Below are 56,988 nucleotides of genomic sequence, written 5' to 3'. Positions count from 1 at the left end.
CATTCACTCGACCATCGGGTATCTCACTCCCAATGAATGCGAACGCAGGTACCGAAAGGCAGCTTAAAAATCTCGGTTTCTTGTGTCTACTCTATTGACAGAGATACAATATTCATCTCCCTATAAGTACATAAAAGTTTCCATCCATGTACTCCGTACGGAGTGCGACCGAATTGAGTTAGATTGGGATCAAGATGTTATTTGGGTTTCAATCCACGTACTCCGTACGGAGTGCGACTGCGAAAGCAACGGCAACCCAACAATATAAACAAGTTTCAATCCACGCACTCCGTACGGAGTGCGACCTTAAGCGTCTTATCGTATTCTAGCGTTGGCTCTAGTTTCAATCCACGCACTCCGTACGGAGTGCGACATAAATGCGCCCTCTTCGTATCCTTTACTACGGTGTTTCAATCCACGCACTCCGTACGGAGTGCGACTGATTAAGTTTCAAATGGATGAAGACGACGACGAGTTTCAATCCACGCACTCCGTACGGAGTGCGACATTGACAACGGCAACTAGTGCCGCCGTTCAGACTGTGTTTCAATCCACGCACTCCGTACGGAGTGCGACAACGAGATAGACATATCGTCTTTCGTCCTAAGGTCGTTTCAATCCACGCACTCCGTACGGAGTGCGACGGTGGGGAGTGTCTATTGTTATTAAGTGGCTTTGGTTTCAATCCACGCACTCCGTACGGAGTGCGACGGTATGATTGGTCAAGCGTGGAGCTGATTGAGGATGTTTCAATCCACGCACTCCGTACGGAGTGCGACCAGCTCCAGCCTCTTCTTGCTTAATAAGTTCAGCCAGTTTCAATCCACGCACTCCGTACGGAGTGCGACTCCAATCTAGGCTTGATCAATAGGCCATCCATTAGTTTCAATCCACGCACTCCGTACGGAGTGCGACGAGTACGATTGTATGATCGGTCGTATAATCACAAGGTTTCAATCCACGCACTCCGTACGGAGTGCGACTACTGCGTCAGCCGAAACTTCTTGGCTATGGCGCTGTTTCAATCCACGCACTCCGTACGGAGTGCGACGTAAAGACGATTGTAAAACGCCTTGTCGCAGTAAAGTTTCAATCCACGCACTCCGTACGGAGTGCGACAGCGAAAATACTAGTGATTGATCCCATCATGGCATCAATCGCCCCATTTTTCAATAAATATAATACTATAAAAATCTGGATCAAACCTTGACTTTGCATAAAACAACTCAAATTCGACAATTTTCTACAATATCTGAGGTGCGAATCCCCCAGGGTTTTTATGGGAGCTTCACATTCGCACCATGTATCCGCAAAAATTTTTTCGCTTATAGAATAAGCGGCGCTTCCATATTATAGGCTTCTTTTGCACTGATGTGCTCCACATTGCTTTTGTGATTATCACCCAAATTGTAGAAGCGCAGGCTGTCCGTCTGCTTATCGATTAGCTCCTCCAATTCATACTTCAATTGGCGAAACTTTGTCGCATCTACAAAACATTCATATACGGAGTTTTGTACCCTCTGACCGTAATTTAGACAGGTTTTTGCCACTCGTGAGAGCCTTCTACGCCCTTCCTTGCTTGATGTACTCACATCATACGTAATTAATACGAGCATATGAACACCTACTTCCAGAAAAATGGCATATATTCGTCCAAATCACCACGAATATGCCTCGCAAGCAATAAGGTTTGGGCGTAAGGCACGAGCCCCCAAGCCATCTTTTAATTCATATAGGGGTGCATGATCTTCTCCTGCTTGCGTTCCTCCCACGCTTTAAGCACCTCTTCCTCGTGTCATCGTCCATGATAACGGCTCCATTTTATTTTTCATGAAACACTTGCCTTTAACTCAATCTCGCTTCCCTTTACATTCACTTCTTCCCCTAAGTCGATCGACTCCGTTGCCGTCTGAATGTTGAGACTTTCTTCACCGCTTACCTCAATCTTACTTCCAATCATAATCAGGGCGGATTTTATTTTTCAACAGTATAACAAAAAGCTCATTCCTAACTCATGGTTCAAGTTGGAATAAGCTTTTGCAAGTTTATCGAGTTTTTTAGTTTTTGGCTTGTTGTTTATAGTTGGGGTTGTAAATAAGCTTATATGAATATCGGTAAGGAGTCTGAGCATCCCTAATTTTTATTCAGTTAACATTGCTTGAAACTCTTCGAAACTCGCACTCGCAAAATATGTGACCGGTTCTACGTCTGTCGATTCTTCATGATTCCAAACACATACAGAAGGCTCTTTAGCATTATTACGATAGTCTAAACACACAAAATCACCTGCAAATAAAACCGCTATCGGTAACAATTCAGTGCCTACTAAATCTTCATCTGAAACAATCCTTTCATCCAACTGGGTTCTAACTACACCAATATCATAGAACTCATTATCCCTATCCCCAGTTACTTTTAGTATACACAAAAACCTATCAATCGTGTAACTATGACCGTTACATATAAAGCTATCTTTTTCAGGAGAAGAACCATTATATTATGTAATAAATTGTTTATACGCCTCTGGTAATTTAATTCTCCATTTACGCGCTTTTTCAAATAGTAAAGTATTATCTGGTAATGGATAAATAGATCCGTACTTAATCTTAATACATCCCCCTCCCACTATGTTCACCGAACTCTTAAAAACTATATCTCTTAACATGCCTGTTGTTAGTTGTTTTTATGACCCTGCTATAATAAAGAAAACTCATCATTACTCTTTAATATTAGAATTCCTATATTTAATTTCAGAAAGCGCCTCTTTAGCTGCCTCTTGTATTTCTTTACTAGGATGAATTAAAAATGTCTCTAAAATTGGTACATACTTATGATTCCCTGAAAAGCCCAAGAACGATATTACATACGTCAGATACTCTACTTTCAATGATGATATATAAGGAATAAATACATCCAATGAGATTTCAGCAGCTACATTCTGATAGACTATAGCGTTATTAATAGTATGTAGAATACTTTCTTTTAATGTATCATTTTTCTCTAAAACTACATATGATATTAATGAATTAACGCCTTCAATTATCTCGTTGGTATCCAGACCTCCATATTCTAAAATATCCCCTATTGCTTCGATTGCATTTTCTTTCTCAACCTCATCGTCCATTGAAAATATAGAATTCAATTTTTCAACTAGTTTCATTTCTTCATCCTCCACTCTTCTCCTACTTAGTCAGGAGATTTAATAGGTATGTGGGTACGGTTAATAAGATCTTCATTATAAAACTCGCTAGCAGGGTTTGATATGCCGGGAGGCTGATATTCACCTGTTACAGGATCAAAATATTTTTTACCTTTTTGAATTCTTACTATCCAACCATTAGCAGCATTACTCCCTGCTGGAATATCAGGTGATGAGTCAGGACCATGAACACGAACACGTATTGTTTGCCCATCTTCTACCCATTTATATTCGAAACCTTCCATCACTTTTCCTTCAATTGGAAATAACTCACGTCTCTTTGCATCTGTAGGTATTCGAGATAATATTTCATCTATCGACGCTCCCTCTATGTCACTAAAATCTCCAACCTTACCAGTACCCAGTTTATTCCCCTCAGGACCATGCTTACCGCCACCATCGCCATCCATCCGCGTCATCTGCCTATATTCCGCTTGGCTCATCATCTGCCAGAACCTCGAGCCATCGGCGGTCTGCTTCACAACTACACGGAAAGGCAGCATTTCCAGCACAGCATTACGCAGTTTTTCTACCAGTATACCTTCCTTTTCCAGCTCATCCAATAGCTTTTCCAGCGTGGACGCGTTCGTTTTTAGCTTCCCGTCCTTTGATGCTGCCGCGGCTGCTTCGTCCATTTGATCTGTGAGAAGCGGCTTCCCTTCTCCATCTTTATCCTTCTTCCCCTCTGGGCCATCTCCTCCATCCGTATACCCGTTCTTAGCGCCTTTGCCCACCCCTTTGGCAAGGGACTTCGTCGCTCCCGCTGCACCTAAAACCATCGTGCCCGCATCCACAATGCGAATATAGCCCTCCATCGTTTTCTGTCCGATTTCCTCGCTCTCCTCTTTCGTTTGAAAGAGCAATTCGGTTGGATTCAGCGTCATGCTTTTCGGGACTAATATAAAGGCCGGATTAAACATCATCGGATTAAAAGTAGGCATGTCCACGATCGGCTGTACAAAGCTTGTGGCAGCGGAAGTGATATCGCTCCAGATCTCTCCTCCCGATTTCTGCAGCGTCACCGTTTCCATGCCATAATCTACCGCTTGTAAAAATCCTTTCATCAGATCATTGCGTTCTTCCAGCGGCGCGGCCTCTTTACCGCTCACCCACTCGTACACCGTATCCGAGTTAATTAAGATATCCGCTGCATCTACCGCCAAATCCCAAAGCTCCAACGCTTCATTTTTTAGCGCCTTTAATTCCCCACTGCCTCGCGCCAGTTGGTTTTCCATCATCCGCTCAGCCGCCACTCGCTTGATTCCCTTTTCTTGCACCTGTTGCTCAAACGGGCTTAATATTCGCTCATACGTTTTCGTCACACTTGCTTTTAACTCAATCTCGCTTCCCTTTACATTCACTTCTTCCCCTAAGTCGATCGACTCCGTTGCCGTCTGAATGTAGAGACTTTCTTCACCGCTTACTTCAATCGAACCGCCGCTTAGATTCAGCGAGCCAGCGGCTTGAATCTGTACAGCCGTCGAGCTGTTCAGCATCACACCCGTATACTTGTTCAGCGAAATGAACAGCGCTCCCTCTTGCGCGGTCATATGCAGCTCGCTGTCCCCCAGGCTGAAGGCCTTGCCCTGCGGATTGCCAAATGACTTAACACCCGGATCGGCCATCGTCTTGTGGCTTTTCTCCTGCTGTGCTCCTTCCGCCTTCATCCGCACCGCATGGGTTACAATCGCCTCATCCTCATCTGCGCTTGGAAAATAGAGCTTAACCGCTGCCCCCTTCTCCGGCAGCATGTACAGCACCTGATTCCCTTCCGCTGAATACGGGAACCACTGCGCTTCTCCTGCATCCTGCTTGCTATCCATCTCCAGATGCAGCTTGACCTGATTGCGCTCCACGTCGATAATGCTGCCATTGATAGAAGCTCCAATGATCGCCAGATTATGCAGTTTGCGCTTTTTCAAGCCCTCTGGCAGCGCACATTCATAGCTCCACTGAAGCAGCCCATGCTTCAGACATCCATGCCGCTTCGTAATGAAATAGGTGACATGGTTATGCTTCACCTCATCGCCAAGCTGGAGCAGCTTCCCCCACTCAAACCGATAGGACGTATAATGCTGCTCTAGCCCGCCAGACTCATGGTTCATTTCCCGTTCTAAATAAGGCGCTAATTCCCGCTTGATTTCATAGGGATGGCCTTCCAGCTCAATCGGAGCCTTGCCATCCGGAATGCCAATCCAGAACTGCTGTTTATGTGCCGCAATATCCGGTACCAGCTCCGCCCCAACATGAGAAGCCAAGCGTTTGAGAAATTCCCAATCCGTCTCCTCATATTGCATCAAAAATTTACCCGTCTTCTTCTTCCCAAATGCCGTATCAATAACGTCTCCACGCCCATACTCGCGTACAATAGACCATACAATCTCATTGTATGTATGATCTGTGCTTTGGAAAGAACGCTTCTTTCGGCGCGTATCAAAATCATAGGTATGGGACAAGACTTCAAGCTGCACACGAACCCCATCCCTTGCGGCATGCAGCTCGACATGATGCAGCTGTCCAAGAAAGAGCGGCTGCTTCCTGCCATCCTTGAGTACCCGGTACACCCCGATATGATCATTTGCCGATGCATGGGTTATAATTTCATCTTCCTTTTCCTCTGCTACGGTACCCACTACAATTAATTTGCCATGCTCCCCAAATGCATGAATGATTTCCAGCTGCTCTAGCCGCAGCTTGCCATAGGGCCACACGAAGCGCAGATCCTTGTAATCTGCCGCTGTTTCCTCCGCTTGCTTTTCCTTCATCATCATCCCCCTCAGCGCCCTTCAATGGCTACAGCTGCCCATCCTGATCGATCGTAATGGTGCCTCCAGTCATGCACATTAATTGGGATTTACTAAGCAGTGCGGGCTGCTCGTCGATAAGCACATCCTTCTTGCCATCTGTCCATGGCCCGCAGGTCAATGGCTCGCAGACACCGCCCGTTTTTTTGCAAAAGCCAAAATGGCTGATGTTGTCGATTGGAACGGCATCCATCACATGCAAGGCAGGCTGGTCTTTAATATAGACGCCATGGGAGGTCGGCAAATTAAGCACACCCGGATCGGAGCCTTCGCTGCATTTTAATACGGCCCCTCTGACTACATAAAAATGCTCGCCCTCCAGCATGCCGTTCATAAGCGCTTGCAGCAGCATCGTAAACATCATGTCCTACTCCCCCTCGCCTTTTCCTCATCCGTTCTATGATGATTCCGCCAGCTTAAGCGTCGAGATAGCCGCATGGGCCAGCTGCTGCCACAGCTCTACCTCGCGCAGCGGAAATTGAAAGCTGCTCATCAACACTCTCCCGGCAAACACGGTCATCCCTACAACCTGATAAACGGACTTCTCTCCTTCTGGAAGAAGGCATTCGTAGAAGGCGATTTCATGTGCCTCCGGCTTAAGCATGCCGCCGCCCGTTAGCAGCAGCTCTGGGCGCATTTGCTTGATTTTCACGACCATCGCTTGTGCAAATCCCTCGAGGTAAGGCCGCTGCAGCTCATGCTTTAACCAACTGAGCGTACATACGATGCTCTTCGTTTCATCGGTAAATGACCACTGCTCATGCTTTCGCTGCTGCTTGGCCTCCACCTGCGCTTTGAGTGATCCCGACTCTTGCATCGCCGATAACGAGGAAGGCAGCATTAAGCTTACGCGCCCATCCAGCAGCCGCAGCTCCTGCATGCGATATGGTTGTCCGTCTATTCTGATAAAGCCCCCTTCGCCTTCAACTACCCATTGCGGCTCGCGGTCCGCTGTATCTGCATGAGGCTTCCTGATCCACGTATCCAATATTTGTTCATCCATATAACGCTTCATGCGGCCCCTCCTCATCTACCTCGACCCGGTTAAGCGTAACCCCCGTCGCCTCCCGGCGCAGCAAGCTCTCAGCCGCCGCCAAGCTAAGGACGAGATAAGGCTCTCTCACCCCCGCAAGAGTAAAAATATGATGGCCTGCTATTTTGCTCCGCGCGAGCACCAGCCGCTTTATCGTCTGATCCGGATGAAAGCTGCTTTGAACCGATAGCGCGTCGATGGGCGGAACCTGCATAGCCCAATAAAGCGGCTGGAACTGCTGCTCCCGGTTCATGAAATACACTCTTTTGAAAGCAATCCGGGCGTTATATTTAATGGCGATCGTTTTTATCTTGTCAGATACCATGCGGATTGGCCGCTCCAGCCAGTCCAGCACCTCGACATCTCCTTGAGCCGCCACATCCACTACGGAAATCGCAGGCAGCTGTGCAAAAGGCTTGCCATTGTCAAATCTAGGCGGCTTAAAGGTACCATCCAGCTGCTGATCTTCCTTTAAAATAAAATACTCACTCATTGCGCTCCCCCTTCCAACTGCGCCCGCACCCGCTCATACCCATTGAATGACCTGCCTTTGCTGCTCGGATAGCGGGAAAAGCTGCTGATCTATCGCAGAAAAAACAGCCTGCTCCAGATTGGCGCCTTCAAAGCTCGACCGCCCCAGCCTTGCGCCAACAAAGCTCGCCCCTGCCAAATTCGCACCATCAAACTGTACGCCAAGCAGTCCAGGGAAGCGGTGAAGCCCCTCTTTAAACGGCTGCCCGCTGCAATGCTCGAAGAGGGCTCCGCGCAAATCGGCATGCCGAAAGTCGGCATCCGTTAGTAAGGAGTGCCGAAAATCCGCCCCTGCGGCGGAGCAAGCCTGCCATCTCGAGCCAATAAGGGCACAGCTCTGAAACCCGCTATCGGTCAGCTCGCTATCACTGAAATCCACATATCGCAAATCAGCTGCTTTACACTTTACGCCCTTCAAATCCAGCCCCCGCAAGCTGTCATAAGGCTGAATGCCGCCTTGCCCTTGCCCCTGTCTATGCCCTTGCCCCTGGTCTTGTTCCAGACGATTTCGAATATCCCGCTCATCGCGCGGCTCCTGATGCTCCACATAAACATCCTCGCTGAAATCCATATATTCGCCAACTCTCACACGCAGCACAGGCGCCTTTATGAGCGCCTTATATTCAGGCAGCTGAATCGCTAGCGGCATAGCGATACGTGCAATAGCGACAACAAAAGGATGAAGCACCTCAAGCTGCCTAAGCACCATCCGCTCTACCTCGCCTGCCCTAATCTGATTCATATACGTTTTGCGCGCCCTGTCCAGTACCTGCCGGATAATAGGGATATCTTGATACAGCCAGCTTGTATCATAAGCATGAAAGAAAGGTGAGGGGTCGCCGTACCATTTTTCCGAGTAGCCTTCCATCTTGTAAGTGAACGACTGATCCAAAACGGAGGTGCGAAGCATCGAATAGTGAATAAAAGCAATCGGCCCCTTCCGCCCATTCTGCTGGAGAAGGTGCAGATGTCCGCACATCTGACGGAAGGAAGCGATCAAACCGTCCACCAGCCCTGCTTTATTTTGCAAAAAATAATGCTCCAGCTCCACAATCTGCTGTTCGAACGCCGGCATGCCATGATGCTCGGTAAAATGCTGGATCACCTGCTGTTTATTCATCGCCATATGCGCCCTTCTAATTCATTTTGATTTCTTCGCCGTCAACCTTGACGAGGCTGTCGCCCAGCGTAATCGTATTCGCTTTGCCGCTCAGCTCGATTTTGCCCGCTGACAGCTGAATGTTTTTAGCCTTCATCATCATGCTGCCGCCTGCATTTATGCTAATGTTTTGATCGCTCGTAATTTGGATGCCCTGCGCATCGCTGATGACGATCGACATGCCGCCTGCCTGAATGACGATCTGATGCGGCTCCAATACAATTTCTTTTCCGTACTTCGTGCGAAAGCTTTTACGGTCCGAATTGGACATCCAATCCGAGCCGTCGTCCTCGGCCCCGCCAGAAGCGGAGGCAGCTGGCACAACAGCCCGCGAAGCTGCTGCCCCTGTTGATCCACTTGCTCCTGTTGAACCTGATGAACCGCTCGATGCTTTGGCACCAGAAGACGCTCCACGTTTGACCGAGCTGATTGCGTAGCCTTCTTCTTCCTTGCTGCTGGGAAAATAAATCCGAATGTTGTCGTTCTCTTCCGGCATGCAGTACCAGCCGGTGTTGCCCTCCGAGGCATAAATCGTGGAATAGGGGAACCAATAATCGGTATTTGGGTCCTCCTGATCATCCATATCCAGCTTGGCACGAACCGTATCCTTATTGATTTTGACGACCGTCGCTTGAATGGAAGCACCAATGATCGCTTGATTATATTCCTTCTTTTGCCGCAGACCTTTTCTGGGGAACAGCTGATAGGTGTGGGTGAGAATACTATTTTTCATACAGGATACGGCACGCCCTACAACAAGCTTTCTGGCTTTGAAAAGCACCTCGTTGCCGGGCACCAGCAGCCGTTCGCTTTCTACCTCATACACGGTGTAGTCCTGATCATCAATGCCGGGCACATCATTTTCTACTGCATATTGATACTCCGAAACCCGTTTTTTCGCGGTATAATGCTTGGCCACAAGCTTGCCCTTGTCCTGACCCTCTGGCAGTCCCAGAAAGAAGCACGGCGCGCTCATTTCAGCCGCAGCAACAAGCACCGTATAAAACCGTGAAGCGATACGCTTCAGAAACTGCCAATCCGTCTCCTCATACTGCATCACAATCGTTTGAATCGCTTGGCCTTGGCTGGCTGCATCTATACAATCCGCTTTGGAGTAATTAGAAATGACGGCGTCCACCAGCCCGATATATGTTAGCTTCGGATTTTGAAAAGAGCGCTTATTCCGCTTCACGTCGAGCAAATACGTATAGGAGACCGCTTTTACCTCGATATAATAAATGCCGCGAACCGCCTTTACCTCCACATCAAGCACAAAGCCGCTGAACAGCACTTCTTCCTTTCCCGTCCCCTTGTCCTTCAGCAGCACCTTTACCGGTGTCTGTGCCGTAGTCTGATTGACATAGCTATCCTTCTTCTCTTCATGAATTACGCCTGAAAACCTTAAATAGGCATGGTCATTGACACTTTTCACGACTTCCAGTTCATGCAAACGGACAAGCTCATAGGAGGTCATTCGAATATCTCCATAATTTAGCACTTGATCACCCATTCGTTTGTGTCTCCCTCTCAGATGGTAATTTGTATATGTTTAACTTTATTTTATTTCTATCATTATCGGCGCCTGATAAAGGAAAGTTAATACAATTCTAGTAATTTTAATTTAAAATAGTAGGCACTAATACAGAAATATTTTATTGTAATTTTGTGTTTTATAACAAAGATTTAACTGTTTTTATAAGTAAATTTGCTTATGCCTATCTCCAAACACCAGCTAAAAGGAGCTTGAAAACAAAAAAAGCCTAACGCTAAATTCTAGCGTTAGGCCCGTGCTATCATGAAATTTTCCGCTGTCTTACTGCTAAAAATTAGGCTGTGCTACTCGAGGTCCTGCGTATTTCATATGACCTCTTAAGTTGATTTTTAATCTTACCTTGAGTCCGTGACACTTACTGTTCTTCTACAATACGGAGTGCGACTTTTTTTGAAAGGTCGCATCTACCTCTAATTCAAAATTTTAATCCATGCACTCCATACAGAGTGCGACATAGAACGTCAGTTCGCGGATTAACCTTTAGGGAGTTTCAATCCACGCACTCCGTATGGAGTGCGACCCCAGCTTCGCCGCGCGGAAAATTCCCTTCAACACGTTTCAATCCACGCACTCCGTACAGAGTGCGACACAGACTTTACACGTAAATATATGAAAAGCTTGAGGTTTCAATCCACGCACTCCGTACGGAGTGCGACTTGCCTTGATAAATTCCTTCATGTTTTCAAGGCTGTTTCAATCCACGCACTCCGTACGGAGTGCGACTCGGGCTTATGTCCAATAAAGGAGGCGGGCAGTATGTTTCAATCCACGCACTCCGTACGGAGTGCGACAAGATGGGGTATGAGGTTACATCCTATTGCGATGAGTTTCAATCCACGCACTCCGTACGGAGTGCGACGTAATAATGCCGCCTGGCGGTGGATCGCCCCATTCGGTTTCAATCCACGCACTCCGTACGGAGTGCGACTATCATCGATCACAATTGCTTCAAGATCCTGCAGTTTCAATCCACGCACTCCGTACGGAGTGCGACCCATTTGGCATCTCAGAATTTTTCACACTCAACTGTTTCAATCCACGCACTCCGTACGGAGTGCGACCACGCAGCTCACGGTTAGCAAGCCGACCAAGCGGTTTCAATCCACGCACTCCGTACGGAGTGCGACCCAAGGTTTTCATAGGTCGTTTCGGGGTATAGATGGTTTCAATCCACGCACTCCGTACGGAGTGCGACCATGCTCAAGCAGCAAGTCAGGCTCCCGAACGATGTTTCAATCCACGCACTCCGTACGGAGTGCGACTAACAAGCTGGAGCTAATAGATATTCCCGAAAGTGTTTCAATCCACGCACTCCGTACGGAGTGCGACTAATTTTTATGTCTTGGCTATTGATGATACAGGGTTTCAATCCACGCACTCCGTACGGAGTGCGACCGAGGATCGTTACAACTAAATATCACCTCGAATGGTTTCAATCCACGCACTCCGTACGGAGTGCGACGCGTGTCTCTGGATGGGGTTTATTTTGGGACGTGTTTCAATCCACGCACTCCGTACGGAGTGCGACTTTTACGATGATCGAGTTGCATGATCCTGTCACACTTGTTTCAATCCACGCACTCCGTACGGAGTGCGACTTAAACGTTTATCGTAGTCGTCGTATTTTCTTGTGTTTCAATCCACGCACTCCGTACGGAGTGCGACCAACGGATTGATAAACCTAAATTAACTGAGGAGGTTTCAATCCACGCACTCCGTACGGAGTGCGACAGAAACGAAGGTTCTCTTCAAGGATGGCATCATTGTTTCAATCCACGCACTCCGTACGGAGTGCGACGTTCTTAATGGTGATGGCGCCGATGGCACATTCACAGGTTTCAATCCACGCACTCCGTACGGAGTGCGACGGAGGAAAAGAAATGGACGTAAATGAGTTGTATGTTTCAATCCACGCACTCCGTACGGAGTGCGACAGCGAAAATACAAGTGATTGATCCCATCATGGCATCAATCACCCCATTTTTCAATAAATATAATACCAAAAAAATCTGAGTCAAACCTTGACTTTTCTTGAAGTAACTCAAATTCGACAAATTACTACAAATTCTGAGGTGCGAATCCCCTAGGGTTTTTATGGGAGCTTCACATTCGCACCAAGAATCCGCAAAAAAATTTTGCCTATAGAATGAGCGGAGCCTCCATATCATAGGCTTCTTTTGCCCCAATATGCTCCACCTTGCTTTTATGATTGTCACCCAAATTGTAAAAGCGCAGGCTATCCGTCTGCTTATCGATCAACTCCTCCAACTCATACTTCAATTGGCGGAATTTTGTCGCATCCACAATACATTCAAATACAGAGTTTTGTACCCTTTGACCGTAATTCAGACAGGTTTTCGCCACTCGCGAGAGCCTTCTACGCCCTTCCTTGCTTGATGTACTCACATCATACGTAATTAACACAAGCATACAATCTCACCTACTTCCAGAAAAATGGCGGGTATTCGTCCAAATCACCACGAATATGCCTCGCAAGCAATAAGGCCTGAGCGTAAGGAACGAGTCCCCAGGCCATCTTTTCGTTCAAATAGGGATGCATAATCTTCTCTTGCTTGCGTTCCTGCCACGCCTTGAGCACTGCTTTCCTCGTGTCATCGTCCATGATGACGGCTCCATTTTCTTTTTTCACGAAGCCGCTGCCGTTAACGACCTTCTTGTTGATCAGGTAGAGCACCATTCGGTCAGCATATACGCTCCGCAGTTCCTCCATCATATCCAGCGCAAGCGAGGCTCGCCCCGGACGGTCCCGATGCAGAAAGCCGACGTAAGCGTCTAGTCCCACGGACTCCAGCGCGGCTGTCACATCTTTTGCAAGCAGCGAGTAAGTAAAAGAAAGCAACGCATTGACATTATCCAGCGGAGGACGCTTATTTCGCCCATGGAAAAAGAACTGCTCCTTTTGCTGCAAAATCAACTGGTCAAACACCGAGTTGTATTGCACAGCAGCCGTTCCTTCCAATCCACGCAAAATATCCAGCTGCTCCACGCCACGAATAAGCTTCATAGATTCCGATAGCGAAGCACTGACCTGCTTCATTCGCTCGGTATCCAAACGAAGAGCATGATCCCGCAAGGCACGCTCAACCACCCACTTGCTGTTATAAACTTTGCCCAAAATCATATTTCTGGCAAAAATAGCGCTTCGGCGCTCATCATCGGAAATGCGATATTGCTCTTTGCGGAGCACAACGTTCCCTTTATCCTCACCGACGACCCGTGCCAAAAATCGTCCATTGCGAGTCATAAAGGTCAGTCCGATGTTATTTTCTGCGCATTTCCCCATAAGTGCCGGGCTGACTCCCGCATAACCGAAGGTACAGACTCCCTCCAAATTATGCAGCGGATAGCGTCCGGCAATTTCGTCGTCACGCTTGATGACAATATTTTCGCCATCGAGCGACAAATAAGTATCCGGCATCGTTACAAATAACGTGTTCAGCAGCTTTTTCATTCGTATAACCTGCTTTCAATAAAGCTTGAAACGGGTTTTCGCTCCAGCATTTCCGGCAAACAAACGGTATTTAAAGAGCAGCTCTGGCAATGCGGTCCCGTCTTCGCCCTCGGTGTATGATTTCGCTCATAGTAGTGGCGCATCTCATCCAGACTTTGCTTGACCCTCACTTTGTCCGCTTCCGTGACCGGCACCTCAACCCGATGCTTGATTTCGTCATAGTAGAGATAGCCCATCGACAGCTCGCACATTAACATTTCTTCCAGACAAATGAGCTGGGCTACTAATTGAGAGCGGTCGGAATCATTCCGCTTCGGCTTGCCGCGTTTGTATTCCACAGGGTACGGAAGGTATAAGCCTTCCTCTCCCGCCAGTGGAACACCTGAGCTATCTCGAACGAACTCAACTACATCGCATATGCCGGAAATACCCAGCCTCCGTGATTGTACGGGAAGCGCGCGGACAATCAGCTTGTCCCCACGCTTCTCCCGCAGCATCGGCTGGTCGGCTTTGCGGTGCAAATGCGCACCTTCAACGGTACGTACATTCTCTTCCCATTGCTGCTCAATATGGATAAGCGCCCATTGCCTCCGGCAAAAGTTGAAATGCTGAATGCCGGAAAGCATTAGAAAATCTTCTTCGTTATTGTCCCACATATCTTTGAGGCTCCAAGCCCTCAAGCGGCTGAATCGTCCAAGTATAGTCGTCGATCGACTTTCCTTCGACTACTCCTTCTTTCAGTTGAATTTCCAAGGAGCGATGTACCTTCGCTGAGGAGTATTGTCCAAGCTTGGACTGGTGCTTCCACCAGAAAAGATTATGAACTTCCATACTGCCGTCCGGGCGCGCGGATGAGGTGTCATTTTCAAAAAGAGAAATAAGTGCTTGTCTAATCTTCTCCGCATCGTCCTTAGTGAAGCCCGTTTTCTCCGCCAATTGTGTATTGATGCTGCCGTAGATGACGTAGACGCCAAAATCCACTCTATGCTTCATCCCCATAGTGTCCGAACCCTTCTTGTTCGGGTCCTTGCCCGTCACCGAATTGACGCTTTTCGTAATTTGCATGCTGGAAATAGAGATTGGCTCAACGCTGACAGCAGTATGAATAGATACTGGGCCACGAATACCAACAGAAACATCGGTACCGCTAAAAGCAAACACCTGCCCGAAGCTCCGCACATCAATCCATGCCTTGCAGGCTGCCTGCGCGTAAAGCTCATTGTTTTGTTTTTTACCCTTGGCATACTCCTGAATATCCGCATTCGCATCTACACGGTCTTTAATGCTACGATGCCCGTCGTCACGGCGCTCATCCGACTGTACGAGAATCGATTCACCCATGTCCTGCAGCCTGTTACGTATTTTGCGCTTTAGGCACACATCAGAAATCTCGCCATTCCCTTCATATGTTTGTCTTGGACGATTGCCATTCAAGGGATCGCCATTCGGATTGGCATTTCGGACGGATAAAATAACAGCAAAATCAATTTTATGGTCAAGTACGCTCATTTAAATCTCTCCCTATTCGTTAGTCTCGTGATCATTTTCCAGCTCAGAATCATCTGCCTGCTCGCCATCCTGCCCATTCCCGGCTTCGCTTTCCTTGTTCTTCTTGCTCGTATATAAATCGTGACGCTGGCTATAAAATCCGAGCAAATACAGTCCGCTAAGCGGGCTATCTGTAAACTCCTCCGGCTTTAGCTTCGCTCCAACCTCATCCAGCAAGCTGTTGAGATACCATGCGTCCGTTCCCATCCGTGCCTGATAAGGCTGAAGATTCGACTGAATGACACTCCATGTGCGACCCGGGCGCTGGGCAAACGTATTCATATACCGCACCGCATTTGTAGCCCGCTTCTCCTCCCTGCCTAGCGCTCTGCGCTCCAATACATCGGCAATAGCAAGCAATCTTCCAAACAAGTAGCTCCGATCGTCCAATTCTTTGTTTAGGCTCACTTGAAAGCTCCTCTCCTCATTCGTTTTATTGACCAACGCGCAGGCGATGCTCAGCGTCTTCTCCCACTCCCACATGTCCATCCCTACAGGATTGGACGCACGGCTAATGGCGCTGCGCACAATATCTATTGGAATGGGGCGTCCGTCTACGATACAGGGCAGCATCCGCTCCAGCAGTCCTTTGACAACCTTATCGCTCGCCCGTGGTCCATAAGCAGCAAAAGCAATATCGCGCGTAGCCGGAGCGCCGGTAAAAGCAACGTACTTGTCCTGCGCATTTTTCTTGTACTGATGCCGCCAGAAGCAGGATTCATGCCATTTCAGCAATCTGTCCATAAACAGCTCCTTGTTCAAATCTCGGTAATACACAATAGACAACCGCCCTGGCGTTGCGGCATCCAGAATCATAATAAGGACATTGGATTTATAGTCACCATCATAGCGGTAGCCGCCCAGCGCCTTCCGCACTTCATTCGCGTATTCCTTGTGAGCCGCATCTCCAGCCGCTTCTTCCTCGTCTTCCTCATTCAGATAACTGAATATATCACCCAGCGGATCTGGCATTTCAAGCCGCTCAGGCCCCCAGACGAGAAAAACTCTTCCATCCAGATGAAAGGACTGCCGCTCAATGAGCCATTTCAATGCATTATGTGCCTTTTGCGAAACCTCATAGCTGACGGAGGCCGCATCATGGCTTGTACGAAAACGTCCGCGAAACGTGAAACCGCTCGTATCATTGGCTGAAATCAGCTTCGTTTTATCCCCCGAATTACGGATACGTGAAGCATGCTTGTCTGCATAAGGGAGCTGCTTTCCCGTCACATAACATAAGTCCGTCTCCGCCAGCTGCTGGTCATAAAATTGGATAAAAGCTTGCTGAACCGCACGATCTCGCCAAAGCCTCGGCTCGGTATCTCCCGGAATCTGCACCGCAAACCTTACGAAAGCGGAGCTTTGCTCAGAGGCAATAACTTTAAAAATATCCGGCTTCTCTTTGCCGCTCTCTTCCATATCCGAGCTCCACTTGTCAAGCAGCTTGCCTCCAGCATTAACATGCAGCACTTCATATTCAACTAAATCTGCTATCAGCGTCCCTTTTTCCAAATACCGATAGACGCTCTCCACCTTCCGATGGGTATAAGGAGATGTACACCAAGTACGAAGTTGCTCCATATAGTCTGCATGTGGCGTACCTTTCACTTCACCTACATAACTTGCATAGTCGCCCGCAACGTACACCAGCTTATCGAACAGCGGATACGGAACAGGTGCGCTTGTCCGGCTGGCAGCGGCCTCTGTGCAAGGGATAATCGTACTTGCTTCTTCCTTGACAATGACTTCGGCTTTCAAAAATTCTCCCTGCCCATTCAGGATCACCTCAATATGGGCGCTCTGAGTCGTATGCGAGATCGGAATGAGGGCATATTCGCGCCCATTCCTTTTCTTCTCAAACTGCCCAATAGACTCCGCATGATTGTCATACGTCCTGCTCAAATTAGCGAGCCAGCTCATGTCCTCTCCTCCCCTGCAAACAGCTGTTCATGCAGCGAGTCTACCGACTCCATATTTTCAGGACCGAATGCCTTGACCTCGCCTTCTCCCGTCTTGCGGGTCAACGTACAATCTTCTGGCCGAATGAATGATATGACGCCATTATACATTTTGGCTCGCCACAGCCGCGTTTCTCGTTCCTCCCTGCCCGTTTCGTCAGGATAGCTGATGCCATGCACCATATTGCCGAAATCCATTTCCGGCACGTCATCATAGAAGCCTGTTCCTTCTTCAAAAGCGCAAGGCTCTACATAACCCTGACATTCACGCGTCCCGAGAAAAATATCCCTGCGCCCCCCTGCCTGAACCGAGCGTTTGGCTATGTTGTGATGCTTATGCTCATTGCGGTCATAGACAAGGTCTTCCCGATAAGGATTAAATTCAAAATGAGCGCGAACCTTATAGCTCACATCCTTCAGGTAGGTATAATAGGCAAGCGTATTCCCGCCATTATATTCAATCGGACGCATGCCCTTGGACTCCGTCTGAATGACGTTCATGATACGAACCTCATCGATATACCAGATCAACGTCGGTTTCCAGTAAACAGATTCGACAATCCCTTTCAGCGCTTGATAAGTCGGCACCTGATAGCTGAACTTCTCTCCCCCGATTTTGGTCAACGGGTCTGTAAACAGCGCGTAGCTACCAAATACCTCAAACTCGATTTGATTACGCATGGTTGTCCTCCTTTCCAGTGGTTATATAAACTAAACTCTATTAATATCAAAACGGGCGCTGGAAGATGAAAAATTCGAAGTATCGCAGATTTGATTGCCATACGCTGTTTTTGTTTTCAGCGCCCGTTTTCATCAAAAAAAGTATATAACCAAATATTATTTCTTAATTTTTTCGAAGAATTTCACTCACTTGTTGAGCAAAATCAAGCTCCATCTGTTTTATCTTGTAAGCTTGTCGTCTTATGATCTTATTTGCACTTACAAGTTTTTTCTGGAGTTTTCTATTCTTCTTTAAGAGCTTGCTATAAATCATTTCACAATCCTCACAACATGCCTTAATTTTAAAAGAATGCTTGAAACAACTATACATTTCCTTACTTAAATAAATGATTTCAAATCCAATACAATTTTTTTAATTGTCGCTGAAAAGCGTGGATTGAAATTTATGATTTTGCATTTGAAAACCCGCCCTTAGGTGGGTTTTTCTCTTTTCACCCAAAAATCGCTAACGACATTTCTCCATCGCCATCTGTCTCCACACCAAACTGCTTAGAATAAGCCGTTTCACTTAAAGCCAGCACCTCGCCATGCAGAAGGGGCTGAATATCACCATTTTTATCAAGCTTCCTAAACTCATGGTCATAAATGTTGACGACATACGGCTGAAGCTTACGCAGCAGCACGCCAAGCTCACCTGCCTTCAGATCGCCGTTCAAGTCAAGAATCAGCTCTCTCGCTTCCTCGTTATAAGGAACGAGTACCGTTCGCGCCACATTGCTAATGACTTCAAAATATTGCTCCGCCGTAGCCAACGCCGAAAAGCTGGTCAGCTCAGGAGCTTTACCGTTCTTTCCTAGGTAACCATCAGCATATCCCTTGTTTAGTTCCAGCAGCTCGAAAATATTTTGATTCAGCTTCTGTATGTGATACTGCATGTCATCTTGTATCAGGGCATAGTAGTAGCTAAAATAAGCCTGCATCGCCGCCTTCGATAACAGCTCTCCCCCATAAAGCTTCAGATTTTCCTTCATCTCGTTCAATATGCGCTGCGTTTGCTCCGCACCGATGCTAATCTCCTTCAAATGCGTCAGTACCTCATCCGCAGACTTTATAATATAAACATTCCGAATCGCCTCCTTCCCATGCCGATTGCATCTGCCTGCTGCTTGCGCAATGGAGTCAAGACCAGCAAGGGAGCGAACAACACATTCAAAGCTGATGTCGACGCCTGCTTCAATAAGCTGCGTGCTTACGCAAATGACCCGTTCCTTTTCTTCCGCAGCGAGTGCTTTTATTAGCTCTTTAAGCACGTCCTTACGATGAGCCGCGCACATATTTGTGCTGAGATGAAACAGCCTTGCATCACAGTCCCCTGAAATCTGACGCTTCTCCAGCTCAGCGAACAGCTTGCGCACAGCCGACTTCGTATTCAATATCACCAGCGTGCTGTCGATCTCATCCATCCTGTCCAGCACAAAATCCGCCAGTTCCTCCGCCTTCCAGCCGCTCGGAGTCGTTCGATCCACAACCTCCACCCGCTTAAAGCTCCGACCTACTTCATCCAGATTTTCGATCATTTCAGCATCTTCCTTCAATTGCAGGCGATGCTTCACTCCATCCAGAGCAGGCTGCGTCGCCGTACAAAGCAGCAGGCTGGAGCGCCCAAATGCATGCAAAAAATTCAGCGCCGCATTAAACAACGATATACATTTGATTGGTACCGACTGCACCTCGTCGAAAATAATGACCGCATTTGAAAGCTGATGCAGCCTCCGTACATTCCGCGTTCCCTTCGCATAAAACGTATTCAGAAACTGGACCATCGTTGTAAAAATAATCGGGCGATCCCACGTATCTTTCGCCAGCTTGATTTTCTTGCGCCGGATATCATAGGCTTCGGCTTCCTCCACTTTTTCAGGCGGATCAGACTCCTCAATGACATTCGAATGATGCTCCAAAATCATATCGTGTTCCTGCAAAATATCCCGGATCTCCTGCGCATTCTGCTCAATAATCGTTGTATACGGCACGATATAGATAATGCGCTGCTTTCCTGTCTCTATCGCATGCTTTAGCGCGTAACGCAGGCTCGCCAGCGTCTTCCCGCCCCCTGTAGGAATGGACAGCGTGTAAATACCTGACGGACGAAGCGCAAAAGTATCACATTGCAGCGACATTTCCCGTCTCAGGCGGTTAATCGGATGGTCGGCGTCCTCCGCTTCGTCCATTTCGTCCAGCTTTTTCATTAAAGCCTTGTAGCTTCTCTTGAAAAATGGAGCATGATCCTCAGCTGCTTCCGCTGCTTCCTCCTCTTCAAACTGCCGCGAATTGGTTCGGTCCGCGTCAATCAGGCAGCTGAAAATGTACTTGATCAGCAGCGAACAGGTGATTCTCGGCAGTTTATATTTCTGCATAACCGCTATAAGCTGTTCAAGCTCGGCTGCTGCATTGGCAAAATACGCATCCATCTCAGCCTCGGTATGCTGCTCGAAGAAAACCGCATTGGCTTGCTCATAGCCCTGCTCAATGTCTGCTTCCTTCTTTTCATCCACTCTTTTTAAGAATGGCGATGTTTTGCCCGGATCAATAAAATCCCGCAGCCCTTGATGATGGGAAATAATGCAGTTGGCGATCCATTCTGCCGCCATCTTATCCGTATTTTTCGTGCTTTTCTTGTGGTACCTGCGATAGACCAGTCTGCCGCCTGCGGTCGAATGATCGACAGAGCCTCTTTTCGGCGCCCTCGTATCCCCATCATTCGCCGCTGCTACTGCGAGCTGGATATAATTTTTAAAAGCAGTCGTATTTTTACCTAGGTCATGAAGCCAACCAGCTAGTCCCGCCAGATGGCTTGCACCAATCTTGCCTCCAAGCTGCTCACAGCCTTCCTTTACTTCGATCAGATGCTCTTTGACCGTTTGAATTTTGCCGTCTTTCTCTCGAATATGTGCAATATACACCAAAGCGCCTCCTGAACTAGATTTAAAACACAGATTCGACAATTTCCAACATATCCCTCTATTTCCAACTAAAATTTTATAAAAATAGATAAATTACCGTCTTTTACGCACAGAAGACCACCCCTTTTGGGAGTGGTCTTCTGTTCCAGGCAAGCAAACAACAGCTTGCAAATGCACATTAAAAAGCTATAGCCACCGGCTATGTAATGCCGCCAGCATCGTTTCACCCGAATAAGCCAAGGGCAATTTCAGCATGACAAATTTATTTAAGAAACGGTTCAAATTATACAGCCCTTGAGCATCTATTTCCCCGCCAGCATCCAAGAAATCCTGCTGCATATACTTTATTACCTGTATCATTTCATTCATTTGACTAATAATGCTGCGGTCACTGGTTTTCGTAAAGAGGAAAGAATTAGCGCTTTGCAAATAGCGTTCTATCACCTGCTTGTCCGCCTTATCAGCAAGCAAATTTTCAGCGATGCTCTCGATTACAAGCTCGTGGAATCGTTTAAAATCCTGCTTTTTCAAGCCATCCAGCACAAAGTTATATCTGGTCTCATTATTCATAATCAACACACATTTCCGGCGATTCAGCAAAAACAGATGGACATGCCAGCCAAATAGCCGATCTCCCGCCGTCGGCACTTCCACAAAATCCATCATCCCAAGCTCGCTTTCAAGCTTTTTCGTACATTGCAAAGTAAACATATCCGCTCATCTCCTGCCGTCTGAAGCTAGCCGCCCTCACCATCAGAGCTTTATAATTATCCTATCAAGTTTTTCCGTTGGTGGGAAGCGCAAGCTGCTCACGCGATCATCCGCATGATTGGGACGATTATATGAAGGCTTGGGCGTACTGGCGCAAGCTTCTGCCCTAAACATCGCTATCTTTCCATACAAGCTGCTGACCGTTTCCCATCACCACAGCGCTGCCTAAAGCTCACTGTTCTCCCATCGTACAAACTGCTGCGGATTCGCCCGAATGTACGTACGGATGAGCCTTAAGCTCTGCGGCGCGATTTCATTTAAATGTGAAAATAATCGGCTAGCCGCAGCCATAAGGTCATGATCCTGCTCCAAATCTTTCAAAACCGCATCGCTCCACTGCAGGCCGAGCCTCACTCTTCTCTCCTCGAAAATCTCCTTCGTCTCCTCAAGCAAGCGCAGCATAGAGCTGTCGCCAAAAAATTGCAGCCCGCTGGTCACACCTGACCAATAGCCCGGTTCGGCAAGCAGTTGAGAAACCCATCCATAATATTCGCTGACCGAGTTTTTGGCATGATCGTAAAACACTCGGAACATGCATAACGCCCGCTGGCTCTCATTGAGTCCGGCCATCGCCTCGTTTTTTGCCTGCCTATCTTTACCACGAATTTGCAGAAGAATGTGCTTGCTGCAAGCCCAGCCAAGCCTTTCATCATTTAAGGTATCAAAATCCTGTTTGCTCATTACGGCTAACGCCATCTAATTACCACTCCTTTTTAGACTATCATAAGTGTCAATGAAAAAAGTAAAAAAAATCAGCTTGGTTTAATAACCGCCAAGGCCGATTCAATAACTTGCTCAAGCACCATTTCTAGCTGCTTTAGCACTTCTGACTGCGTAGCCCCTTGCGTTACGAGCTCCTGCTGCCGCTTTTCTAAATAGCTCATTCCCTGTGATATCGCACCCCAAAACTGCATGGCCAGAAGGCTGGCATTGCCAGAGCGAATGGTTTGTTCACTAATGCCCCTCACAATGGCCTGCTCCATAGGCTGCATGAAGCTTTTCACCCATTCGAACGGGGAAAAGGATTCGGCGGGAAATATATAAGACACATCCATACTAATACGCATATAAAAATGCGAGACAGCAGGCTCTTCCAAAACTTGCTTGCACACGATTCGAGCGTACCCTTCAAACAAATCAAATGCTGAGCCCGCTTGCCCGAAATGAGACTTCGTAAACTGCTCCGTCCTGTCCATCATGTGCGTGTAAAGCTGCCCAAACAAGTTCTGCTTATTTTTAAAATAATGGTACACCAGACCGCGCGCCAAGCCAGCCCGTTCAGCAATTTCACCGATTTCGGAGGCGGCGTAACCTTTCTCCGCATACACAACGATGGCAGCCTGCAAAATTTCTCGCGACCGCTGCTTGCGAATTTCTTCATTTTGTTCTTTCGTACGTGGCGACATCACGAACTCCTCTTTTTCAATTGACATTCATGTCAATCAAAATGGTACAGATAAACCCTTGCATTGTCAATAGCTGGTTAAGCTGATATAAAAAACGCCAAATGCCCACTATAGTAATAGCAGAGAGGCATTTGACGCTTTACTAGATTAGCGGACTCTGCGCCCGCAAAATGATTAGCTATCATTCACAATCCTAAACACCAGCCTTGCGTTTAAACAGCAAATACATAAAAAACGGAGCCCCGACTCCTGCCGTAAACACACCAGCGGGAATATCCAGCGGCATAAACAGCATTCGCCCTGCTAAATCGGCAAGCAGCAAAACAATTGCGCCCAATAGCGCAGACACCGGGATGATCATTGTATACGAATGGCCTGCTACCCTTCTAGCCATATGAGGCGCAAGCAGCCCGATAAAAGAAATCGTTCCGGCAATGCCGACGGCCGCTCCGGCAAGGGCCACACTAAAGAACAGCAGCAGCAAGCGGCTTAGCTGAAGCCGGCTTCCCAAGCCGCGCGCGACGTCCTCGCCTAACGACTGCACATTCAATTCCTTGGAAAAAAGCAGCGCCAATGGAATAAATACAACGACCCACGGCCACAGCGCTTTAATATACGACCAGTTCGTGCCGTAAATGCTGCCCGTCATCCAGTTCAGCACCTGCGCCGCCAAATAAGCAGGACCGCTTATGAGCAGAAACATCGTAAGGGCGCTCATCGCCGTGGATATGCCAATGCCGATCAGCACGAGCCGCAGCGTGGAGACGCCTTTTTTCCAGGCCAAGCCGTAGTTGAGCGCCGCTGCGACAAAAGCGCCAAAAATCGCAATGACCGGAACGAAGTGGATGCTGTAGCCGGTGAACAAGGTCATAAAACCAACGACCGCGACAGACGCGCCGCCCGTTACGCCAAGCAAATCCGGCGATGCCAGCGAATTGCGGATGACGCCTTGCAGCAAGGAGCCTGCTACCGCTAATGCTGCGCCAATGAGCAAGGCGGCTATGATCCGTGGCAAACGGAACTGCATAATAATTAAATCACTGTCCTCCGTATTGCGGCCCAGCAGCGACAGCAGCACTTCTTTAACCGGAATAGCGACGCTCCCCATAGCTAAGCATAAAATACCTAAACCAACGAGCCCGATGCTTAACGTAAGCAGGATTGAAATATTTTTCCCTGTGCGCTGCTTAGGCATATTTCTTCCTCCTCGCCACATGAATCAGGAACGGCACGCCAATAAGCGCCGTTGCAACGCCTACTGGAACCTCCTTCGGCAGGAGCACGAATCGGGACAGCAGATCGGCCGCCACCAGCAGCAAAGCCCCTGCCACTGCGCAGTAGGGAAGCAGCCAGCGGTGATCATTTCCGACCAGCGCCCGGCATAAATGAGGAATAACGAGCCCGATGAAAGCAATCGGCCCCGCGGCAGAAACGGCACTTCCCGCAAGCAGCACGACAGCTGCCGTACATAGAAGGCGGATTAGCATGAGACGCTGCCCCAGTCCCTTCGCATTATCGTCTCCGAGTGCCATTACATTCAAGGAGCCCGAGAGCAGGAACGCGAGCAGCAGCCCGGCGATTATGTACGGCAGCACCATCACGAGATGGTTCAGCTCCCTCCCTGACACGGAGCCGATCATCCAGAACAACGCCGATTCGAGCGACTGCTTATTGATTAAAATAAGGCCAGAGGTAACCGAGCTCGCAAATGCCGCTACACAAGCTCCTGCCAAGGTGAGCCGAATCGGCTCAAAGCCTCCTCTTCCCTGCATGCCGAGCGCATAGACGAATACAGCCGTGACTGCCGCCCCGATAAAAGCAAGCCCAATCATATGACTCATCGTCAGCGACGAGCCGACCAAAGCCAGCCCGACGACGATAAACAGCACCGCACCGGAATTAATGCCGAAAATCGACGGCGACGCAAGCGGATTGCGCGTCAGCACCTGCATAATGGCGCCAGCCACCGCCAGGCTCGCTCCTACTACAGCCGCAATAAGCGCTCGGGGCATGCGGGTATGGGTCAAAATCAGATGCTCATTCGAGCCATCGAACTGGCTGTAGGCGAGCCACAAATCTTTTAAACCAAATTGCTGGAGCCCGAACAATACGCTCGCAAGCATGCAAATAAGCAAAATAACGACTCCTGCTGCTAGAACAGCAAGCTTGCTGCCTGGTCTCTCCATCCACTTAGACATCACTTCTCTCCTTCCTCAATAAAAGAAGCCGACGCCAATAAAAATGACGTCAGCCTGCACATTTATTTCAGTCTCTTTATTGAATGTCGAAATATTTAACAATTTCATCCAGCAGCAGATTGGCCGCCTTGTAGCCTCCGGCTGTATTCCAAATCGCCTCATCTACTTGAACGACTTTGTTATTTTTCGCAACATCAAGGTTTTTGAACAGCGGATCATTCATCCATTCTTCCACTACTTTAGCCGCATCCGTCTTTCCTGCCGCTTCTGTTACAAAGTAGAACAATACGTCCCCGTCCATCTTAGGAATGCTTTCTTTGGACATCACTTCAATAAAGGAATCCACATCCTGTGATTCTGGACGAGCAAAGCCTAGCTGATCTAAAAGCACACCGGAGAACGTCTGCTTCTGATAAATACGTACTTGGGAAGCCGAGAAGCGGGCCACGGATACTTTTGTTGCCGCTTTATCGCCAATTTTCGCTTTTACCTCCGCGACGCGCTTATCGAAATCCGCCATCGCTTTGTCGCCTTCATCCTGTTTATTCACCGCTTGCATATACAGCTTGAAGTTAATTTTCCAATCGCCAGCCAGATCCTCGGCAAATACAGTTGGTGCAATCTGGTTCAGCTGCTCATAAATTTTCTCCTGCCGCACCTTGTTGCCAATAATTAAATCCGGCTTCAGGCTGGCAATCAGCTCAATGTTCGGCTGCAATTCGTCGCCTACAACCGTCACATCCACCATTTCATCTTTAATATGCTCGTACCATGGGTCACCAACCCATGATTGAACCGCGCCAACTGGCTTAATGCCTACCGCAAGCAGCGCCTCTGTTCCTTCATTCGTCAAAATGACGACGCGCTCCGGCGTCCCTGTCAAAGTCACTTCGCCCATCGCATGCTTGATGACGCGGGAAGCGTCCGCTGTAGCCGTATCGGTAGCGGCTGGCGAAGCAGCTGCCGCATTGCTGCTTGGCGATGCGGAGCTTGGATTCGTCGTCGCGTTCGTGCTTGGTGTACCTGCTCCGCAGGCGCTAAGCAGCAGTGTGAAGCAAATAAGCACAGCTGCCATCATTGATATTCTTGACTCTCTGTACATAAATAAAGGCCCCTCTTCCTTGTAGTGAGAATGATTTTCACAACCATACTCACTATACCGTTTGAGCCTTCGCGGGACAAGGGCATATCTTGAACCGGGTACAGGATTATTTTGAACCTTCGCTTTGTATTGCCCCAGCGACATGCCGGTATGTTTTTTGAATAGGCGATTAAAATAGCTGTCATCCGGAAAGCCGACGCTTTCGGCAATTTCCTGCAGCGTCGCCTCCGTTCCAAGCAGAAGCTCCTTCGCTTTGCTGATGCGCAGCGCAATTAAATAGTCGATTGGGCTTTGTCCAATCGTCTGCTTGAACTTGCGGGACAAATAGCTGACGCTGCAATCCAGCAGCTCGGCAAGCTCGCCGAGCGCAATACGCTTCGCGTAATGCTCCTGCATGTAGCGAATGGCTTGCGAGACGTAGTCCGCTTTTTGCACATGAATATCTTGAATGGATAGCTGCTGAAATAATTCATGAATGAATTGGTAGAACATCGTCTTAATATATAGTTGATCCAGCACGTTCGGATGCTGCCATTCCCGCTCCATGCGCTGGATTTTATCGAGCAAAGCAATAGGCTGGCGGGAAACAAAGCTATATTGCAGTTGAAACGGATTATGCTGCTCCATTAACTGAACCAGTTCCTGACGGCTCGGCAGTGGCAACACCGCTTTGTACAAAATCAAGTAGTATTCCAACCAATCATCCGGCACAATGTCCAGACACATGCCCTTCCCGCCATGCAGCATATGAAAACGCTCCACCAGCACCGTCTTGCCATCCAGCCGCACTTCAGCATGACCACGAGTCGTATACAAAAAAGCGCTCGCCGGCAGTCGATAAGAACGCAGCTCCTCCCCTCGCTCCATAATCGTATGCCGCACGTCCATCACGCGGATGGAGGCTTGGTTCCACAGCAATATATGCTCACTCTGATTCAAAGTGCCCTATCCTTCCTTTCCTCATGCTGCTAATATGCACCCATGTCGATCCCCATCGATTGTTCTTGTCCTCCTATTATAAGTGATAATAATTCTCACACACAATGGTTGATGTGAAATCATGCGAAGTGTCTATCGGAAGGAAGGAAATAATAAAGGCTTTCCCGAATGATAAGTATCAAGGAAAGCCTACATTTAGAAGGAGGGATGAACGTGGATGCATCTAATCAGAAGCCTGATCAAGACCAGGCGGGCGATTTGCCCAATGTCGGAAAGCCAGCAACACGCGCGCTCACCGCTGCCGGATACGTGCAGCTGGAGCAATTCACAAAACTCACCGAGGCGGAGGTGCTGAAGCTGCACGGGGTCGGGCCTAAAGCAATAAGGATCATCCGGGAAGCGCTCGCTGCCAACGGACAATCCTTCGCTGAACAAGCGTAAACGGCTGTCGCCGTCCTCTGGCGGTAAAGCTAACGTTTCGCGGTGAAAAATAAGCGGAGTATAAGAGGGAAACTTATACTCCGCTTATTTTTTAAAAACTAATAGCTGCTGTTACAAAAAGGTTATGAACGCTCGTCGATTAGCTTCTCTAGAAACTGGGCGAACGATTGCGCATACACTTCGACATCCCCACCGTGGTAGTCCTCGCGCATGACCTCGCCCTCATTTTCTTCGTCCCAAGCCGTCCTATCAAAAAAATAAGCTTCTGCATGCAAACCATTTTATCGCAGAAGTCTGCTCCAGTTTAATTTTCAGGGATGGGTACGTGATTCCCCTCTTCATCTTCATCGTCTGTCTCATCTATCGAGTCTATCGCATCTACATCGTCTGACTCGTCTGTCGAGCCTATCTCATCTACAAAGTCCGTCTCGTCTGTCTCGTCTATCGCGAGCTTCAAAGCTGCATGAAACATCTCGAAATTTTCGCACAAAACGGATAGATTACCTTCCATCATCTCTTCAACCGTTGTATTCTCGCTTTGCGCCTCCGATTCCGCATCCTCTAAACAAAGAGCCATTTCATGATCAATATATAGAAGGCTAGGGCTCTCATTCGACTCGCGATAATCAAAAATAAGCCAGTCTCCGCTGCTGATGCTCCATGCGAATGGAATTAATTTGCGCGGCTGAAGGACAACCTCGGCTATCGCTTCAAGATTTTCAGCATAGGAAGCATCCAGCTTAATAAACCGAATGCCCCAAGCGGTATAGCCGTTAAAATCGACGAGGTTGTATTCTGTATTAGGATTAGCGGACTGAACCTCATCCGTTGTCATAAATGCCTTATACGCTGCTGGAAAAGCAAGCTGTAGCGATTGTTCAATGTCATGAATGTCCTGTAGCTGCTGAGAAATATCCATCTCGTTAATTTCTCACTCCTTATCGGCGTTATGCCTTTTATTTTTTCTTGTTCAACTTTTCTTGTGCTTTTTTCGTATTTTCAGCCACTCTAAATGCGACAATTCTGCTGATCAATTCATAAGGCAGCGGCTTGTCCAGCGGAAACTGAACCGAGCCCTTTGCCCCTTTATAAACGGACAATTCCTCTTTGAAGGCTGCAATGCCTCTTGGAGCGGGATAAAATCCGATATGCTTTTTAAACGCCGCAAAATGTACCAAGTTGCCATGCAGCTCAAATGTCGGCATCTGGTAGCTGATTTTCTCCGTCGCTTCCGGCGCTGCCTCTTTAATGACCTTCCGCATCGCCTGCAGCAGCTCTTGGATTTCTTGCGGGAAGCCGGCGATATATTCGTCGATCGTTTCAAACGTCGTTTGGTTGCTGTCCATCATTAAGCTCCTTTCCATTCATTCATTCAAAAATCAGTTCCATAAATTAGACATAATTAAAGTAAATACAATAACACCAAACCTAATAGCGCCCCAGGCTGTATGATTGATTATAAGTGTAATATAGACAACGAAAAAAGCGATTGTACTCACATCTTCTTCAAATTGCAAGGAAAGCATTGAAGGGCTCCATTTGTTGTTTCAATGAATATACGTATACTATTGATTATACTATTAAAGTCATATTTTTCATCAGCAATTAGACCTTAAACAAAGACATGAGGTAGATTCATGCTCTTCGCTTCAGGTGTTTACTCCCTGCACAAAGACAGGTCTGGCGGACACAGCAGCCGCTATTTCAGCAGAATCACGGTTATGGCACAGGCTGCGGACTCAGGAGCAGCTAATGCGCAACTATTAGCCATTTTCACGGGTTGAGGAGGTCAATAGCGGATTTCCTGTCCGCATGCGGCCAGAAATCGGAGCAAAAGCCAGAATAGCGGAATCTGAGTCCTTCAAAAAAAGGAGAGTGCTTTCAGAGCTGCGTGCTCTCAGCCACAGTACTCCAACAACAGCACGCACAGCAAACGTACTTCCAGAAACAGTACTCTCAGCAACCGTACTGCCAGCCACAGTGTTTCCAGCCGCTATCGCATACTGCGTTTCACAAACCTAGAGTCATCAGACGAGATTGGTTTGAAATAAGCTGTAGGCAAGCAGCAGCGAGTGGCTCCGACTTGCACACACAACCTAGATAAGGCCCGTCATCTCCTAGGAGACCACGGGCCTTATATTTTTTTACAATAATAGTGCAAACAGCCTACAGCGCAGCTGTCTCTGTATTTTCAATAATAATCTGCTCTAATTTCATCTGAACCGGGTTGGCAAGGGTATCCCCCACTGGGCATTTGCTCTCCAAAAATTGAACGAAGGCATCTACCTTTTCCTTGGGCGAATCTGTTTTGATCTTGAACGTATAGCGAATGTCGGAATAGCCCGGACGAACCTCGCTTTTATTGAAAAATCCATCGAGATCCAAATCGCCTTCAACCTCAACCTGGAAATCGTCAAGCTTCACATCAAACTTAGGGGCATACACCCGGGCCACAATAGACTGGCATGCGCCTAATGAGGCAAGCAGCGCTTCCACAGGATTCATCCCCGTATCTGTCCCGCCAAGGCTCTTCGGCTCATCAATGATCAATTCGAACTGTCTCGCTGTCGCTTTCACTTTAACCCCATCCTGTAAATGCGCTGTTGCCTTAAACGTTTGTACATTAGCCATCATTAACGCTCCTTATGAATCATATTTTATGTCCGTTCTGAACTCGCTCTAAACTCGCACCCAATCCGTTGTCGGAAAATAGCTCTTGCAAGCTAGCATTTCGTCATGCAGACGGTTAAGTACTTCTCGTTCCCGATCTTTAATCCGGTTCAGATTACTGTTTATCGAATGAAGGATGTCATTGTTATGGGTCTGTCTATATTTCATGAGGGTTACCCGTTGCAGGTTGACGTCCCGCTCGATTGGTTCATAACCAGATAACAGCGTTTCGTCCTTAATATAGCCTTGAGCCAGCATAAATTCGATTTTCGCCCGCATACACTTCTTGTGCTCCCATAAAATATGCAGCGGCCGGCCGTCGGGCGCTCGGGTTCCATCGGTTACTTTCACTAGCTCCTCCGCTATGTACTGGTACACGTCCATGCCGAAGGCAAGATTGCTCTCATTGGCAAATATGGTTTTCAGACGATTCGTGGCGCTGAGGTAGTCCTCCAGAAAATAGAGAACGGAATCCGCCGTGAACACATACTTGTGGTCGGTAGCGCGGTATAAGCAAATTCGTGTCTTATATTCTTCGTAATTGCCGTATTCGTCAAAAAAGGCTGCATTATTGAATGCGTTTTCATAATCATCATAAGAAACGGAGAAGGTCTGATATTTGCCGTCCACGAAATTGGTCACCAGATAGCTCTGCTGCTCGCTATCGTACCCGCTGATTAACAGATCATGCGTGAAATTTCTCACCCCAAAAAAGTCGCTATAGGGCATGTAATACTCGTTGATGAAAGAGAGAACATGATAGCCTTCTTCAAGACTCGTTTGAATGAAGCGGTGGATATCCGTTAAGGAAATGACGAGTGAACGGGATATCGCCTGGGTATCACGCAGCGGGCAATTATCCAACTGGTAAAAATTCACTGGACAAGCTAGCTCTACGAAATCCTTCGCGCAAAACAATTGGGTGTAATAGCTGTGCATCCACGGTTGGAAGCTCTCGGAATGTCCAATAATACCGAACAAATACGCGTGGTGCAAATAGCCATAAATAGGTGAATCAGCTAGCGGCAGATGAATTTTCATTGAAACATATCTCCCTTATTCACATTGTATAAATCACCCAATATTGGTAGAGTCGAAGCTATTATCCCACTCCTATTTAGCGCTGTCAATTGGCAAGATTCATACAACGATATGGTTTGAACTTTCAAAAACAAAGTTAACAACCGGGATTAATATGAATTCTATCATTTCCAAGATTTCACTGTCAATATGATTTCTATTAGGCGGCCCTTTCCATAAAAAAAAGACACCGGAGGGACAACGTCCTCCAATGCCTTTTTCGCTATATTAGGAATGATTCAATTCCGCCTCCATTTTCCGAAAAACGTTATAGCTCCGCCGTGCAACCTCAGAGATCGCAATCGGATGAAAGCCGCTCAGCTCCGCATACAGCGTGTCATTCAGCGGATCAATCCATGACTTCGGCAGCGCTGCCGCGCCAAGCTTCGCACCCATAATCGAGCCAACCGTCGCGCCATTGCAATCCGTATCCATGCCGCCATAGACGGCCGTCGTCACAGCCTTCTCAAAATCATCGCCTGCATACACGAGTGCCGCCGCGACAAGCGCTGCATTATTGTTCGTGTGCACTGCATCGTAATGGCTGAAGGCTTCCCAAATTTGGCTCACCAGCTCGCGGTCGCTGCTTGCTTTCTCCGCAATGGAAACCGCTTTGCGCACATCATAAGCCAGTCTGCTCGTTGCCGGGATTTCGCTGAGGCCAATCTCGACAATTCGCTTGCTGTCCTTCTCAACGAAAGCAGCCGCAATCATCGCCGCAACGAACATTTCGCCATAGATGCCGTTCTTCACATGCGAGAACGACGCATCGCGCCAGCCAAGCTCCGCAGCCAGCTCCGGCTTTCCGGCTGCGCCGTAAGCGAGCCCGTCCGCACGGATTTGCGCGCCAATCCACTCTCTGTAAGGGTTCATATGCATCCGCACCCGCTCCAGGCGTTCAGCCCAATCGGCAGGCTTGTCCCCATTCAGATGAGAGGTCTCATGAGCAAAATTCAAATAAGACTGCGTCTCCGCTGTACAAACCTGGCTGTAGGTCAGGTTTTTGTGCCATAGCTTGCCGATGTCCCAAGAGTCGAAATCGAGCCCTTTTTGCTCAAGCAGTAAAAGTCCCAGCACCGTATAGCGGATATCATCATCGCTTTCCATATACTGAATCGTCTCGCGTGCGCTCATGGGCGACCAATCATTCAGCCCCAGTCCATACTGCTCTTTTGCCGTCGATTCACCCGGTGTATATCCTTTAATCGGCCAAGCGTCAGCGCCGCGGAACCATAGCTCAATATTTTCCCAGCCTGGCCGGCCGTCTTTGCCATACAAATAGTCCCAAAACTCCAGTGGCTTGCCTAGCGCACAGCCAACACTGCGTCCGAGCCAAGCACCGTAAAACTTGTCCAGCCACTGCTCATCGGTCATATCCGCTGCCATCGTTCTTGGGCCCTCCGGGCGCAGCCTGCGGATCGACTCCAAATCGGAAGGCTCCTCATAAGGAAAATCCGCACTCACGTCTAGTGCCGACAGCTCGTTGTAAATAGCCATAAGCGCTTCGTGGCTGTCGCCCGCTGCAGCCAGCTTTTCCGCAAACCCGTCTACGTTGCAGCCTTCTTCCCCGCGCTGAATAATCTCAAACCGGACAATTTCCTGTAGCTTATCCCAGCCTGCCATAATTAAGCCTGCCCTTTCCGAGCTTTGGCGTTCTCATCATGTACAGCCAGAGCGTCAAAAATCAGCTTAATAAAGGCTTCACGATCCACATCCATCAGCACCTGCACATTCGCCGTTTCATCGGTTTTTTTGCGGCGGTCTGCTACGGTCATGCCTCTCGTCACCCTGCCGTCCGTCTCAATCGAGACGTAATAGCTTTCACTTTGGAACAGCTCTGGTCGAAGCAGCCAAGCGATTGCGCACGGATCATGCAGCGAGCTGCCCTCAAAGCCCAGCTTGCGGCTGTAGATGGAATAAAAGTCGAGCAGCTCGCCCACCATATGCGAAACCTCGCCGCGCTGCTTCAGCGCATCAATATCCTCTTGATAAATAGCCGCCTTATCGGTCACATCCAGACCGCTCATCGTAATCGGCACGCCCGATTCGAACACAATTCGTGCAGCCTCCGGGTCCACGTAAATGTTGAACTCTGCCGTTGACGTTACATTGCCGTAGCTGATGCCTCCGCCCATTAGGGAAATCTGCTCGATGTTCTCTTTTACATCAGGGAAGCCTTTGAGCAGCAGCGCAATATTCGTCAGCGGGCCGATCGGCACGAGCGTTACCTTCTGCTCCGAGGAACGGATAATTTCGACCATCAGCTCAATCGCATGTTTATTGACCGGCTTGAACCGGGAAGGCGGCAAATCTGGGCCGTCCATGCCCGAATCGCCATGCGCCTCTTCTCCGGTTACGAGCTTGCCTAGCAGTGGTCCGGGCGCGCCTTTCGCCACCGGAATATCTTTATCTATAAAGCTGAGCAGCTTCAGTGCGTTGTTCGTAATTTTCTCCAGCACCTGATTGCCGCCAACCGTCGTAATCGCTTTTACCTCCAACTGCTGTGGATTGGCAAGTGCGAGCAAAATAGCGATCGCGTCATCATGCCCGGGATCACAGTCGATAATAATCGGTCTAGCCATCGTGTTAATCATCCTTTCACTTTCGCTTTAAGCTTCCTATTCTTCTTACGGGATTCGCTGACGGCGTATACGATGAGACCGATAACGGTCGTGACGTATGGGAGTGTGCCGATTAGCTCTGCCGGAATTTTAAGCACCTGAAGCGCATTGGCCAGCGCATCCGCCGCGCCGAACAATAGCGATGTCAGCGTTGTGCCGACCGTCGTACTCCGTCCCATCGATTCCGCGGCAATCGCAATCCAGCCCCGTCCGGCGGTCATATCCCGCGTGAACAGCGACAGGTAGCCCATCGACATATATGCGCCGCCAAGTCCTGCGAAAAAGCCGCTCAGCAGCAGCGCCGTATACTGCACCTTCACTACGCTGACCCCTACGGACTGGGCAGCCTGCGGATTTTCGCCGACTGAGCGAATGCGCAGGCCGAGCGGCGTTCTTTTCAGCATATAATACACAACAAAAACCGCTATAATTGACATATAGGTCAATACATTATGGCCGGAGAAAATCGGTCCCAGCACCGGAATATCCTTAAGCAGCGGAATGTCCACGCTGGGCAGCACCTTGCTCGGAAGCGAGGTCGAGGAGCCTTTGTCTCCGCTTAGCAAATACAAAATAAATACAGTTCCCCCGGAGGCAAACATATTGATCGCGACCCCGCCGAGAATAATATGCGTCTTGAAATGCAGGGTGAAAAAAGCCAGTATGCCGGAAATAAGCGTGCCCGCCATTACCGCGCCCAGCAGCCCAACCCATGAGCTGCCCGTATAAGCGCTGACTACAACGCCTGAAAGGGCCGCCACCAGCATAATGCCCTCAAGTCCAATATTGATAATGCCCGCACGGTTGGAAATGAGTGCTCCTAGTGCCGCGAACAAAATCGGAGTCGTTACCCGGAGGACAGAAAACGCAAATTCAGTCGTGAAAATGACATCAAACAAACTAGACATTACGCTGTGCCTCCTTGAGCAGCATCCGATTTTTCCAGAACTTCAAAAACTGCTCTGCCGAAATCAGCAAAATAATAATCGCCTGCACAATCGAAATCATTTCGGCAGGCACATCGGAGAAACGCGCCATCTGGTCGGCTCCGATTCGGATATAGGCCAGGAAGAGCGCTGCGCCAATGACCGAAAACGGGTTATTTTTCGCCAGCATCGCTACTAGCGCACCATCCAGGCCGTAGCCTGGCAGCGACGACCACTGGAAGCGATTGTACATGCCCAGCACCTCTACCGAGCCGCCCATGCCCGCAATAAAGCCACCAATTAAATGTACGATAATGATGACCTTGGCCGTCTTCATGCCGGAATAACCCGCAAATTCGCGATTGGCCCCCGTCATTCTCAGCTCATAGCCCCATTTGGTTTTGTATAGAAAATAATGCGCCGCTACGATCAGCACAAGCACGATAATCAGCCCCGTATGAATACGCGTGCCTGGTATCAGCTTGGTGAGCATCGCTGTTTTCTCGAACTTGAAGGATACGGCTGCAAAGGCCTGAGCATCGCGCAGCTTATAGTTCAAAATATAAAGCCCGATGCCAAACAAAATATTGTTGAACATCAGCGAGCTGACGAGCTCATTTACATTCCATTTAGCCTTGAGAATACCTGGAATAGCGGATAACACCGCGCCGACGAGCGACCCTGCAAGGATAGCCACAAAGGGATGCACAAAGCTGTTCAGACTAAGATGAATCGCAAGCGACGCTGCAACTACCCCGGAAAAATAAAACAGCCCTTCCGCTCCGAGATTGAACAAATTCGCTTTAAACAGCAGCGATACCGCAAGTCCTGTGAACATGAGCGGAATCGCCATTTCAATGACGTTGCCGATATGCCCCTTCGTATTCAGCGGCTCCCACAGGAAGATGCGAATGCTCTCCAGCGGCTGCTCGCTGACAATGGAAATAATAATAAAAGCGAGAACAAGCGCAATCAGAATGACCGCTGTCGTTCGGATGACTTCAAAATATTTTACCTTCATGCTTCCACGGCCCTCCTGATTTGCTGCTCGTCCTGCCGGTTAAGGCCCAGCATGTACAGCCCGAGCTCTTCCTCGCTTACCGTTGACGGCTCTTCCAAATATGCGACGATTTGTCCTTCATACATCACAAGCAGGCTGTCGCTCAGCTCCAATATTTCGTTCAAATCTGCCGAAATGAGCAGCACGCCGCTGCCTCCATCCCGAAGCTCAATCAGCTTCTGGTGAATAAATTGGGCTGCCCCAATATCGACGCCGCGTGTCGGCTGCTCGGCAATGAGCAAATCCGGCGCTGTCGAGCATTCACGAGCGACGACGACCTTCTGCATATTGCCGCCTGAAAGCATGCCTATCGGCTGATTCGGGCCCGAGCAGCGCACGCGGAACTCCTCAATGAGAGTGGCCGCAAGCTTCGCTATTTTTTTACTCCTCAAAAAGAGGCCCTTGTTCATCGCTTTCGTATTGTATTGCGTAGAAATCAAATTATCGGAAATGCTTGCGTCTTTGGCTGCCCCTTGGCGCATGCGATCCTCCGGAATATAGGAAACGCCGAGCGAGCGAATTTTGCGGATATCATAGCCTTGAATGTCCGTGCCTTTAACGGCCACATTTCCGCTGCGCACAGCCAAACTGCCCGTTAAAGCTTCAACAAGCTGAGTTTGCCCATTGCCCTCGACTCCAGCAATACCGACGATTTCGCCGCCACGCACCTTGAACGCTACCTTGTCCAGCAGCGCCTTGCCCGTTTCATCCGCCAATGAAAAATCAGTAACGGAAAGAATTGGCGCCCCGTAAGGCTTCTTCTCCTTGTCATACCTCAGCACAACGTCACGACCGACCATCAGCTTGGAAATTTCCTGCTCGGTAACATCCTTCGTCCAAAAAACACCTTCGCTTTTGCCGGCGCGCATAATCGTAATCCGGTCGCAAATCGCTTTAACTTCCTTCAGCTTGTGGGAAATAAACACAATCGTATGCCCCTGCTGCTTAAGCTGCGTTAGCTCGCGGAACAGCTCCTCTGTTTCCTGCGGGGTCAGTACGGCGGTCGGCTCATCGAGAATAAGAATTTCCGCGCCACGCAGCAGAGCTTTCAAAATTTCGACCTTCTGCTTCATGCCGACACTGAGGTCCTCAACCTTCGCCTTCGGATTAACGAGCAGATTGTACTTTTTGCTCATCTCCTCTGTCATCCGCACCGCTTCGTTGTAATTAATGCTGACGCCCTTCTTTGGCTCCATGCCCAGCACCATATTTTCCGCAACGGTGAACGACGGCACCAGCATAAAATGCTGATGGACCATGCCGATGCCATGATCTATCGCATCCTGCGGCGAAGCCAGCCTTACCGGCTTGCCCCGAAGAATGATTTCGCCTTCGCTCGGCTCTTCCATGCCGAACATCATTTTCATCAGCGTGGATTTGCCGGCGCCATTTTCACCAACGATTGCGTGAATCTCGCCCTCGGCAAGCGTAAACTGCACCTTCTGGTTGGCGACCACCCCGTTCGGGTAAACCTTCGTAATATTTTTCATTTCGAGCAGCTGATTCGGCATCATCGTAAAACCCCTTTACCTTTCGGAGGTCATTATAAAGAGGCAGCTGGCCTTCTTCCTGATGGAAAGAGAAGAATGACCAACTGCACTAAGCTTTGAGGATCGTTATTATGGTTTAACCGCGTTGCGGATGGCTTCGATTTGCGAAGTTTCCATACCCATCGCGTTGTCTACTTTAATTTCTTGTTTAGCCAGCTTTTGCTTGATATCTTCTACTTGCTTCTGCATATCAGCCGTGAAGATCGATTTGTAAATGTCATTTTCAGCAATGCCTACGCCATCTTGATCAAAGCTGAGCACTTGGCGTTGTCCATATTCGAGCGTGCCCTCTTGCGTTTTCTTCACTGCGCCAAGAATAGAGGTATCGATTTTTTTAATAGCAGACGTCATGATCAGATTCGCTTTTTCTTTATCCGTTTCCTGAAGCAGGGACCCTTGGTCGGAGTCAACGCCAATCGCGTAACGCTTCTTGTCTTTCGCTGCATCGAAGATGCCCAGGCCCGTCGCGCCAGCCACGTTGAAAATCACGTCGACACCGGAATTGTACTGAATGAGCGACAGCTCCTTGCCTTTCGCCGGGTTAACGAAATCGCCCGCATAGGACACGGCTACCTTAATGGCAGGATCGACGTATTGTGCCCCTTGGATATAACCAACCAGGAATGCATTAATGCCGGGAATGTCCATGCCGCCGACAAAGCCAATCACATTATCTTTGTTCGCATTTGGAATATCGGATTTCGTCGCAATCGCGGCTACTGCGCCTGCAAGGAAGGAAACCTCATTCGTTGCGTAAGACATCGCATATACGTTAGCCGGTGTTTCTTCAATATCCGTATCGTAGTTGATGAATTTTTTGTCAGGATACGTTTCTGCTGTCGCATTAAACATCTCGGTAATTTCAGAGCCGCCGGAGATGATAATATCCCAGTCCTGCGCTGCTATATCTTGATAAGTAGGTTCCCACTTCGTTTTGTCTGTTCCCATTTCAATCACTTTCGTATCTGCGCCCAATTCGGATTTAACAAGCGTCAATCCCTTGTTCGCTGCATCAAAGAAAGATTTATCGCCAAGTGTACCCGGTACGAGCAGAACAACCTTCAGCTTCTTATCCCCGCCTGTACTGCCTGAGCCAGCTGAATTGCCGCTGCTTGTCCCCGTATTTCCTCCACCACAAGCTGCCAGCACCAATAGAACCGAAACCATGAGTAATGCCATCACATTTTTCTTCATTCTCTGTTCCCCCACTCTCTGTCGATTAAAAGACGTGTTCCCTTTGAAACTAGCCGCCCGCGCCTGCTCTCCTGAAAAGAATGCTTACCCCAAGTGTAATGTAGAAAATAAATAGGTTATAATAAAGGTACGCTTTCTGAATAGCTTGTTCGGGATGATACGATCATATCAAATTCGAAATCAAATAATTATCTCGATTCGGTCAACTTTTTATACGATTCGGCTATATACACGCGAAGGAGGGCTGTTATGAATCGATTATTGTATTTAGCAAATGACATACATGAGAGAAATACTAACATCCCTCCTCATCAGCATGAGTGCTACGAGCTTGTTTATTACATTCGCGGTATGGGTCCAACCGTCATTGCAGGCCGTAAATATCGCTTTAAAGAGCATACGATTGCCCTCATCGCTCCTCGGCATATTCATAGCGAGATTCATGAATTGGAGGGCGAGGTGCTGTTCATTGGTTTTAACGCTCCTGATGTGGAATTAAAAGGATTAAGCGGGGTTTATGACGACGATGCGAGCCATACGATTTTAAAGCATTTATGGCGCATAAAAGAGGAATTTTTCATCCGTCCGAGAACCGACAGCGAATCGCTGAATGCTCTCCTCAATGAGCTGCTTCCGCCGCTTCAGCAAATTTTTGGAAACCGAAAAACACCCCATCCATCAGAAGATCGGGTCAAATATGTGCTGCAATATATGGATGATCATTATAAGCAGAAGCTCACCGTTGAGCTGCTAGCTGACATGTCTGGTTATAGCTATGACCGCTTCCGCCACCTTTTTAAGGAACGCTACAACATCGCGCCTCTCCAGTATATTTTGCTAAAACGTCTGGAATATGCAAAATCGCTGCTAACAGGTACCCAGATGCATATTTCTGAAATTGCCGCCGATGCCGGCTTTGCCAATGATGCGCAATTTTGCAGCATGTTTAAACGGGAAATTGGCTGTACGCCTCGCACCTATAGGAAGGGCAAAATTTTGTGAGGGATTGAAAATATTAATCTATAGAGGGAAGAGGATTTATATGATGCGGAAGTATATGGTCCATACCGTATTTTCCGTGGTGGCAGTTGGGCTGAAGAGGCCCGGGGCTGTGGGGCTACGTGCAGGCGTCGCAGTCATCCATCCTTTTGCATAGACGACCTTGGCTTCGCCTTGCCCGCTCTGTTGCACCATAGCATAGGCCAAATTAATGAGACGAACTCACCAAGCATGGCGTGTGGGTTCATCTCATCTATCCATTAACAGCCTATTTCATGTTGCCGCTTAAGCTAAGCTTTGCCTTTATATGTCTTCGTGGCTGTATCGAGCATGGATTTCCAATCTGCAAACTCGGTCTCGCGCGCAACATGGCGATCAAACAGCTCATCAGGAATGTTGTCGATCTCCTCATGCGTCTCTGCTTGAAAATTGCCTTTCTCCAAAAACTGCCCAAAGCTGCTGCTGCTGGAATGCTTGCTCATAAATGCATCGTTAAACAGCTCGTTTAAGGATACCTCGTTCGGATCTTCCTGGTTTGTTTTCTGTCCCTGCAGTTCCTTCAACAGGTCGTCAAATGACATTGGTTTTTGCTTTCTCAGATTACCACTCCTTCAATTTGTGCGATCGACTCCAGGCCCATGCAAAATCCCTATACATGGAGTCTGATCTTTTTAAAAACCTTTTAAACACTCAAGCGTAAACAGCTGAAGCCATCCTTTGGCGGCAAGGCTTCCGTTTCGCAGGTGGAATATAAGTTCATTTATAAGCGTGAAACTTATAAAGTCTTATATTTTCAAAAAAAGCCTTCTGGAAAGCGCTGCTTCTTGCTGACCAAGATTTCAGTTACTTCTATAATATCATCATTCATGCTATGCGTTAATATATAGAACGTTTATGTTTTTTATTTTTGGGCTAAACGCTGGGTTTCTCGCCTTTTTGAGTACTTGAAGCAGCGGCTCCATCCTGGTTTTTAGTCCCTTTGCTTTTATAAGGCTTAGGCGCGTTTTTGGCTTTATTGGCACTAGCCTGCCACCGATTCCAGCCCTTCTTGTCCGTTCCTCTGCCTGTTCCACCCTTGCCCTTCGCCTTGCTCAAAAAATCACTCCTTTATGGTTGGCTCAAAATCGAGACCGTTGCTTGCTGCATAAATCCAGCCAAGGTGAAACGGCTCTCGCCGTCCTCTGGCGGCGCGGCGCGTTTCATTCCGAGAAATATAGAGAAAGTATGGCGAAATCATATGCTTTCCTATATTTTAAAAAATGAAAAAGCATCTCCTACGCCTGCATTAATTGACAGACCTGCTGTGCAACCAATGGAATAGACAGATGCAGACTCAGTATAACAATGAAACGCTTGATTTGCCAGAGGTAGCGATTATAAATGATAGCTCTTCATGGCGAAAGCAGGGTAACAGGGGCCAATGTCGGACAAAAAAAGCATCTTCAACAACGCCGATTCGCTGGTAAAGATGACGAATTTTATTATTGATTCAGGCAATATTCAGTCGTTCGTCGCTGAAACCGCACCGTTGGGGACGCTCGGGAACCTTCCTCATTTTTTCAAGGACTGAGGATCCACTATTTTGGCTTTTTCTCCGATTTTAGGCTGTAAGGGGACAGGAAATCCGCTATTGCCCCAATACTCCCGTCAAAATGGCTTTTTGCAACGCATTAACGGCTCCTGAGTCCGCCAGTTGTGCCTTAACCCGGATTCTGTTGATATAGCGGCTGCTGTGTCCGCCAACTCTAGCTTTGTGCAAGGAGCCCCCTGAAACGTAGCAGATGATGCTGATTTTCGGCACACTCCTTTTCAGTTGCCTGCACTTTATTGGATTAAAAATCACATTCATCTCTAGTATCGGTCAGCTCTGCCCATCTCGCCATCAAAAGCTTCGCATAATCGACGGAAAATAGTCCATAATGCCCTAATGCATATCCATCATTCACTTCTATTAACAAGGTTTCCCCCTTATCCGTTAAGCCAAAATCTATCGCATATCCTTTAGGCGCGGAGGTGAACTGTGCAACCGCCTTTTCAACGACTTTATAGTCAAAATGCATTCTCCAGTCGCCTTTATACCTGCGTATATCTAATATTTCCCCGTATCTGACGAAGCATCTCCATTCCGTTACAAAATGGACGACCTCCGAGCATAATATATCAGGATCTTCACCGTATGTGCCGCAGCCTACTAAGTCCTTTGTCCCGCGAACAACGACGCCAGTGAACTTTTTGTCCTCTATTGGCTTTATAAATATGTTCCAGCTGTCTGGATTGTTTGCTATCGCGCTTAATTTAGATGTCCATATTTTTCTGCCCAAGTAGCCTTCAAGCTCCTCAGGATAATCCATTTCAGGCGTTATGATGTTATGTTTAAAAAGAGCTTTTCTTACTTCATTCACATAACCAACGACGATGTCTTCTTTTTGATTTCCAAACAGCTCGCTGACCGTTTCAAAATAATGGATTTCAAAACCCATTTGCTTGAATCCGTCAAAAGCGGCATAAAAATTATGGCTCGCAATTTCATTATCGCTATTTTTCCGAATATACGCCCTCATCTTATTCACCTTTCTATTATGCTCTACTCGAATATTAAATCTATATCATGATTATATCATTCCCTTTTTTGGAAAAAACAAAAAAATAGACTGCTCCTTGTGAACAGTCCATTAATTATTAATAAAGCAGCTTCGTCTTTCTCTTTATTTGCGCATATGATTTAGCCCTCTCCACGCCTAAAGCGTTAGAGATATACACATTTTCCACTCTGCTGCTGAGTGTGCTAACCACTTCATTCGTTATCGTTCCAACTCGCTTGGCGATTTCTCCGGCTGTTATGCTCTCCTTGCCATCTTGTCCGATCAGCGTTGCCGTATCCCCTTGCTGAACCCCGGCTATCGAAGTCACATCGACCATCAACTGATCCATGCAGATTTTCCCTACTATTAAAGCCCGCTGGCCATGTATGAGTACACAGCCTCCTTTTTGGGACAGCTCGCGCGGAATGCCGTCGGCATAGCCAATCGATACCGTTGCGATTTTGCTGTCTCGTGAAGGCGTGTAGCAGCCATTGTATCCGACGGGCTCACCTGCATGAATGCTCTTGACCAACGTAACGGTCGCTTTCAGTGACAAGACCGGACGCAGCTCGACGTTCGCATGCACGCGGTCGTTATCCTGGCTCAGGATGCCATACAGGGCGATGCCTGGCCTAACCATTCCATAACCTCGATCCGGATAATTTAAAATGCCGTAGCTGCTCTGGATATGGGTGATGCCCGGATTTACGCCATCTGCTAGGAGCTGATTGACCACGCTGTCGAATCGCTCTAACTGAAGCCTCGTAAAATCCACATCCTCCTTGCGGTGACTTTCCGCAGACGTGAGGTGGCTGAATGTGCCCATAACTTGCAAATTTTTATGCTGATACATCGACCGTATACGCTCCATGTCGTTGTAATGTTCACCCAGCCGATTCATGCCCGTATTGATTTTAATATGCACCTTTATTTTTTTGCCAAAAGCTTGCAGCCTCTCTGCATCATCCGCATTAATAACGGTCTGTACCAGCTTGTAGCGGCGCAGCTCCTGAAGACGATGCAACGGCGTATAGCCTAAAATGAGGATATCGCCTTTGATCCCTTTTTTGCGCAAGGCTATGCCTTCATCAATTGCTGCAACAGCGAAGGAGCGAACGCCCGCTTCATTAAGCTTCCTTGAAATCGGGATGCTGCCATGACCGTATGCGTCCGCTTTGACCACCGCCATGATTTGAGTGCCTGCTTGGGCAACCTTTTTAAACTGCCTGAGATTATGCACTAAATGATCGAGATTGATTTCTGTCCATGCTCGATGCAGAGCTGGCTTTCGAGTCGCAGCAGCCAGCTTGAAATAGTCCATACCACCATAGCCAAATTTACTCACAGCTCCCATCGCCCTTCTGATGAAATACTGTCACAACAAAGCCGTCCTGATTATTGCCGGATAGTTGATAGCTATCTCCTCTAATAATAGGTACCGTTGTTACCTGCTCCTCTGCTTCCACATAATAAATTTCGGCGAAGGCAGAACGCCCCTCCACATAAAGATGCTCCTTGTGGTAAGAGAAGCTCTTCATATAGGCCGTGTACTCCTCCAAGCACAAATCCAGCTGCTTCATAAGCATAGAATGCGGATAACCCACGTAACGGTAATGCCACGGCTCGCAAGCGATGCCCGTAATGGCTTCCTTGCTTTCCTCATATCTTTGGATAAAACCGTACTCTGCCGCAAGCGCTTTGAACCTGCCGCTCGCGCCATCATCGGGAAACGTCGGACAAATATAATCGATATCGCCCATGCACAGCCCCACATCTACAGCAAGCCCCGTCTGGTGCTCGCTTGCCCCCGGAATGGCCACATATCTCGATGTGAAAGCCGCTCCATTTTCCTCTAGCGAAGCCGCATATATTTTGGCTTGCGCTTCTCTGGAACGATAGCCGCTTACTGCGGCAATATCGTCCGCCGCCTGGCACGCCTCCAAGAGCGCGGACAATGGCTGGATGCACATTTTATCAAGCATAATCCGCTGCTCCTGCACATGGCTGGCCTTACGTATACTTGCCGGCAATGACCGGAGGCTGGGCACAATTTGTTTGACCGGATTTTCCTGATTCACTAGAATTAAGCAGCCTTTATGCACGTCTTCTCGGTTCACCTGTATACGGCATTCATGCTGCCTTTCATGCTTCCTCCCGCTGGGCTTGCGGCTTATGCTTATAGCTTCCATCATAATGCCGCCTTTGCTGTCTCCAGCTCGATGAGACGGTCCAGCAGCTCAGGAAAGTCAATGCCTGCATGCTTCATCATATTCGGATACCTGCTGTGCGCCGTGAATCCGGGAAGCGTGTTGACTTCATTAAATAAGAGCCGCCCATCGCTCGCATAAAATAAATCAACCCTTGCTAGACCGCTGCACCCCAGCACGCTATAAATCCGCAGTGCCATAGCTTTCACTTTATCCGCCGTATCCTTATCGATGTGGGCAGGCAGATGAATGGCTGCTGTGCCTAGCGAATATTTTTCTACATGGTCAAAAAACTCGCCCGTCAGCGCAATTTCATCGATTTCACCGATTATGGGCTGCGAGGCATCGCCAAGTATAGCGCAGCCCACTTCAAAGCCATTCACATGCTGCTCGATTACAACTTTTCCGTCATGGGCAAAAGCTTCCTCAATGCCGCTTATCAGCTCTTGCTCTGTGTAAGCTTTCGTTATCCCGATGGAGGAACCGGATCTGGAAGGCTTCACATAAAGCGGGAAGCCCAGCTTCGCCGCTGCCCCCACTGCTTTGGCAATGGAATCGCCAGCCAGGACGGTAATCGATGGCGGTACCTCCAGTCCGGCAGCTTGGACTACATTTTTGGCCACCGCTTTATCCATGCAAATGGCAGAGGATAATGTGCCGCAGCCTACGAATGGCAGGCCCGACAGCTCAAGCAGCCCCTGCACGGTGCCATCCTCGCCATTTTTACCATGCAAAACCGGGAATACGACATCTAACGTTGTGATGTGAAATTCCGTATGCACAAGCTCAATGAGTCCTCTCGTTTCTTTGCTCGGAGATAGAACAGCCGGGACGCACTGGGCAGACTGGCTGCTCCAGCGATCCTCCCGAATGTCTGTTAGGTCCCCGTTATATCTATACCAGCGTCCGTCTCTCGTAATACCGATCATGACGACATCATATTTATCTCGATTTAAATGCTCCAGAACAGCGGCTGCTGAGGATAACGACACTTTATATTCCGTAGAACAACCGCCGAACAATACGCCCACTCGTATTTTATTCATGTTCTCCTTCATCCCCCTATCAGATGTATGAATCTAGCATAGCGGGCTTCTCTTATGAGCCTATAACCGTAAGCTTAGTAGAATCGAAACATTTGCTTATCATTTCTTAACATTTCTTAACACTTCTTAACATTTGTTTAGCAAAAACAAAAAACACAATTCCTCGTATACAAGGTCATTGTGTTTTCGTTATTAATATAAAGGAAAGCGCGTTTCAAATATCGTCTCGCCCCGCCTGCTTTTTACCGCAATCGTTCCATCATGCAGCTCCACAATGCTCTTCGCAATCGAGAGCCCAAGTCCCGTCCCGCCCGTCTGCTGTGACCGGGATTGGTCTCCGCGATAGAAGCGTTCAAATAAATAAGGCAAATATTTTTCGGGAATCGACTCGCCATAATTGACGACCTCCACTACAGCATAGCCCTGCTCCCGCCGCAAACGGACATCGACATAGCCGCCTTCCTGCCCGTATTGAATTGCATTCATGACCAAATTTTCAAAGGCTCTGACCAGCCGGTCGCCATCGGCCTTAATTTTGAGCGGAGCAGCGTCTGGAAAGACACGCCCCTTCATTCCTGCCGCTTCCAAATTCGGCACGAACTCCTCTAACAGCTGCTGGATAAAACCGTTCAAATCCAATTCGAGCTTTTCCAAAGGCATGCCGTTATTGACCCGCGTAAATTCGAATAAATCATCAATTAATTTTTTCAAGCTTAATGACTTTTCATAGGCAATGCCAATGTAATACCGAAGCTCGACCTCATCTTTATAGCGATCCTGTTCGATCAGCTCCAGAAAGCCGAGAACCGAAGTCAAAGGTGTGCGCAAATCATGAGAAACACCAGTGATCAAATCATTTTTCGTCTTCTCCGCCTTACGCTCCTCCTCAATCAACATGTTCAGCTTGTGGCCCATTTGATTGATGTTATATGCGACCTCGCCCAATTCATCCGAGGATTTTACCGCGATCTCGTAGTTCAGATTGCCATTAGCAATTTGCTGGAGGCCGAAGGTAATTTCCCTTAAATAATGAATCGTTTGATTGCTGATTAGGAAAAATACGACCAGGAAGAGAAAAAAGCAGGTGGCGATAATAAGCGGCAAACGCCCTATCGTTTCAATAATGCCGCGTATGAGCTCGCCTAGCGGCGCTATTTCTACAAGCAATACGACTGCAAAATAAAGCAGCATAAATAAAATAAAGCTGATGACGAGGCTTATTAAAAACCCGAATACGAGCTTCCAGCGAATCGTTCGAAACAGCCAGCTTCCCGTTCCAAATGCTGCAAGGCTTCCGCGATAACCAGCCTTTGCCGCATTCGTCTCCCGACTGTAGAAGAAGATTAAACAGAGGCTAAACAAAAGCAAAGCCGCAAATATGACAAGCGGTAAAGTCCCTACAATATTTTGCAGCCCTCTTACGGTTTCCCGGAATGGCCGAAAATTCATGAGCACATTGGCTGACAGCCCATAGGCGACAAACAAGCCAATTATCGTAATCGCGAAGCTTCCCAGCGTAGCAAATATAAGGCGTCTCATTTGCTCACTGTTCATAGCGCCTCCATTTTGTAGCCGATGCCCCATACCGTTTTAATAAACTTCGGATGCTGCGGGTCCTTTTCGATTTTCTCGCGAATTTTACGAATATGCACCATGACCGTATTTTTCGATTCCATGAAAGGCTCATTCCAGGCTACCTCGTAAATTCGCTCCGTACTCAAAACAATGCCCCGATTAATAGCAAGCAGCTCCAGTACGGCGAATTCACGCGGCGTCAGCTTTACCTCTTGCCCGTCGGCAGTAACGGTATGGGCATCAATATTAATGACAAGATCATCAATTATAATTTGCTGGTCGCTGCTCGGCTCCAACTTCTGAACACTCATCCGATTATAACGGCGCAAATGCGACTTAATACGCGCAACGAGCACAAGCGGACTGAACGGCTTGGACACATATTCGTCAGCACCGATGCTAAGACCCGTAATTTTATCGATATCCTGCGTCTTCGCTGACAGCATAATAATCGGGATATTGTGATCCTCGCGAATTTTCATGCAGGCTTCCAGTCCGTCCATCTTCGGCATCATCACATCAAGTATGATCAGATCAACGCTATGTTTACTCAGCAGCTCAAGCGCCTCTAATCCGTTCGACGCCTGCAGCAGCTGATAGCCTTCATTCAGCAAATAAATCTCAATCAGCTTCAATATTTCCTTCTCATCATCGACCATTAATATTGTTGCAGCAGCCATTGTGTGACCCCTTTCCTCCCAAGCCCCTTGCCTCGTCCCCTACAGTTTACCCTCCCTGCATTATGAAGGAAACAGTTTAACAACAAGGGCCTCAATACTTATGAATGGTTTAACATTTTCTTAACGATGAGCGGATACCGCTCTTATATGCTGTCCCATTTTTACGACTATTACCTATTTACGTCATTTGAGGGATTCAAATATGCATTTTACCCAAAAGCTGTTTTTTCATCGCCAAATAATTGTATGATATTTAGATACCGTCGTACAATGACGCAAGTGGAACTGAGGGAGGTATCCTTTTATGTATCGAGTAGCAATTTGTGAGGATGAGGAAAAGCAAAGAGAGCTCGTTAGAAGCATGCTGATTGCTTTGTCGATCAAGTCCAATATCGATTTTGAAATCGAATTATTCAGCTCGGGAGAACAGCTTCTCTCTCATTACGAGCGGGAAGAAGCGCCTTTCCATATTTTAATATTGGATGTTGAAATGGGCGGGCTAAACGGGATTCAAACCGCTCGAAAAATTAGAGGGCTCCATCGCCTCGATGAGCAAATTGTCTTCCTGACAAGCTACCCGGAATATATGGTCGAAAGCTTTGACGTCATGACCTTTCAATATTTATTAAAGCCGGTAGCCCCTGCGATCCTTGAGGAAAAAATAATGAAGCTATGCCAATACTTTCAAGCGCTTCACAAAAAGTTTCTGGTCATCAAGTCGGCTTATGAAGAGGTTGTTTTAAAATATGATGACATCATTGGCATCGAGGCAGCCAAAAGCTTAAGCGTAAAGAGCAAGCTGAATTTTATAACCTCACATGGAACCTATGAAAGCAAAGGCATTCTTGCCGATTATGCTTCAGCCTTGAAGGACAGCAACTTCTTGCAAATTCATCGATCCATTATTATTAATCTGCTCCATGTGAAGAAGTTTGCGAGCGGGGTCGTTCTCATGTCTAGTGGCCTGGAGCTGCCGATCGGCCGTTCAAAAATTAAAGAAGTGAAGGATTTTTATACCAAATTTATGATCATGAGGGTCAATGAAAATGAGTCATGACAACCTGTTTATTGTATTTAGCATTGCTCTTGTGATGGGCGTCCAGATTTCTTTTTTCTTCAATTCGGTTTTTGGCAAGCCAACTAGAAAGCCTTATCGATTCCTTTATTTTATTGTTTTTATCGTGCTCAATTGTCTGTATTTACTTTTTTATATCTCTCCTGTTGTATCCTCGATTTTTGCGCTGCTTGTCATATTTAGTTTGGCTCAGTCTTATAAGGTCGAGTTAAAAGCCAAAATCATTTTCACGATCCTTTATGGCGTGCTAATGTCCATCGTTAATCTCATCTCGCTTTATATTTTTTATAAACTGGATTCCGTTGACTTCAGCAACTTTAATTCGATTAATGCTCAGGATCAGCTCGCTTATACGAAGGCTACTTTGCTCACCTGCGTCATCATGTTTGCAGTCATTCAAATGATCCGGCTAATTGCCAAACACCGAAGCTTCTCTTTGCATTACCGTTACTATTTGCTCATCATGATTATCCCTGCAATCAGCCTGTACCAGCTTAATGTGCTGACAAGCTATAGCGAAAAGAACATTCACTATTTCATATCGGTCATCGGATTTCTTTTCATCAATGTGATGATCATTTATATTTTTGATATGATTATTGAAAAATTTCAATTTATGCATGAGAATGCCCAATTGCAGCAGCAGATGGACTATCAGGATGCCAATTACGAGAAAACCGTTCATAGCTTCAAATCGATTAAGAGGATCATTCATGATACGAACCAGCAGTTTTTGTACATCGAGGAATGTATTAAACGAAATGAGCTGGCGGCAGCGATGGAGCATATTAAGACAACGTTAAACAAAGTCGAAGGCGCCTATCAGAGGGTGAATACGGGGAATCTCGTTATTGATGCGCTTGTTACGAATACGCTTACGATTGGCCAGGCGAATGGCATACGAATCGATACGAAGCTTAACCTGAACGCCCAGGAAGTTGCCATTGACCGGTATGACCTATGTGTCGTCCTAGGAAATATGCTGGATAATGCCATCGAAGCTTCTAAACAGGTGCGAATCGCTGAGGATCGCTCCATTCTCATTCACATCCATGCCAATGAATCGGCACTGTTCATCCATATCCTTAATCATATGGAAACAGAGGCCGCCTCGTTGAACAGCCAGAAGCCGAACCCAGAGTACCATGGCATTGGCTTAACCAACATTGCTAGAATATGCGACAAATATGGTGGTCATATGACGATCGAGACGAAGCCGAAACGTTTTCAAAATATGGTCATGCTGCCCTTTTGAACGAACAATCCTTAAACAATCTTGTTGTTTAGGGATTGTTTTTTTCGTTTCAGGGTCATTTGCTCCATATGCCTCTCCCTCCTAGTAAGATACATGCAGGAAGTAAAATTTGGCAATGGACTTAAGAGGAGGATTTTAAAAATGAAAAAAATGATTGCTGGATTAATGGCTGCTGCGCTGTTCATTATCCCCGTAACCCAGACGTTTGCTCAGGCGAATAAGGGGGCGGCTCTGGATACGGTTAAGGAAAAGGCAGAGCTGCTCGCCTCGGAGATTGTGTCCAATTACGGTGTCAGCGGGCTGCAATATGCGATTATGGATGAGGGGGCCGTTGCCCTATCGGATAGCGCGGGGGTAGATGATAAAGCGACCAAGTCGCCCATTACGAAGGACACGATGCTCGGAATAGGCTCGGTAAGCAAAATGTACGTTACAGCGGCAGCGATGATGCTCGCTGATGCTAAGCAAATCGATATCGATAAGCCGCTGACGACGTATATCAAGGATTTTAAAATGGCCGATGAGCGCTACAAGCAAATAACGCCGCGTATGCTCATGAATCATTCAGCAGGACTTTACGGCTCCCACTATGAAAGCAGCATGCTGTTTGGTGACAATGATACAAGCAATCATGATAAATTATTGCTCCGCTTGCAATCCGAACGGTTAAAATCAGCTCCCGGCGAATATTCGGTATATAGCAATGACGGTTTCCAGCTGCTTGAGCAGTTGGTTGAACGAGTGAGCGGTTTAAGCTATACCGAATTCATTGCGCAGCGTATAGCCAAGCCTCTGAATTTAAGCGCTACGAAAACACCACTCGACTCCTTTGATCGGACTCGGCTGGCTAAAACGTATTTTCCGACGATGAATCAGGCTATGCCCGTCGAAAACGCCAATGTCATTGGGACAGGAGGCATTTACTCAACGGCAGAGGAATTAAGTAAATTCGCTGACGTATTAATCGGCAATTATCCTGATATTTTATCCGCACAATCTGCTGAAGCGATGCAAAGCCATGAGTATAAAAAAGGCATCTGGGTTTCGGATGAGTCCAATACCTTTAACTATGGTCTTGGCTGGGATGCCGTCAGCTTGGCACCGTTTGATGATTATGGAATAACAGCCCTCTCTAAAGGCGGAGATACGATGATGTATCACGCTGCCCTGATTGCACTGCCGGAGCACCACATTTCCATCGCCGTGCTTTCCTCGGGAGGAAGCTCCCTTTACAACAGCGTTTTTGCAACCAATGTGTTGTTAGAATATTTAAAGGCAGAGGACATTATTCCAGACATTCAGCAGGGTAAAACGTTCGAGCCTTCCGTGAAAGTCGACATGCCGGCAGATCTACTTGCGTATTCCGGATTTTACGGTACAGTGGGATCAACGTTGGATATTGCGATTGAGGACGGAGAGCTTGCTTTACCCGCTTTAATGGGAGGAATTATACCTGAACAAAAATACGTATACACAGGCAATGGACAATTCAAAAACAAAGAGGGCAGCATAACGCTAAGCTTTGATGAGCAAAGCAATGGCAAAACGTATTTAAAGCTTAGCTCCTATTTGGATTTCCCGGGAATCGGCCAAACGCTCATGGTCGTTTACAGCTATCAGAAGCTGGACCCTAATCCTTTAACACCAGCAACGAAACAGGCTTGGGAAACTAGAAACGGCAAAAGCTACTACCCTTTGAATGAAAAAATCACTTCTATTTTTTATTTGTTGCAGCCCTATTTCGTGAAGAAGATAGCTGTGAATACCGAGTATGGATACGCATCAGGCACTAAAATTGTAGATGAAAATACAGCAGTCAATGCTGTTGAAATTCCGGTTACGGACGGAAGAGATGCCTTTGACCTGAATTTCTATTCGGTGAAAAATAAAGAATATTTGATGATCGACGGCTCCTCCTTTATCCGTGAAGATGCGATCGCGCCTCTTTTCAGTGGAAAATTGTCGGTTAGCACGATCCCACCCAGCGGTCATGCCGTATGGTATAAAATTGACAAGAAGTCAGCGAATAAAAAGATGACTGTGGATGTGCCAGCAGGCAGCGGCTTTGCCGTGTATGATGCAGCAGGAATGATCGTCAACTTCTCGATCGCCAGTCTTGAAAAATCGGTGACGCTGCCAAAAGACGGACTGATCGTTTTCGGTGGTAAAGCTGGGGATTCCTTTAAAATTGATTTGAAGAAGCAATAAAAAAATAAGTCCCCTCTTAGCCTTGCACTTCACATGCTCTAAGAGGGGATTTTCATCTATTAAACAGCTTATTCTATTTAAGATTGTCGCTTCTTTCTATTTCCTCCACGCTTTGCCGCTTTCCTATCCCAAACACGCATGTCATTTTTCCAGCGCTTTCTGAATTTAAACTGGCTGAATGCCAGCGCAAACCACGGTACCACTCCCGGAAGAACACTTGCACTGTAAATATACAAAAACATTTTGGAATCTGGCATAAAATAGTTCAACAAAACACCGATCAACAGCAAGCAGATGGTCATTACAATGCTGTTTCGTGGAGTTCCGCCCTTGGATACTTTGCCGAGAAATTTGGGCGCCTGACCGTTTTGAGACAACGTATACAGCATTCGTCCCGCACTATAAATCCCGCTGTTGCATCCCGACATAGCCGCTGTAAGAACGACAAAGTTGATAATACCCGCAGCGGCGACAATCCCTACCTTCGCAAAGGTCAATACAAACGGACTGCCCGTCACTTGTGATCGGACTGTTTGGATGGAGATAAAGCTCTTATATGGGGTTCAAAACCGATTAGTATTGGTTATAAATCCGGTAAAGGAATACCGCTGCTTCCGCGCGGGTTGTTAGCGCCCCGGGATTAAGCTTACGTCCAGAACCGGAGATTAAACCTTCTTCCACAAGAAGCGTGAGGCTTGATTCCGCATAGGCAGCTATATCCTCTCTGTCGCTATAAGGCTCCAGCACGGAGACATCTGCTGCTGCTTCCAGCCCTCTGAACTTCTCCAACGCCCGGGCCGTCAGTACGATCATATCCTGCCGCGAGATGCTTTCCTGCGGATGGAATTCATTGCTGCCTGTTCCTGTTGCCAAACCTAGCTGCTTGGCAATGCCCAGTGCTTCATAATAGTAGGCATCCGATTCTGCATCAGCGAAGTTTTCTTTAAACTCGGTTGTCAGCCCTAACGTCTTCACCAGCAGAACTAGGTAATCGGCCCGAGTGATGTTGGCGGCCGGCATATAGGTCTCAGCCGATGTGCCGCCAATGATCCCCTTGGAGGCCATCACCTCAATTGAGTGCCTAGCCCATTCCACTTTGCCTAAGTCTGCAAAGGTTTTGTGAACATAGGCCACTGCGTAGGAGCTAAAATGCGACGTTTCAAAGGTTACCGTTCCGCTCACCGCATCATAGCGTCCGCTTGGAACAGCGATGGCGTCGCCACTGCCATCCATATACCAAATGACGATATGCTCTGGATTTTTCAATTCTTCAGCCGTTGGTGCGTAAGGGATCGTGATTTTAACTGGCGCAGCTGGATTGTTCCACGGCGTCGTTACGCCATTCAGCGCCAATGTAAGCTCAATTAGCGGGCGGTCGCCAATCGCTTCAGCCCCTTTAGCGGACAATCCTTTCTTATCGCCAACGCCGATCGTAAGGCTTGCGATTTTCCCATTCGTTTCTGCCATGCCATGCAGCATGTTAGCTGGAATGGCTATACTGCCTACACGAGTTATGAAAATGAGTTCACCAGCGGCTTGCGCCATGGACAGTGAATCTGCTGGCACTTCGAGCGTGTAAGATTGTATAGCAGGGATATTGGGCACAGTCATAACCGTCGTCTCGCTGCCGGTGAATATCTGTTTCGCCAGCTCGCCAATGGAAATGACTGCGCGCCCTGCTGCTGTATCAACCTTGACCGGCAGTGTTGGAAGCGTCGTTCCCCCGCTTCCTGTAACGGTTACAGAGTATGCCGGTGGCACCGTACTGCCTCCACCGTTCCCGCTTCCTCCACCGTTACCATTGCCACTATTACCGCCACTACCATTGCTTGGTTGGTTTACCGTCAGTGTCACGGTATAAGTGTCCGCTGAATCTGTAAATCCATCGTTGGCTGTGAAGACCAGCGTCACAGTCCCTGCCAATGTTGGCGTGTACGTGTAATTCTCGGTTGCCGCTACTGCCGCCGTACCATCCACCGACACCTTGTACGTCAAGCCATCGCCATCTGCATCTTCAAAAATGTTAGCAAGATCAAGTGTATATGGCGTATTCACTGTCACAATTGCGGTTGCTGTCGCATCCACATCTGCTTGGCGGACAGGCACCGTGTTGACCGTCAGCTCTACCGTATAGGTGTCCACCGAATCGATTGTTCCATCGTTCGCTGTAAAGAGAAGCGTTACTTGGCCTGCTTTTGTCGGCGTGTACATATAATTTTCCGTTGCAGCAACAGCGGCTGCTCCATCTATGGATACCTTGTACGTTATTCCATCGCCGTCTGCATCTTCAAAAATAGCAGCTAGATCGAGCGTATAGGACTCGTTCAGCGTTATAACGGCATTAGACGTCGCTCCAACGCTCGACTGACGTACTGGCATCGTATTAGCTGTAAGCTCCACCGTATAGGTATCTACAGAATCTATCACTCCGTCGTTCGCCGTAAAAACAAGCGTGTATTCGCCTCCCGCTGTCGGCGTATACATGTAATTCTCTGACGCAGCTACTGCCGCCGCACCATCCACCGACACCTTGTACGTCAAGCCATCACCATCCGCATCCTCAAAAATGCTGGCAAGATTAAGTGTATACGGCGTATTCACCGTCACAATGGCTGCTGTCGTTGCAGCTACATCTGCTTGGCGGACAGGCACCGTATTAGCCGTGAGCTTCACCGTGTAGGTGTCCACCGAATCGTTCGTTCCATCGTTCGCTGTAAAAAGAAGCGTTACTTGGCCTGCTGTTGTCGGCGTGTACGTGTAATTTTCAGCCGCTGCTACCGCCGCCGAACCATCCACCGATACCTTGTACGTCAATCCATTTCCGTCGGCATCTGCAAAAATAGTGGCTAGATCGAGCGTAAACGGCGCATTTACTGTCACCGTCGCTTCGACTGTCGCATCCTTATCCGGCTGGCGGACAGGCAGCGTGTTCACCGTCAGCTCTACCGTATACGTGTCCGATGAATCGCTCATGCCATCATTAGCGGTAAAAACGAGCGTAATTTGACCTGCCGCTGCCGGCGTATACGTATAATTCTCTGCTGCTGTTACTGCCGCAGCGCCATCTATGGATACGTCGTAGGTTAATGTATCCGCGTCTGCATCTTCAAAAATAGCGGCTAGATCAAGCGTATACGCTGCATTTAACGATACAGTCGCAGTTGTCGCTGCAGCTACAGCCGCCTGTCGAACAGGCGCTTGATTCACCGCCAACTCCATCGTATACGTATCGTCCGAAATATCTTCGCCATCACTTGCCGTGAAAACAAGCGTTACTGGACCTGCCGTATTTGGCGTGTAGGAGTAGGCTGCGCTTGCTGCTACCGCTGCTGCGCCGTTCACCGCTACGTTATAGCTTAGCGGGTCGCTGTCCACATCTTCAAAGATCGTCGAGAGATCAAGCGTATAAGGCGTGTTTAGCGCTACTTTGGCAGTGTCCGCCGCATTTACATCCGCCTTGCGATTAGGCTTATTGTTAGGCGCCTCTATAACGGTCAAGTTGAAGGACTTTATCCGGGTTTGCCCTCCGGATTTGCTGATTGTAGCTGTCAAAGTAACGGCATGATCATCGTCGGTTGCCCTTGTCACTTGGCCTGTGCTTGGATTAATGAGTCCGCTCACCGATGCGCTCCATAGGATAGTTGAACCCGCAGCGCCGTTTGTCGGGAGTTGAAGATCCGCTGTCACATTATTTTCCGAGCTATTGGTTCCCTTAATCAAATCCCAGGTTAAATTCACATAATCCAAAGCTGTGGATTCTTTCGGCGTATAAGTCTGCCACTGGAGAGAAGGATAAGTGTACCCTTCCACTACTCTCCATACATTGTTGAAGTCCCAAGCGGAGTAGGTCACCTGCTGCATAAGCTCTCCGTCATTTTTAGCTGAGCCTCCGGCCGAGGTGGCAGCACTTATATAATAGTAATAGCTGTTTGTAACATTGCCGCTAGGATTGTAGCCAATCAGACCGCCAGTGGCATCCCTTCCGCCACTTGCAATACTCACGCTGTAGCTGTTGCTGACATCTCCCATATTCATTCCAATGAGACCGCCTACAAAGACCGAGTTATCGCCGCTGGCACTTCCTGTGCTGTAGCTATTGTTAATCGATCCAGCTGACTTATAACCAACCAAACCACCGACCATTCCATCTGTATCGGCGTCTGTATTGCCTGTACTGTAGCTGCCATTGATATTGCCTGCATTTCTGCCGACTAGCCCCCCGACAACCGAGCTATTTTTGCCACTGGCATTACCGGAGCCGAAGCTGTTATTAATGGTTCCGCTTGATGTATTGGAGCCAATCAGACCGCCCGCTGAAGATGCATCTCCCGTCGTTACCGTACTGCTGCTTTCGCTATCGCTAACGGTTCCCGCGTTCATGCCAACGAGACCGCCAGCATAAGCCTGAAGATGATTTGCATTTACAGAACCGCTGGCGCTGCTGCCCATGATTGATCCAGCATTCACACCGACCAGGCCGCCCGCACTAAAGATATCAGCGCCACT

Annotated in this window: 46 protein-coding genes, 4 pseudogenes and 2 CRISPR repeat arrays (1 of these 52 cut by a window edge); of the genes and pseudogenes, 7 read left to right on the top strand and 43 right to left on the bottom strand. The window is 47.9% G+C overall.

The annotated features are described in order from the left end of the window. Window positions 1-136: 136 nt before the first annotated feature. Window positions 137-1,119: a CRISPR direct-repeat array (repeat unit 33 nt; unit sequence GTTTCAATCCACGCACTCCGTACGGAGTGCGAC). Between the two features lie 206 nt (window positions 1,120-1,325). From cas2 (ASF12_RS12300) to ASF12_RS33265, 23 genes and pseudogenes are all read right to left on the bottom strand, one after another. Continuing rightward, complete coding sequence (gene cas2, locus ASF12_RS12300) at window positions 1,326-1,616, bottom strand: CRISPR-associated endonuclease Cas2 (protein ID WP_056034693.1); 291 nt, start codon at window positions 1,614-1,616, stop codon at window positions 1,326-1,328. Between the two features lie 8 nt (window positions 1,617-1,624). Then, a pseudogene (locus ASF12_RS35610) lies at window positions 1,625-1,821 on the bottom strand (subtype I-C CRISPR-associated endonuclease Cas1); the annotation flags it as partial. A gap of 319 nt (window positions 1,822-2,140) precedes the next feature. Beyond that, window positions 2,141-2,485: pseudogene (locus tag ASF12_RS35605) on the bottom strand (SMI1/KNR4 family protein); the annotation flags it as partial. A gap of 231 nt (window positions 2,486-2,716) precedes the next feature. Then, complete coding sequence (locus tag ASF12_RS12295; RefSeq protein WP_056034690.1) at window positions 2,717-3,160, bottom strand: hypothetical protein; 444 nt, start codon at window positions 3,158-3,160, stop codon at window positions 2,717-2,719. A gap of 26 nt (window positions 3,161-3,186) precedes the next feature. Continuing rightward, complete coding sequence (locus ASF12_RS12290) at window positions 3,187-5,970, bottom strand: polymorphic toxin type 30 domain-containing protein (RefSeq protein ID WP_081418776.1); 2,784 nt, start codon at window positions 5,968-5,970, stop codon at window positions 3,187-3,189. Between the two features lie 22 nt (window positions 5,971-5,992). Continuing rightward, window positions 5,993-6,367, bottom strand: coding sequence for a DUF4280 domain-containing protein (locus ASF12_RS12285; protein WP_235533137.1), 375 nt, complete (start codon window positions 6,365-6,367; stop codon window positions 5,993-5,995). Between the two features lie 33 nt (window positions 6,368-6,400). Next, window positions 6,401-7,018: a hypothetical protein gene (locus ASF12_RS12280; protein ID WP_056034684.1), complete on the bottom strand. Its 618-nt coding sequence runs from the start codon at window positions 7,016-7,018 to the stop codon at window positions 6,401-6,403. Further along, complete coding sequence (locus tag ASF12_RS12275; RefSeq protein WP_056034681.1) at window positions 6,999-7,529, bottom strand: hypothetical protein; 531 nt, start codon at window positions 7,527-7,529, stop codon at window positions 6,999-7,001. Before ASF12_RS12275 ends, ASF12_RS12280 begins: the two co-directional genes overlap by 20 nt. Window positions 7,530-7,562: 33 nt before the next feature. Next, entirely contained in the window at window positions 7,563-8,693 is a 1,131-nt protein-coding gene (locus ASF12_RS12270; RefSeq protein WP_081418775.1) for a pentapeptide repeat-containing protein, read from the bottom strand. 10 nt (window positions 8,694-8,703) lie between these two features. Then, complete coding sequence (locus ASF12_RS12265) at window positions 8,704-10,236, bottom strand: contractile injection system protein, VgrG/Pvc8 family (RefSeq protein ID WP_056034678.1); 1,533 nt, start codon at window positions 10,234-10,236, stop codon at window positions 8,704-8,706. 462 nt (window positions 10,237-10,698) lie between these two features. Beyond that, window positions 10,699-12,212: direct repeats of the CRISPR family, unit length 33 nt; unit sequence GTTTCAATCCACGCACTCCGTACGGAGTGCGAC. Between the two features lie 205 nt (window positions 12,213-12,417). Further along, window positions 12,418-12,708, bottom strand: coding sequence for a CRISPR-associated endonuclease Cas2 (gene cas2 / locus ASF12_RS12260; RefSeq protein ID WP_056034675.1), 291 nt, complete (start codon window positions 12,706-12,708; stop codon window positions 12,418-12,420). 10 nt (window positions 12,709-12,718) lie between these two features. Further along, the gene (gene cas1c / locus ASF12_RS12255) at window positions 12,719-13,750 is read right to left on the bottom strand and encodes a type I-C CRISPR-associated endonuclease Cas1c (protein ID WP_056034671.1); all 1,032 of its coding nucleotides are present in this window, start codon (window positions 13,748-13,750) and stop codon (window positions 12,719-12,721) included. Then, window positions 13,747-14,406 (bottom strand): CRISPR-associated protein Cas4, encoded by a 660-nt coding sequence (cas4, locus tag ASF12_RS12250; RefSeq protein WP_056034668.1) that lies wholly within the window; start codon window positions 14,404-14,406, stop codon window positions 13,747-13,749. Before cas4 ends, cas1c begins: the two co-directional genes overlap by 4 nt. Beyond that, window positions 14,393-15,259: a type I-C CRISPR-associated protein Cas7/Csd2 gene (gene cas7c, locus ASF12_RS12245; RefSeq protein ID WP_056034664.1), complete on the bottom strand. Its 867-nt coding sequence runs from the start codon at window positions 15,257-15,259 to the stop codon at window positions 14,393-14,395. The genes cas4 and cas7c overlap by 14 nt, the downstream gene beginning before the upstream one ends. 12 nt (window positions 15,260-15,271) lie before the next feature. Further along, the gene (gene cas8c / locus ASF12_RS12240) at window positions 15,272-17,218 is read right to left on the bottom strand and encodes a type I-C CRISPR-associated protein Cas8c/Csd1 (RefSeq protein ID WP_056034660.1); all 1,947 of its coding nucleotides are present in this window, start codon (window positions 17,216-17,218) and stop codon (window positions 15,272-15,274) included. Beyond that, complete coding sequence (cas5c, locus tag ASF12_RS12235) at window positions 17,215-17,937, bottom strand: type I-C CRISPR-associated protein Cas5c (protein ID WP_056034657.1); 723 nt, start codon at window positions 17,935-17,937, stop codon at window positions 17,215-17,217. Before cas5c ends, cas8c begins: the two co-directional genes overlap by 4 nt. A gap of 491 nt (window positions 17,938-18,428) precedes the next feature. Further along, window positions 18,429-20,897, bottom strand: a complete 2,469-nt coding sequence (gene cas3, locus ASF12_RS12230; protein WP_327204916.1) for a CRISPR-associated helicase Cas3' — start codon at window positions 20,895-20,897, stop codon at window positions 18,429-18,431. 186 nt (window positions 20,898-21,083) lie between these two features. Further along, entirely contained in the window at window positions 21,084-21,608 is a 525-nt protein-coding gene (locus ASF12_RS12225) for a DUF6933 domain-containing protein (protein ID WP_063892549.1), read from the bottom strand. 225 nt (window positions 21,609-21,833) lie between these two features. Further along, window positions 21,834-22,364: a hypothetical protein gene (locus ASF12_RS12220; protein ID WP_056034651.1), complete on the bottom strand. Its 531-nt coding sequence runs from the start codon at window positions 22,362-22,364 to the stop codon at window positions 21,834-21,836. A 56-nt stretch (window positions 22,365-22,420) separates the two neighbouring features. After that, window positions 22,421-23,074, bottom strand: a complete 654-nt coding sequence (locus tag ASF12_RS12215) for a TetR/AcrR family transcriptional regulator (protein ID WP_081418774.1) — start codon at window positions 23,072-23,074, stop codon at window positions 22,421-22,423. A gap of 193 nt (window positions 23,075-23,267) precedes the next feature. Further along, a complete protein-coding gene (locus ASF12_RS12210; protein ID WP_056034645.1) occupies window positions 23,268-24,269 on the bottom strand; it encodes a FecCD family ABC transporter permease in 1,002 nt (333 codons plus the stop codon). Then, window positions 24,262-25,272: a FecCD family ABC transporter permease gene (locus ASF12_RS12205; protein WP_056034642.1), complete on the bottom strand. Its 1,011-nt coding sequence runs from the start codon at window positions 25,270-25,272 to the stop codon at window positions 24,262-24,264. Before ASF12_RS12205 ends, ASF12_RS12210 begins: the two co-directional genes overlap by 8 nt. 76 nt (window positions 25,273-25,348) lie before the next feature. After that, window positions 25,349-27,313, bottom strand: a complete 1,965-nt coding sequence (locus ASF12_RS33265) for an AraC family transcriptional regulator (protein WP_063892548.1) — start codon at window positions 27,311-27,313, stop codon at window positions 25,349-25,351. A gap of 213 nt (window positions 27,314-27,526) precedes the next feature. Between ASF12_RS33265 and ASF12_RS12195 the strand changes: the two genes are divergently transcribed. Beyond that, entirely contained in the window at window positions 27,527-27,754 is a 228-nt protein-coding gene (locus ASF12_RS12195; RefSeq protein ID WP_235533136.1) for a DNA-binding protein, read from the top strand. Window positions 27,755-28,058: 304 nt separating this feature from the next. Here the strand turns inward: ASF12_RS12195 and ASF12_RS12190 are convergent, their stop codons facing one another. The 10 genes from ASF12_RS12190 to ASF12_RS12145 form a co-directional block, all read right to left on the bottom strand. Continuing rightward, window positions 28,059-28,673 (bottom strand): SMI1/KNR4 family protein, encoded by a 615-nt coding sequence (locus ASF12_RS12190; RefSeq protein WP_056034637.1) that lies wholly within the window; start codon window positions 28,671-28,673, stop codon window positions 28,059-28,061. A gap of 37 nt (window positions 28,674-28,710) precedes the next feature. Next, window positions 28,711-29,100: an iron chaperone gene (locus tag ASF12_RS12185; protein WP_056034635.1), complete on the bottom strand. Its 390-nt coding sequence runs from the start codon at window positions 29,098-29,100 to the stop codon at window positions 28,711-28,713. Window positions 29,101-29,920: 820 nt separating this feature from the next. Next, window positions 29,921-30,385 carry an OsmC family protein gene (locus tag ASF12_RS12180; RefSeq protein ID WP_056034631.1) on the bottom strand — a complete coding sequence of 155 codons (465 nt, stop codon included), beginning with the start codon at window positions 30,383-30,385 and terminating at the stop codon, window positions 29,921-29,923. 48 nt (window positions 30,386-30,433) lie between these two features. Then, a complete protein-coding gene (locus ASF12_RS12175) occupies window positions 30,434-31,465 on the bottom strand; it encodes a hypothetical protein (protein ID WP_056034628.1) in 1,032 nt (343 codons plus the stop codon). A 267-nt stretch (window positions 31,466-31,732) separates the two neighbouring features. Next, window positions 31,733-33,127, bottom strand: a complete 1,395-nt coding sequence (locus tag ASF12_RS12170; RefSeq protein WP_056034625.1) for an ADP-ribosylglycohydrolase family protein — start codon at window positions 33,125-33,127, stop codon at window positions 31,733-31,735. 2 nt (window positions 33,128-33,129) lie between these two features. After that, the gene (locus tag ASF12_RS12165) at window positions 33,130-34,086 is read right to left on the bottom strand and encodes a nucleoside hydrolase (protein WP_056034623.1); all 957 of its coding nucleotides are present in this window, start codon (window positions 34,084-34,086) and stop codon (window positions 33,130-33,132) included. Window positions 34,087-34,094: 8 nt separating this feature from the next. Further along, the gene (locus tag ASF12_RS12160) at window positions 34,095-35,033 is read right to left on the bottom strand and encodes an ABC transporter permease (protein ID WP_056034620.1); all 939 of its coding nucleotides are present in this window, start codon (window positions 35,031-35,033) and stop codon (window positions 34,095-34,097) included. Beyond that, window positions 35,026-36,072: an ABC transporter permease gene (locus tag ASF12_RS12155; protein ID WP_056034617.1), complete on the bottom strand. Its 1,047-nt coding sequence runs from the start codon at window positions 36,070-36,072 to the stop codon at window positions 35,026-35,028. The genes ASF12_RS12160 and ASF12_RS12155 overlap by 8 nt, the downstream gene beginning before the upstream one ends. Beyond that, entirely contained in the window at window positions 36,069-37,625 is a 1,557-nt protein-coding gene (locus ASF12_RS12150) for an ABC transporter ATP-binding protein (protein ID WP_327204915.1), read from the bottom strand. The genes ASF12_RS12155 and ASF12_RS12150 overlap by 4 nt, the downstream gene beginning before the upstream one ends. Before the next feature lie 105 nt (window positions 37,626-37,730). Next, entirely contained in the window at window positions 37,731-38,855 is a 1,125-nt protein-coding gene (locus ASF12_RS12145; protein ID WP_056034615.1) for a BMP family ABC transporter substrate-binding protein, read from the bottom strand. 249 nt (window positions 38,856-39,104) lie between these two features. Here ASF12_RS12145 and ASF12_RS12140 point away from each other — a divergent pair, with 249 nt between their 5' ends. Both ASF12_RS12140 and ASF12_RS35600 read left to right on the top strand, forming a co-directional pair. Next, window positions 39,105-39,857 (top strand): helix-turn-helix domain-containing protein, encoded by a 753-nt coding sequence (locus ASF12_RS12140; RefSeq protein ID WP_056034612.1) that lies wholly within the window; start codon window positions 39,105-39,107, stop codon window positions 39,855-39,857. Window positions 39,858-39,890: 33 nt separating this feature from the next. Continuing rightward, a pseudogene (locus ASF12_RS35600) lies at window positions 39,891-40,118 on the top strand (hypothetical protein); the annotation flags it as partial. A 26-nt stretch (window positions 40,119-40,144) separates the two neighbouring features. Here the strand turns inward: ASF12_RS35600 and ASF12_RS12135 are convergent. Together ASF12_RS12135 and ASF12_RS12130 are read right to left on the bottom strand one after the other, a co-directional pair. Next, the gene (locus tag ASF12_RS12135; protein WP_046231510.1) at window positions 40,145-40,435 is read right to left on the bottom strand and encodes a hypothetical protein; all 291 of its coding nucleotides are present in this window, start codon (window positions 40,433-40,435) and stop codon (window positions 40,145-40,147) included. Window positions 40,436-40,766: 331 nt separating this feature from the next. Then, window positions 40,767-40,949 carry a DUF3934 family protein gene (locus ASF12_RS12130; RefSeq protein ID WP_046231511.1) on the bottom strand — a complete coding sequence of 61 codons (183 nt, stop codon included), beginning with the start codon at window positions 40,947-40,949 and terminating at the stop codon, window positions 40,767-40,769. 325 nt (window positions 40,950-41,274) lie between these two features. Between ASF12_RS12130 and ASF12_RS34455 the strand changes: the two genes are divergently transcribed. Continuing rightward, a complete protein-coding gene (locus ASF12_RS34455; protein ID WP_155973115.1) occupies window positions 41,275-41,424 on the top strand; it encodes a hypothetical protein in 150 nt (49 codons plus the stop codon). Window positions 41,425-41,686: 262 nt separating this feature from the next. Here the strand turns inward: ASF12_RS34455 and ASF12_RS12125 are convergent, their stop codons facing one another. The 6 genes from ASF12_RS12125 to ASF12_RS12100 form a co-directional block, all read right to left on the bottom strand. After that, entirely contained in the window at window positions 41,687-42,415 is a 729-nt protein-coding gene (locus ASF12_RS12125; RefSeq protein WP_056034609.1) for an ATP-grasp domain-containing protein, read from the bottom strand. 118 nt (window positions 42,416-42,533) lie between these two features. Then, window positions 42,534-43,781: a serine racemase VanT catalytic subunit gene (vanT, locus tag ASF12_RS12120; RefSeq protein ID WP_235533135.1), complete on the bottom strand. Its 1,248-nt coding sequence runs from the start codon at window positions 43,779-43,781 to the stop codon at window positions 42,534-42,536. After that, window positions 43,774-44,628: a D-alanyl-D-alanine carboxypeptidase family protein gene (locus ASF12_RS12115; RefSeq protein WP_235533134.1), complete on the bottom strand. Its 855-nt coding sequence runs from the start codon at window positions 44,626-44,628 to the stop codon at window positions 43,774-43,776. Before ASF12_RS12115 ends, vanT begins: the two co-directional genes overlap by 8 nt. After that, the gene (gene vanG, locus ASF12_RS12110; protein WP_056034608.1) at window positions 44,625-45,689 is read right to left on the bottom strand and encodes a D-alanine--D-serine ligase VanG; all 1,065 of its coding nucleotides are present in this window, start codon (window positions 45,687-45,689) and stop codon (window positions 44,625-44,627) included. The genes ASF12_RS12115 and vanG overlap by 4 nt, the downstream gene beginning before the upstream one ends. A 192-nt stretch (window positions 45,690-45,881) precedes the next feature. Then, the gene (locus ASF12_RS12105) at window positions 45,882-47,243 is read right to left on the bottom strand and encodes a sensor histidine kinase (protein ID WP_235533133.1); all 1,362 of its coding nucleotides are present in this window, start codon (window positions 47,241-47,243) and stop codon (window positions 45,882-45,884) included. Then, window positions 47,240-47,944 (bottom strand): response regulator transcription factor, encoded by a 705-nt coding sequence (locus ASF12_RS12100; protein WP_056034606.1) that lies wholly within the window; start codon window positions 47,942-47,944, stop codon window positions 47,240-47,242. Before ASF12_RS12100 ends, ASF12_RS12105 begins: the two co-directional genes overlap by 4 nt. A gap of 304 nt (window positions 47,945-48,248) precedes the next feature. On the opposite strand from ASF12_RS12100, the gene ASF12_RS12095 reads away from it, so the two are divergent. From ASF12_RS12095 to ASF12_RS12085, 3 genes are all read left to right on the top strand, one after another. After that, window positions 48,249-49,001: a LytR/AlgR family response regulator transcription factor gene (locus ASF12_RS12095; RefSeq protein ID WP_056034603.1), complete on the top strand. Its 753-nt coding sequence runs from the start codon at window positions 48,249-48,251 to the stop codon at window positions 48,999-49,001. Beyond that, window positions 48,991-50,274 carry an ATP-binding protein gene (locus tag ASF12_RS12090; RefSeq protein ID WP_056034601.1) on the top strand — a complete coding sequence of 428 codons (1,284 nt, stop codon included), beginning with the start codon at window positions 48,991-48,993 and terminating at the stop codon, window positions 50,272-50,274. Before ASF12_RS12095 ends, ASF12_RS12090 begins: the two co-directional genes overlap by 11 nt. Before the next feature lie 141 nt (window positions 50,275-50,415). Next, entirely contained in the window at window positions 50,416-52,482 is a 2,067-nt protein-coding gene (locus ASF12_RS12085; protein ID WP_056034597.1) for a serine hydrolase domain-containing protein, read from the top strand. Window positions 52,483-52,619: 137 nt separating this feature from the next. Here the strand turns inward: ASF12_RS12085 and ASF12_RS12080 are convergent. Together ASF12_RS12080 and ASF12_RS12075 are read right to left on the bottom strand one after the other, a co-directional pair. Then, window positions 52,620-53,027: pseudogene (locus ASF12_RS12080) on the bottom strand (amino acid permease); the annotation flags it as partial. A gap of 28 nt (window positions 53,028-53,055) precedes the next feature. Beyond that, a protein-coding gene (locus ASF12_RS12075) for an Ig-like domain-containing protein (protein WP_056034590.1) crosses the window boundary here: on the bottom strand, window positions 53,056-56,988 show its 3' portion. The gene runs 585 nt beyond the window's last position; the window shows 3,933 of its 4,518 coding nt (coding positions 586-4,518); its start codon lies beyond the right edge, outside the window — the gene reads right to left on this strand; its stop codon occupies window positions 53,056-53,058.

This window comes from Paenibacillus sp. Leaf72 (assembly GCF_001422685.1).
In the GTDB taxonomy this organism is placed as follows: Bacteria; Bacillota; Bacilli; order Paenibacillales; family Paenibacillaceae; genus Pristimantibacillus.
The sequence above is the reverse complement of the archived record's forward strand: the minus strand, read 5'-3'. Positions and strand labels throughout refer to the sequence as shown.

Coding starts and splice junctions, on each gene's coding strand:
- ASF12_RS12215 (WP_081418774.1), bottom strand. CDS start 23,074: ATGTCGCCACGTACGAAAGAACAAAATGAAGAAATTCGCAAGCAGCGG.
- ASF12_RS12165 (WP_056034623.1), bottom strand. CDS start 34,086: ATGGCTAGACCGATTATTATCGACTGTGATCCCGGGCATGATGACGCG.
- ASF12_RS12145 (WP_056034615.1), bottom strand. CDS start 38,855: ATGAAGAAAAATGTGATGGCATTACTCATGGTTTCGGTTCTATTGGTG.
- ASF12_RS12190 (WP_056034637.1), bottom strand. CDS start 28,673: ATGGATATTTCTCAGCAGCTACAGGACATTCATGACATTGAACAATCG.
- ASF12_RS12285 (WP_235533137.1), bottom strand. CDS start 6,367: ATGATGTTTACGATGCTGCTGCAAGCGCTTATGAACGGCATGCTGGAG.
- cas2 (WP_056034675.1), bottom strand. CDS start 12,708: ATGCTTGTGTTAATTACGTATGATGTGAGTACATCAAGCAAGGAAGGG.
- cas2 (WP_056034693.1), bottom strand. CDS start 1,616: ATGCTCGTATTAATTACGTATGATGTGAGTACATCAAGCAAGGAAGGG.
- ASF12_RS12140 (WP_056034612.1), top strand. CDS start 39,105: ATGAATCGATTATTGTATTTAGCAAATGACATACATGAGAGAAATACT.
- ASF12_RS12225 (WP_063892549.1), bottom strand. CDS start 21,608: ATGTTTACTTTGCAATGTACGAAAAAGCTTGAAAGCGAGCTTGGGATG.
- ASF12_RS12125 (WP_056034609.1), bottom strand. CDS start 42,415: ATGAGGGCGTATATTCGGAAAAATAGCGATAATGAAATTGCGAGCCAT.
- vanG (WP_056034608.1), bottom strand. CDS start 45,689: ATGAATAAAATACGAGTGGGCGTATTGTTCGGCGGTTGTTCTACGGAA.
- ASF12_RS12175 (WP_056034628.1), bottom strand. CDS start 31,465: ATGAAAATTCATCTGCCGCTAGCTGATTCACCTATTTATGGCTATTTG.
- ASF12_RS12105 (WP_235533133.1), bottom strand. CDS start 47,243: ATGAACAGTGAGCAAATGAGACGCCTTATATTTGCTACGCTGGGAAGC.
- ASF12_RS12270 (WP_081418775.1), bottom strand. CDS start 8,693: ATGGCGATGAATAAACAGCAGGTGATCCAGCATTTTACCGAGCATCAT.
- ASF12_RS12265 (WP_056034678.1), bottom strand. CDS start 10,236: ATGGGTGATCAAGTGCTAAATTATGGAGATATTCGAATGACCTCCTAT.
- ASF12_RS12180 (WP_056034631.1), bottom strand. CDS start 30,385: ATGGCTAATGTACAAACGTTTAAGGCAACAGCGCATTTACAGGATGGG.
- ASF12_RS12220 (WP_056034651.1), bottom strand. CDS start 22,364: ATGGCGTTAGCCGTAATGAGCAAACAGGATTTTGATACCTTAAATGAT.
- ASF12_RS12100 (WP_056034606.1), bottom strand. CDS start 47,944: ATGGCTGCTGCAACAATATTAATGGTCGATGATGAGAAGGAAATATTG.
- cas8c (WP_056034660.1), bottom strand. CDS start 17,218: ATGAGCTGGCTCGCTAATTTGAGCAGGACGTATGACAATCATGCGGAG.
- ASF12_RS12295 (WP_056034690.1), bottom strand. CDS start 3,160: ATGAAACTAGTTGAAAAATTGAATTCTATATTTTCAATGGACGATGAG.
- ASF12_RS12280 (WP_056034684.1), bottom strand. CDS start 7,018: ATGAAGCGTTATATGGATGAACAAATATTGGATACGTGGATCAGGAAG.
- cas7c (WP_056034664.1), bottom strand. CDS start 15,259: ATGAGCGTACTTGACCATAAAATTGATTTTGCTGTTATTTTATCCGTC.
- ASF12_RS12090 (WP_056034601.1), top strand. CDS start 48,991: ATGAGTCATGACAACCTGTTTATTGTATTTAGCATTGCTCTTGTGATG.
- ASF12_RS12115 (WP_235533134.1), bottom strand. CDS start 44,628: ATGATGGAAGCTATAAGCATAAGCCGCAAGCCCAGCGGGAGGAAGCAT.
- ASF12_RS12170 (WP_056034625.1), bottom strand. CDS start 33,127: ATGGCAGGCTGGGATAAGCTACAGGAAATTGTCCGGTTTGAGATTATT.
- ASF12_RS12210 (WP_056034645.1), bottom strand. CDS start 24,269: ATGCCTAAGCAGCGCACAGGGAAAAATATTTCAATCCTGCTTACGTTA.
- ASF12_RS12155 (WP_056034617.1), bottom strand. CDS start 36,072: ATGAAGGTAAAATATTTTGAAGTCATCCGAACGACAGCGGTCATTCTG.
- ASF12_RS12290 (WP_081418776.1), bottom strand. CDS start 5,970: ATGATGATGAAGGAAAAGCAAGCGGAGGAAACAGCGGCAGATTACAAG.
- ASF12_RS12085 (WP_056034597.1), top strand. CDS start 50,416: ATGAAAAAAATGATTGCTGGATTAATGGCTGCTGCGCTGTTCATTATC.
- ASF12_RS12135 (WP_046231510.1), bottom strand. CDS start 40,435: ATGTCATTTGACGACCTGTTGAAGGAACTGCAGGGACAGAAAACAAAC.
- cas4 (WP_056034668.1), bottom strand. CDS start 14,406: ATGTGGGACAATAACGAAGAAGATTTTCTAATGCTTTCCGGCATTCAG.
- ASF12_RS12150 (WP_327204915.1), bottom strand. CDS start 37,625: ATGATGCCGAATCAGCTGCTCGAAATGAAAAATATTACGAAGGTTTAC.
- cas5c (WP_056034657.1), bottom strand. CDS start 17,937: ATGCGTAATCAAATCGAGTTTGAGGTATTTGGTAGCTACGCGCTGTTT.
- ASF12_RS12095 (WP_056034603.1), top strand. CDS start 48,249: ATGTATCGAGTAGCAATTTGTGAGGATGAGGAAAAGCAAAGAGAGCTC.
- ASF12_RS12275 (WP_056034681.1), bottom strand. CDS start 7,529: ATGAGTGAGTATTTTATTTTAAAGGAAGATCAGCAGCTGGATGGTACC.
- ASF12_RS12185 (WP_056034635.1), bottom strand. CDS start 29,100: ATGGACAGCAACCAAACGACGTTTGAAACGATCGACGAATATATCGCC.
- cas1c (WP_056034671.1), bottom strand. CDS start 13,750: ATGAAAAAGCTGCTGAACACGTTATTTGTAACGATGCCGGATACTTAT.
- ASF12_RS34455 (WP_155973115.1), top strand. CDS start 41,275: ATGTCGGACAAAAAAAGCATCTTCAACAACGCCGATTCGCTGGTAAAG.
- ASF12_RS12160 (WP_056034620.1), bottom strand. CDS start 35,033: ATGTCTAGTTTGTTTGATGTCATTTTCACGACTGAATTTGCGTTTTCT.
- ASF12_RS12205 (WP_056034642.1), bottom strand. CDS start 25,272: ATGTCTAAGTGGATGGAGAGACCAGGCAGCAAGCTTGCTGTTCTAGCA.